Origin of the sequence: Bacillus sp. RIT 809, assembly GCF_016892495.1 — a bacterium.
Taxonomy (GTDB): domain Bacteria; phylum Bacillota; class Bacilli; order Bacillales; family Bacillaceae_G; genus Bacillus_A; species Bacillus_A cereus_U.
This window is the reverse complement of sequence record NZ_JAFEMR010000030.1, coordinates 1-52,849: the sequence shown is the minus strand read 5'-3', so window position 1 is coordinate 52,849 and position 52,849 is coordinate 1. Positions and strand designations below refer to the sequence as shown.

The following is a 52,849-nucleotide window of genomic DNA, read 5'->3' as shown; positions in this document are numbered from 1 at the left end:
ATTACTTTTGTTTCTCCCGGTTTAATAACTACATCCTCCGCCGCTACTAAATCGAATCCAGCATCAAATTCCCGTGCATACTTTGGTAACCCCACATCTTTCACTCGCTTAATTTTTACTCTCAGTTTCATTTCCTTTCCCCTTCCATCTCACAACTAAGTTTTGTAATCTATCTCTTTCTTCCGTGTGGTGCTTGTAATGTGACTTCGCTATTTGTAATTGCGCTTCTAAATTATTAACCTCGCAAAACCATTTACTAGCTTGTCCTTGTTCGTGATTCAGCGCTTGTTCATACAGATCGATATGTTCAGCCTTCATCCAAACACCCCTTTATAGTCCTAATTTGTTCATGATCTTACCTTCTTCAAACCCTCTTACAATTGTTCCGTCCTCAAATTTGAAAGCTGGTAAACTCATTAGCCCCAAATCATCAGCTTCTACTTTATAAATAATGTGGTTCTCAATATTTCTTTCTTCTAATTCAATCTCTACTGGAGCGAATCCCAAGAAATGTTTTGCACGTTTGCAATTGGGACAATCCGTTTTCGTGTACATAACGATCTTAGTTGCCATTCTCTTCATTCTCCTTTGCCTCTGCTAATAGTTGAGTTACTTCAAACGTTCCATGTTCCATCTCTTTCATTATTCTTCTCCTCCTTGTTTATAAGTTCTCACTGGTATTCTCCAACCGTAACTATATTCATCTCCACTTATATCAACACATTGGCCAAATATTTCGTCGTTTCTATACCATTCAAATGTAGGATCTAATCCAAGTTCGCTAGTTAATTCCCTTCGAACATATTCTATTTCTAAGTTTGGGTATTCCGTTGCCGCTTTGTAATGCTTATATACTTTGTATCTGTGCTTGTCGTTTTTATATAAACTTCTCATTATTTGAGTGTTTCTGAGATACCTCATTCTCCCCATCTCCTTTTATCAATTCGAACAGTTCCAACTCATCCATCTCATAAAGCTGACGTCCTGTTTTTTCTTCTTTGTAAATCCCTTTATGCAGTAGTACTTCTATGTAGATTCGCTTTTTGTTCACAATCAAAATACCTCTTACTTTTCACTACTGGAATTGTCATTGCATCTTCTTTGCTCCACCCTTTATGGACGCGCTGGTAATATGTGTTTTCGCTTATTCCATTTTTAATCGCTATAGCCGCGTTGCTGATTCTTTCGGTCGTTTTTTTCGTCGCTGCTTCCATTGGGTCGAAACCTAAATTCATAACCCTGTTATAAAACTTTTGATAAGTAATTCCGTTACTTTTAGCGATTTTTAATTCTTTCTTGTATTCTGTAGAAAACTTTCTAATCTTTAATGGTTGTGTTGCCGCTTCATACGGTGTCATTCCTCTCTTGACACGTCCGCGGAATGTTTCAACTTCAATACCGTTATCTAACGCAATCTGAAGCTCTACGCTAATTGTAGTGCGTTTTACAGCAGCTTCATGAGGATCCATTCCGTCTTTTATTCTCTGTCTATAAGTCGCATAATTGACTCCGTTTAATTCAGCTAACAACATTAACGCGCGCTCTGTTTTTCTTTTGTTCGTATTATAAATAGGTTTTGTAATAGCTTTCTCTATCGACCAACCATATTCGTTTACACGTTGATACACATTTTTCTTTGAAATACCGTTTTTGTTTGCAATTAAATACTGTTCATCCGTGATTACTTCGTTATATACCCTTGCCATTTCAGACTTCCTCCTTAACTTTTGCCGAACAACGTCTTCCTGTATTGATTGGTGGTGTTGTTGCTGCTTTCTCTAAATCCCATTTCCGGGTATGAATTCGTGACATGAAAGTTTGATAGCTAATCCCATTTTGTTTAGCGATATTCAACCACTTTTTTTCTGCTTGGCTCTTTTTTCTTACAGGCTTTGTTGCGGCTTCTTGGATCTCCCACCCTAACTCTAATCTGCTGTAAAAAGTTCTAATGTTTATACCGTTTTCTGATGCTACTTTGAGCCATTTTGCATGTTTTCTTTCGTATTCGTGTCTAACTGTCCCGATTGGCGCTGATATCGCTAACTCTAAATCCCAATCAAAATCATAGACACGACTGTTCAATCTTTCCTTGTTGACCCCGTTAGCCGCTGCCCTTGCATATTCCTCATCGGTTAACCAACGATTTAAAGCCATTTTCTCCCTCCTAATCTAGCTCCATTATTTCAGCTAACGTTCTGTCCGATATATAAGTATTGATAATTTCAATTCGCCCGTATTTATCTTTAGCCATTCCCACAGCTTCGCTCTCTGACTTCGCTTCGAACCATCTAAGTTTCCATTTATCATCCTTATCGTAAAACTCAACCGAGTACGTTATAACGCTTGTGGCGCTTTGTAAAAACTTGTCTGCCGTACTTTTTGCTGAGTAATCAAAACTCCCTACAACATCCTCAAGTGTTAGTTGTTTCATGCTCCTAACCCCATTGGTCGAGATTTAATCTCGTTCTTATCCGCTTGATCCATTATTAATGCTGCGATTTCTAATTGGTGTCTTCCCAGTTCTTTTGCAATTTCGATAATGTTTTTGTTCTCTTTCCACATTTCTTGCAATCGAATCACTTCACTTTCATCAAATACCAGGTCCAGTTCTTCCAAAGCAATATACATGTTACGACGCGAGTTCTTCATGTACTTCCTTTGTTGTGCTGCTATTGTGTAATTCTCCTTTTCCAAATCCGTTCCAAGTCTTGGCATCCCATTTCCCCTCCAGTTGTAATTGATGAATTTCTCTTAGTTCCGCCATAACAGCATGGCGCGTTCTATCCACTTCCTCAGGTGTTTGATTCCCTGCTTCGCAAATACATGACCCAAATTGGTACATTCCCGTTCCAATATCATTTTGAATTACTCCCGTTCCGTTACATGCACACATCTTAATTCCCCCTTTTGGATTCAAATAACGCTTTTGTCATGAATTGTCCCAAACTTCCAGTTCTTCATAAAAAGTAATAATCCCGTTCTCACTAAACCCTGAAACAAGTTGATTCGCTTTTTCTTCCGCTCGCACAATAGCAATATTATTTTTGTTTCCGCCAACATCCACCGAATAGATAACGAACATAATTTCTCTCACTTTTTTCTCCCTTCACTTTCTTAATAAAATTCAAATTTGATAATTAAAAGGGAAATGTCTTTCTTCTGTATTCCCCTTAGAATCCTAAATGTTCAATACGTTTATCTGACGTTTCCTTAAATACAATCGCTTCAGCTTTTATGCTGTTCTATAACTAACTCCCTTAACTTGGTACAAGTACTTCTTACTCATTCCGTACAAACGATCAGCTGCCGCAAATCCAATCTTGTCTTCCAATGTGTCTAAGTCTTCATTGCTTGTGTACCAAATCGGTAAATTCCGTAAGTATCGCTCATTGATAATCTTGTAATACATGTCCTCTTTGAACTCGCTGTACTTCGATTTTGCTATGTCATCCCACACGAGGACGTCACAAGTGCATAAATCATGAAGTAAATCGTTCAACCGCTTTTTGTTGTCATTCAGGAACGCTGCATTTTGTATCTCAGCCATGATATTTACATCTTGGACACATAACACTCTGGCTCCACGTAAACGTCCTGTGCGCTCATCTACGACTTTGAATTTATTCAATGCATACTTAGCTGCTGCTATTTGCAAATGAGTCTTCCCTAATCCGTACGAGTTGTTTTCCTGACGCATTTTATTTCGTTCTCCTGGAGGTAAACTTTTTAATCTCGTTTCACCCACTGATGCAATAAAACCGATACTATTCATCTTTGAATCTCTAATTTCGTTAAAGACTTTCAAATATTCGATCATAGCGTCATATAAAACTTTCTGCACTTCTGCCTCTCTTATGTAGTTATCAAATCGTGCATTTTCAAACTCAGATGGAATCATTGCGTACTTGAAACGAGATTTTAGACTTTTCCGTTCTAAGCATTCACATTCGATAGCAACATCAACATATTTTCCTTTTAGAAATTCAGATGGTTCTTTAATGAATGTGTACCCTTTATCACCACATATTTCACAATCAACCGATGGTTTGAGCGAATCCTCTTCCGCTGGTCGGTTGGATTCCTCTTCCAGTGCCTTTTTGTGCATAACTTCCGCTCTTTTCATTAAATCCTTCATTATATCCCCCAGCTTTTCCATTACCCATCGCTCCTTTGATTGACTCTTGATTTAAATAACCCTCGAACTTAGTTCCGAATAATGTTTCAGGTCTTAAATACTTAGCTTGTGTTGTACCTGCCCACTCTTCATTTTTTATATCAATAACTTTTTTGAAATCTTCTACAGTAAACTTTTCTTTCAATCTCGCTTTAATTAACGTTCTAGTCTTTTGGCTAGTAGAACGATATTTGGTTTTACAAACGCGGTTGAGATGATCTACAATCTCGACAATATTATTAAGTTCTTTATCTTCTTCTAGTTCTTTATCTTCTTCTATATCTATTGCGTGACCATCAGTGACTGGAACGTGACTGTCACGTGACATTTCTAAGAGGACTTGTTGTTCTCGTTCGCGTTGTTTTTGCTTACGTAATCTGTTCTGTTCTCTTATTTTTTCTAATCCATCGATGTTCTGATGCTTCTCCCAATTTGCTATATGAATCATGCGTTCTTCGTTAACTTGAATCATCCCAAATTGTTGGAATGTCTGTAACGCTAACCGAATCGTAGCAAGTGGCCTGTTAAATAAAGTCGATAACATTTCTTCTGTATAAGGGATGTTTTCACTTAAAAAGATGTAACCACTTGCGTTTGTTTTACCAGCTTGCGATAGTAACTTGAACCATATAATAAGCAATGTGTCTGCATCTGGCATACTTTCAATCAATCGAATTTTTTCATCTTCGAACATGCTAGTAGAGAGTTTTATCCATTTAACTTCTGTCATTTAATTCACCTTCTTCATCCAACATTCATAGCTGACATTATCCGTGTAGCCGATTGCTCTAAATTCATGTTTCCCTTGAAAACTTCTGCCGCTTTGTTCATAAAATTTACCGTTCTTATATACCGGTTTAATTGGTGTTAAGAAATCAAAACCTCTCTCAACCAAATCATTTGTAGCTATTAACATTTCTTTTTGCGTTTGTCTTCTCACAGGTATCTTAAACATCAACCATCACTCCGTTCGCAGATAGCAAATCCTTTCGATACTTTCAGGACCCTATAACCTGGGTAGCGTTTTGGATTTATATATTTCAGTACGTTTTGTTTTACTTCGTCTGTTGATTTGGCATCCTTCCAGCACCAAGCTGGAAGGAGTACCTTACTTTGTTTACCAATCATTGTTCAAACACGATTTCTGATTGCCCATTATTCGTTGAATCTTCACTAGTTTCTTCTGCTTCAATAAATTCTGGTTCTGCTGTAATATCTTTTCGAACCACTTCGTCATGTTGTGCTTGTGTTTGAACTTCAATGCTGATTGGCAAGTATTTAAACATTGCTCTCACGACTGTTTTCTTTGCCATTTCTTCATAATCACTTTTCCAAGGGCCAAAGTCTTTTGATTTAGAGCGTCCACGACGCTTTTCTATCTCACTTGTTGGCATGAACTCCATTTGGTACCCACCGTCTTTAAAGTGAGCGACTGCGTAAGCTCCGATGAATGCTCCGCGATCTCCAAATGAAGGTTTATGTGTCAATTTAGGATGTAACCCTAATTCGTATTCGAATTCGTCGTGTTCATACACTGCATGAGCGTAAATGCTTTGTATGTGACCTGAACGTCTTGCAAGGTCAATCATTCCTTTGTATCCAATAATGAATTGAACTTCTTTTATCCACTCAGGATTCTGCTTTGTTCCTGCGTTTTTATTGAAAGGGAGTAAGTAACAATGCCCTAGTAACCCTGGTTCTAATCCAAGTTGCACTGCTTGCATCACAGCACCCATAAGAGAAGGAACAGTGCATTCTAATAGCGTTGGATTAGTTCGAATTGTTGTAAGAGCTATACGGCTCATACGGTCCATATCCATGTGTTTTGGTAATACTTCGGCCATTCTTGGCCCCATTTTTTTCATATAAGCTTCAACTGTTTGTTCAGGACTAGCTGGTTTGTTTTCAGTACGATTTGCTAATTGATTTTTAATAGATTCATTGTTTGCCATTGTTCATTTCCCCCTATTTAACTGTGAATTTTCTACTTTTAGATTCTTTTGAGTACTGCTTGTACAATTCCGGCCGTTCTTCTTTCAAGCGTTTGCTATCGATTCTGTTGGAAGTTTGTGTTTTCCAAGAAACCTTGTAATTCTCTGTTTTTCCGATTTCATTTGAACCGAGTTTCGCTTTAATTTTGTTTTCATACTCTGTTTTTTGTTCCTCTAGCACTTTGATTTCTTTATCCACTTGGTCACGAGCTTCTATTAATAACTCAACCTCATTCCCTAGATCGATTTCGCTATCTTCAACCGAATCTGGATACATTTCTTTAAGCAATGTAGCTGATGCTTCCGAACCATCAAACATTGGAGGTTCTTTCTTCTCAACATGATTTAGCCAAAAGTCTTTTTCGATATCGATTAAGTACTGGATAATGTCTTCATCACGATCAATCTTTTTATAGATGAATTTGTTTCCACCGATTAGTACCGCGATCCACCATGCTTTATACCCTGTGACAGCCATATAGTGTTGGCACTGCAGAAGATAAGATGCTGGGATTTCTTCACCTTCCCATTCTTTCTTTAAGTATTCAGATGCCGTTTTACATTCAAGTCCTACCTTCTCACCGACAACAAGCCTGTCCACATTTGCTAGCATCCAAGGGTATTCAGGATGCTGTAATATTGCATTACATGTTCTAACCTTTAAATTTGTTCGTTTGCTGAATTCTTCCGCTACAATGTCTTCTAGCACGTTACCGAAGTATGCCGCTTCACTGGGTAATTGGTCTTTAACAATTTCACTTGTTTTGTCGTAATAAACTCCAATTGGAGAACTCCATTTATTTAAACCTGCAATAGCTGCTGCGTCAGAACCACCAATACCCGCTTTTCTTGCTTCTAACCATTGCTTATGGGCCATATCTTCAGTTGTTATAAGTACATTTGCTTCCATATTATTCACCTGCCACTTTCTTTGTAGAATGAGACTCTACATATTGAGTAATGCACTCTGTTTCTGCGTGTAAGTAATCGCCACCAAAATCTAAGCAACTTTCACCGTAGTAGATCTCACCCTCGCATCCGCAACAAAGTTCAATGAAATCTCTAGCCGATGAATCGTGATGATTTCCCATTAACATTCCGTTTTCAATCATTTCCAATTCCTCCTTATTTACTTTTGGAGAAAAGATTTGGTATAATGTAAGTAGAAAGATTTACATTTCTTTTCTCCAGACCACATTAGGCGTAGTGTGGTCTTTTTATTTTGTCTGATGCTTTCACGCATCGGAATATCCAGGAACCCATTTGCTAGGTGGGGAATACCATTAGATTCCTGAATATTCCGACAAGCGAAGGCTTGTCTTAGTTAGAAACCGAAACTTCCAGTTGAACAGCTTCCATTTCTAACTGTTCGGAATAAATCAACATACTTTCATCGAAAGTTATTTCATAAGCACGATAAAACGCTTTAGCTTCCGCACGTAAGCTGCTAATTTTTCCAATTACTTCTAATGGATTACCCATCTTCATTTCCAATTTCCCCTTTATCAGTTATTTAGCTAGAGTTATAAACTCCTTATGCATTTCCTCAACTTTATCTGCGCTGTTATGTACCTCTCTAGCTCTTAAATCCTTTATGATCCACAATATTTTCTTTTGTTCGTATTCATCTCGCTGCTGTTTATCCATCACTGCTCATCCTTCATAAACCTTTTGTCTATCCGATCCATCAGATAAATGAATCCTGCAAGTCCGATGACTGAAACCAGTATCATTAAATGTGAGAATGTGCTTTCTTCCATTGTTTAAACCGCTCCTTCCGAATGATCGTGTAATAAGTCCAAAGCCATCTCGATTAACGCTTCTAGATGTTCAGTTCTACTTGTAATACAAGGGAATGTCCCATGTTCATTAGTTATGGTCCCAGGATAACGATCTCTTCCATCTGTAAACGTAGATTCTAAGATTTCAATCGCTTCTTTTAACTGACTCATAATCACATCTCCCTAAACTAATCTTGGCCGCCATGCATTTATGTAAGATAAAGCTTCATCGAAGTCTTTTTGGCGGATGTTGCAATAACTATTTACAGCGAATGCAGCTTTTACATCTTTCCAAATCGCTGAGAATAATTTCTTTTTGTTATCATGCACTGCTTGATTGACTGTTCCATCTTCCCAAAGCTTGTATACTCTGCGGCCTACTGCATTTTTAATAGAAAGCTGTTGGCTGTAATCCACTGTCATTCGTTCGTTTACCGTTTGTTCTAACTTCCCTAAGCGATCTCCATGATTCATCATTTCCGACGTCATAATGTTGATCATTTGTAGTGGAGACATCTGTTGTTTGATGTATTGCTCCATTCGATTGAACTCATTTATAAACGATTCTTTCATTTGTGCTGCTCTCTCTCCCGTGTAACCCATCACCAGGAACATAAGCCCATCTCGTTTAAGCAAGTATTTAGGTCTCGGTTTCCCTTGTGCATCTCTGTATTCGGCCAACGAAAAATTTCGTTCGCTAAATTCGTTAGTGCAACTTAGTGTTTCAATACTTTTCAAAACATCTGCATGACGTTTGTTGAAAACTTCAGCTACGATTGTGCTATCAGTTACAACTTCATTATCTTTTGTGAAAACCAACTCACTAACTGGATGCTGCACAACTTGTAATTGATTCATTTTCTTTCCTCCTTTTGTTACTCTCAGGGTAACTAAGTGTTAAAAAAATTTCTATTTACTCAACAAGTGATCCACTGTTACTCCGAAATATTCTGCATAAGCACACAAAGTTGGTAAGCTAGGATTCTTCTTTCCTGTTTCATACCTAGAGATAGTAGCTTTGGCTCTACCAAGCCTTTCTCCTAATTCGCTTTGTGACAATTTATGTTGAATACGAAGTTTATGTAGTAACTCGTTGTTGACTTTATTTGATTTCATTTGTCATCACCTCGTTTACAATTTTGATTATACACGCATGTTACCTTCAAGGCAACATTTATTTTCAAAAAAGTTTATTCTTTATTTTTAGAGGGAATATATAAATAGAAAATCACCGAAAAATATAAAAAGATTGATATAAATATCCTTTTTAACGTTTACTTAGAGGTAACTTTCATATTAATATATAGAAGAAGGTGACCCGCGGGGTAACTTTTCTTAAGGGGGAAAATTCAAATGTTTAATGAAAGATTGAAACAATTAAGGACTGAAAACAACTACACTCAGCAAGAATTAGCTGATTTAACTGGACTATCAAAACCTACAATTTCTCGATTCGAGGGTAATAAGAAGACTCCATCAAGAGAGTCAGTAACTAAGATCGCTAAAGTGTTTAGCGTTTCTACAGATTATCTATTAGGACTATCTGATCACAGAAATTTAGATGAAAGCCAATCTTCAGAAGTTAAAGTAGAATTAAACAACATGATCAATAAAATTGAAAAACTTAGTGAAGACCAACAGAAAATGATACTAAATATGATTAAAGGTGCAGTAAACGGTCTAGACGATTGATGGCGATATTAAGCTAACAATCGTCTATTTTTTATTTAAACTTACGATTGGAATTGGTTTAATTGTTCCATTACTTCATTTAACGCTAGAATTGCCGCTTGGTCCCCACCCTTTGCTTTATCAAGTAACAATTCTAACTCCGTATACTTCTCCATCCTAAAAACCCCCTGTTTTCTTCTTAGTAGTTTGTGAATATTTCACATAGTTTCGGCTTTTGTCTTTTTTGGTAAAAACCGAACAACCCCTAAAACCACGAAATGCGACCACCCTTTTCAGGACGATCGCATTTCTATTTATATTATTAACGTTTACCAGCCGCCACCGCCTGGTTCGTTTGAATACATAATTACATTTTCATAGCCTGTTGCTTCTTGTTTTGGCTCTTCAACTTTTTTATCAGCTGAGAAAGCAAACAATCCAGCGATTGCTAAAATCGGTAAAAGCATTAAAATCTTTTTCAATAAATTCACCTCTTCTCATAAGATTATTATACCATTTTTTCAATTATAGCCCAAGTATAATTGTGGTATTTTCGCATAAAAAAGGCTCTTTTTTTCTAAAAACATTTTGTGTGATTTTTCTAGTAAATATTTGTCTTCTTTCGCTAACCCCATATAACAAGTTTCGAATTCGTTTAAAGAACCATTTGCTTTTTCTATCTCTAGCAAAAGCAATTCTGCCTTCATTTTGTTTCCTTTTTTTAATTCTAAATAAGCATAACCAACTTTATCAAGGACTTGCGGTAATGTATGTATATCCCTGTAATGGTGAATCTTCAAAAAGATTAATGTATTCTCCACTCTTTGTTTTTTTCTTTTAACATCTTCTCCGACTGTGAAGGCACCATTCTCTAAAATAAATAGTGACTTCTCTAACATTTTCTTAGATTTTTCGTAGCTTTCAAATAAGTAAGATTCTCCAAGACTGAAATAAGCGCTAGCTTTTTGAATTAGAAAATCCGGATTCTTATCACAAATATCTAATAAACCGTTGCAATGTTCCCTTGCTGGTACTATTTCATTTTGCATCAGGTAGGTAACGATCATGCCTTCTTTCATTCGTACTAATTGACTGTTACGAATAAATTTATTGGCCGTTTTGTTTATTTTCTTTTCCACTTTTGCGATCCGTTTGAATAAAACCTTATATTCTTTCATTTGGTAAAGGGTTTGACATTTCAAAATTTCTATTAAAGTTTTCATTTCCTTACTGGCGATTACGCTCTTTAAATCATCTAAATCATCATAAAAATTATAAGGATCATATTTAGGCTCATTTTCATTCTTTTCTCTGCAGTGTTCATAAATAACGTTATATACTCTTGCCCACTCTCTGTTCATTTCAGTTGTAGAATTAAGTTCTTTATCAATAATTCCTTTCAAAGAACCGAATTCTCTTCGGAATGCCGCATATTCCATAGCTTCCCTTTGATTTTCTGGTTTAGCATAAGCAAGATATTCAGAGATCATATCATTTCTTAATGTTGGTGCAGGTGAATCATAAAGTTTCATAATTATTTTTACTAAATAATTAAAACTAATTTCCGTTTTTTCATTCAAAATATCCGACAGTGTGCTTTTCGCTACTCCAACATACTTCGCTAGCTCTTCTCTCGTGATTTTAGACACGAATAAATCATCTTTTAATTTTCTTAATAAATCACTCATGAATTCTTGTTTAGATTCATTAACGGAAATATCATGCACAAAATTTGCCCCCTTGTTGGACAAAAAAGACACGTTACCCCTAGGTTTTTACATTTACAGGAAAACGTGTCAATATATCTAGGTTGTATGTTATAATTATGTATGAAGACTTATGACAAGTGTTTTCCCTAGCGCTTTAGGGAGGACGGTGTAAGAGTGTTACCAGCACTACTTACACAGTTGTAGGTCTTTTTTACGTCCGTTTTTTTAGTTACTATCATAATACCACATATTTCCCAAAATTCAGTCATAGAGTTATCAGATAAATATTGAGAAAGTTTGAGAAACGCTATATATCAACGTTTCTCATGTTTTACGGAATAAAATATGCAATGACGTATTAAAAGCTCATGTACATATATTACCATACAATCGAACTTTTGTTCTTATTATTTTTCGAGTGATTCAAAATAAATCATACGGAATAAATAATGTTACGTAATTAATCGTTTCATCCGAATATATACCATTTCTTTCCCTTATTCATTTATAATTGTCGAAGATTAAAAAAGGCGGTGAATAATCATTGCTTGGGGAACGATTAGTATATTTTCGTAAGAAAAATAAATTGACTCAAAATGATGTCGCTTACCATTTGAATGTGGTTCGTTCTACATATACAAATTGGGAAGCTGGACGTTCTGAACCAGATATCTCTACGTTAATTAAAATTAGCGATCTGTACAATATATCAATCGATAATCTAGTCGGTAGGACATATCGTATGCCGCCACAATTTGAAGTGATTTTAGATCAGATATCCGTTTTAGACACGGAACCACAAAAGAAGGCTTTAAATCTGTTAGTTGAATACACTTACTTGATAAAAAAGTATTTCATGTAGGTATCACACCTCTCATTTTCGTGTGTAATCAGTTTTAATCATTGTGTTAACCCTAATACTATCGAGAAGATTTGGAAGCGGAATATAAAGCGTTGCAGCGCCTTATATTTTAAATGTTGTACTTCTATTGGTTTCATCATAAAAGAAAACATTTCCAATATCTAGAGGTAAAATTTGACATAATTTGACCATTTGTGGTAAGGGAGCAAATTGCTCTCTTTTTTTATTTTCATTCGACAAAATATGACATAACGTGTGTGTTTGGATTTGTTATGCTTGCTTGAGAAATCTTACATTTTGAAAGGGAGTAAAGTCATGGGGAAAAAGAAAAAAGAGAAACAGCCAAGTGAATTGGAACTTGCCAAGCAAGCGATAGCAGTTAAATATCAAAAAGAATATGGAATCACTCCTATTATCGTAACTGTTGCCCTTGGAGGAATTAAAACGGGATACGCTGCGGTTTCAAAGGAACACATTCAAACATTCACTTACGATAGAGATGCCAAGGATGTAGTAAGTATCTCTACACATCATTTCAGCGACTATACAGACGTATTTATTGATCATTATGCTATTAAATCTAACTTTGAGTTCAAAGGTATGAAAGATGCTTTCACCTTTACCCCGAATGGATCTGGCAAAGAAATAGAAAGTTTGATTAAAAGCTATACAGATATTGAGATACATAAGACTGAACGTAAATGGTATCAAAAGATACTTGGATTCCGCTCTGGTAATAAGGTAAAAATGGTTATCGCTTCTTTAATTTATCTAGTAATCGTTGTTTCTATATTTAATACGGTTACAGGTAAGAAAGAAGAAAATAAGCAAGAAGTAAAGCCAGCTGTTACTACAAATACGGCTCCTGCAAAGGAAGAAAAGAAAGTTGAACCGAAGCTAGTAGAACAACCAGTTGATAAGAAACAAGAGAAAATTAATAAATTTAAAGATGATACACAAAAGAGATTAACGGAAACCTATAAGAAAATTGATGGTGTTAATCCTAAAATCGATATCAGTGAGGATGGGAAGTTAATCACTCTAGCTTTTGATCTTGATGCGTATGCGAAATACGATAAAGTGGATAAATCTCTATCCATTTCAACTTTCCAGGCTGCTGTCGGCCCATACGAACGGTATAAAGGAGAAGCTTTTAGAGCATACGGAAAAGATGCGAACATAGCGAACGAAACTGATATTGCAGTGAAAATCGTCGATTCCTCAAACGGTGAAGTTATTATAGAAAATATCGGGGTTTCCAAAGAACCGTTAAGAATGCCAAAAAACAATCAATAAAATGAAGGCACTAACCAAAGTGTAGACACAACCGTCTCATATGCCAATTGCACAGAAGTAAGAAAAGCTGGTAAAGCACCAATAAAACAAGGTGAACCTGGATACAGTTCTAAATTAGATAAAGACGGTGATGGTATCGCTTGTGATAAGTAAAAGACACTCGAAAGAGTGCTTTTATTTTTTCTCAATGAACAATATAACTTAACATGGTAAAATATTATTCGGATGAGAGTCCAATGCATATTATTAAAATTAAAGTGGTTCAAGTCGGAGGGCACCTTAGGGTGTCTTTTCTTTATATCCCCATCAAAAATTTCACGTACTATATCTGATTGATAAAACCAAATTCTACAATAGGGCATATCCTAACCATCCGTCCCCTATTCCTCTAACCAAGTAAGTTATAATTCCTTTATTTAATCCTCTATCTTAGTGAGTAATTTCCCCAGGTCTTAAACAATCTCATATTTTTCATCTTTTCTTCGTAATTAAGCTTGACTGAAGGTTTTGAGGGTTTTTATCATGTGGGAACGATTATGGAACACGGCTGGAAGGCAGATTTATCCCCTACTTTGAAAGACTACAAAAAAAGCAATCGTTCAAAATAGATGGATAAGCGTCTTTGTTTTCACCATGCGGTCACTTATAAGGTATCCGTATGTATAGACCCTGTTCACTCAGCGATCTTCACCGCATACATCCTTTTTCTATGGCTTGTCCTTGCAATATCGTCCCTACACGACAAACTGAATGTACTCCCTAGCACCGTAATGCTAACGATAACCACCCGAACCTTTTAGAGAATCGTCCCTGGGCAAGTTCTCGCCCACCCTCACCAGAAGAACAGGATTCCAATGAGGGGTGCTGTTTTTGTAGGCGTATACTTTGTACCCCCTGCACGACCAACAGCTAGCCACACCGCAATACGTTCCCTCTAATATAGAAGCACGGAATTACGGCTTATCAGTTTTTATTTACGTGGTATCAGGCAATTCCACGCGAACAAAAAACAAAAAGGCATCTCCAATTCCTAAATGGCCTGTACATTCACAAGACTTCTAGGTTTAGAGATGCCCTATATATATATCTTTCGACTATAAAAAATACAATTCTAGCATTTACTAGTTGAATTTTAGCCAAATCATAGATAAAATAGGTATATCAAAGAAGCCTCGTGAAAAGGCATAATTGTTTAAGATAGTGGTGGTACACTACTTAAACCGAATTTCTGTATGGGTACAGATTAGTTCTAGCCAAGTGATGGTACACTAGCTAGAAAAGTCATTCCCGCTATCGGTTGGCGCCAATAGCAAATGGGGGTGGCTTTTTGTTTTGTGTTCATATTCAATTGTTTTGCTCGATCTATTTATGTAGATTTGATTTATCAAAATATGTTTTGTTTTGTAGAATGTTGCTTGTTGTGTACTACGTTACAACAAGCTTTTTTCTTTGTAAATACAGAAATGACAACTTTAAACTACGCAAAAGTAGAAATGTATACTTACGCAAAAGTAGAAATGTATACTTTTCTACCTAACTTTTAAAATAAGTATACTCTTTCACACTTACGCAAAAGTAGAAATGTATACTTATAGACTTGCACATTGAATTATCTACATCGGAAAAACCCAAACATACCCCTATTTAAAAGCATTTACATAACCATAACAAAAACTACGCAAAAGTAGAAATGTATACTTTTCTACCTAAAAAATTTCATATTCCATAACTTACGCAAAAGTAGAAAAGTAGAAAAGTATACCAAAAATATTTACGCTTAAGTATACATTTCTACTCTTTCGAGAAATCCGTTTAAAAAACCTAAACTTTTCTACGGTATACTGTTGCGAATATTGTATATAGATGTTACATTTTACTCAAAGGTATACTTATTCGGAGTTTTTTTATGGAGGAATGTCGAAAATGAAAAAACAAGCAACTACATATGTTATCGGTAACTTTAAAGGTGGAGTTGGAAAAACAAAAACAGCAACAATGTTAGCTTATGAAGCTGCAACTGTATTTAATGAGAAGTGTCTTTTAGTGGATATGGACCCACAGGGGAACGCAACAAGAGTACTCGCGAAAACAGGTGATGTTGAACAAATAGACAAGTCTATTACAGATGCATTTCTAAATCAAAATTTAGAGAATGAGATTATTCCAGTTATCGAGAATTTGGATATCGTTCCATCTAATACTTCATTTAGAAAACTTTCAAAAATCCTCTTTGATATGTTCCCAGAGGATGAACTTGCACAAATTACTTATTTAAAGAAACTACTTGAACCATTAAAAGATAAATATGATCGTATTTACATTGATGTACCACCAACAATCAGTGACTACTCAGATAACGCCATGATAGCAGCTGATTATTGTATCATCGTTCTACAAACACAAGAGCTCTCTTTAGAAGGTGCTCAAACATATATCGCTTATATGCAGTTCTTAGCAGAAACATATGATGCGGACTTACAAGTTCTTGGTATCATTCCAATGATGCTTCATCAAGGGAAACGAGTAGATAACAAAGTTCTGAAACAAGCACAAGAAATGTACGGCGGAAATGTTCTGGATACAATTGTTAGATATCAAGAACGTTTAAAAGTATACGATGTTGAAGGTATTCACAAAACAATTAACGTAAGCGGAAACGTGGATATGTGGGATGAAAAAGCCCATCAGTTATTCATAGATGTTCTTAGTGAACTTAATGAACATGAGAACTATTTCGCTACCATTAATGCTTAAAGAGGAGGCTCATAATGTCTAAAGCACCATTTCAACCTATACCTACAAAACCTGGGAACACATTGAACGACAAGGGTGTGGATATAAAGGGGACAAACGACTTTGGCCGTAACAGTGAACCTGTTAAAAAAAAAGTTATGACTCCTATTATTAATAAAGCTAAAGTGCCAGCTCCTGAGAAGGCAGATCATCGTTTAGTTCCATCTAAAACAGCAAAACTTTCGCCTGCTGTTTTACTAAAATTAAGTACACTTAAGCCATTCATAAAAGAAGCAGAAAGCATGGATAAAGTATCGAATAATAATATTATTGATATGCTTATTGAAAGCTATGTAAATACTAAACTAACAACGCGACAATCTGAAGGTTATAAAGGGATGTACAAACACCTTTATGAAATGTTGGAAAAGAAATAAAAAAGAAGTATTCCTGGTTTTAATTAGGGGTACTTCTTTTTATGTTGTAAACCTAAGGGCAAATGCATCTTTCGCCAAAGTAGAAAAGTAGAGATGTATACTTTTCTACTTTTACGTAGTTTGTTCGAAAACCTTTACCAGAACCTCCACCACGGCTTTTTCTTCTCTTTTGCAGCTGCAACCTCATCACGAAATTCCTGCATCATTCTCTTCGTCTCCTGCATCTCACGTAGTGTCTTCATAAGAGTCTCGTCTCGTGCTTCTAATCGCTTTTCCACTCGTTCGTTGTGCTGTTCTATACTCACTTTGATTTCCTCATTGCTTTGCTTTGCCTGCTCACTCAATCGCTTCTCCATCATTAACATACCCTCATTCATTTCTTGCGCCATAACGCTGTATTGTTGTTGGAGTTGCTGTTGAATGTGGAATGGTATTAGATCCGCTTCTTGGGATTCCTCTGTCTCCGCATTTGGATTGGCTATTTCTAACCGCTGTGCAATCATCTTCGCAGCCTTCTCTAACGTCATACCGTCATGCTTACTGATCTCAATCAATTTCTCAATCACCATAATGTCATTGTCTGTGTATTGGCGTCTTCCTCGATTATCTTTCTTTACAACGAATCCATCTCGTTGCAATACTTCCATGTACTTTCTAAGGGTGCTATCACTTATTCCTAGTCGTTTGTATACTTCACTAGCAGAATAAACAATTTCGTCCGTCATAACGTCACGACACCTCCTAGTGACAGTATTCCATGATGGTTAAGAAATTCCTGCAAAGAAAAAAGCCCCTATTTGGAGCTTCTGGTTCTATATTTCAATTATTGTTCATATTATATTTACTCCTGTTACCCTTGTAACTCTTCCCAGCTTCGACCGTACAATTGGGTGTGCTGTTTAGTTAAGGAAGAGTTACTATATTTTTGTTCAACTGGTGGTTTCATTTTACAGATAAACGCATGTTGCAGATCACCACCAGCTCTTACAGAAATGATTGCATGGAATCGTGGTAATCGTGCTGCATCATCGATTGAGATTGTTGGTTCTAGTCGATGTTGGGACAACTCAAATGTTTTGATGTGGTCATTTGAGAAAAGGATTTGTTGCACTCCGCCACCCTGCAAATTCTCTTGTAAAGAATGCGGCAACTTATTCCAATGATGGAATGCATATAACGCTCCAAGTCTCTCCTTACGCCCTTCTGTACCAATACGCCCCATTAATTTATTTAGCCCCTCTGTAGTGTATTGTTCAGGCTCATTAAATACGACGAAACATCCATTAGATTGCTCTTTCTTGTTCATAAGCATCCGTGTCATAAATGTTTTAAGTGTAATCCAGTGGACAAGTGTTTTAGATGCTAACTCACCTAACTTTCGGTTTGGTATGCGGATAATAACAACTTTTCCTTCCTGCATCCACTTAGCGAAATCCACCTCTTTCTTTGGTTCCTGTGAGAAGATATCGTACAAAGTGTCGTTACCAAAGAAATCATCTAATCTATTTAATACTGCATCTGTTTTGTTTCCTAACTCTTCATTATCTCCCCAGGATAATAACTCTTCCGCTAATCTTTTATTCCCTTCTTGGAGCAGCTGTTCAACTACACTCACACGAAACTCTTCATCCTCTAAGATTCTTTTAATATTGAATAAAGAACCACCTGATGCCTTTGCTGCTGCTTTTAAATAACGTTTAGAACGGGCCATTTTCTCCATGTCTCCAAAGAAATCTATGACCTCATCTGCAAACCTACTCGCACCTTTCCTACCCAATTTTGTAATAACTTCAGTCAAATCCATAGGAACAATGTAATTTTCATCGCTCAAATCAATATCTATTATTTTGTCAGGAGGCAGAGCATCTCGTATACCGTCTGCCATACCACGTTCTCCAGCTTCGCATATCACTTCAGGGATAATAGCGCTAATACCATGATTTAAACATCCGTCTACTACCCAATTTTTAATGGCGGTGTCCTTCCCATTTCCTTGCCCGCCAATAAAGGTATACCCTCTATACAATTCGTCAGGATTTTTAATAGGGAAGTAAATTGGTATTTTCTTATCTTTTAATTCACTCTCTCCAAAATGAATTCCATTCGGATCACATAGCACACTAGGGATATCCGTTTCCGTTCTCTTTTTTACGTTTAACACTTCCTCATATCGCCTTTGCAGTTCCGCTGTAGGCATTTGCATTGCTAACTTAGCCGTTTCATCAGTTGAGATTAAATTCACGTTACCATTCATTTTTGTACGTTTAGAGAGGTGTAATGTATTTAACTCCTGGATAACTTCTTTCTTCCTGCTCTTAATGTTAATTTTAACGCCATGTAATTCGTTATTATCGGCTATTTCACTGAATGAAAGGGATAAGGTTTCGCTTATCGTTTCTCTTATTAGACGGTCTTGTGAGTGCGCTGCGATACGTATATGACTTTTGAAGACAGGGTTATTTAACTTTTCACGACTAGCAGTACTAACATGACGTGAGTTTATTTCGTCTTCCAAACTAAACGGTTTATCAATCACTTTCCCTTTGTTATATGACTTATCGCTTTTAAAGAATGTACTGGAAAGAGCATTGAATAAATCAGTTATAAGGAAATTCACTTCATTCACGAATCCGCCGAGCGCTTTTTTAGAAGCACCTAATACGATTCTAGAGTTCAGTACAGCTCTTTGAGGTATTTTCCCCTTAGAAAGCTTTTCGTAAGCCCATGATGCGTTCTTTATCCACTTCTGACGGTTCTCTGCTTCATTGCATATACTCAACCTCGCAAAATCACCATCAAATTGCAATTCATCTATTGTGTTCATGACTGCTGCAATAGGGGTCTTCTGCTCGTTTGCATTTGTGTTCAAGCTAAATATATCGTGTTTAAGATATTTTAACTCCTGGATAATCGTGTTTTCTTCCGGGACTTGTATTTGTCCAAGGGATGCTTCTTTAATTGTGACACTCATCTTATTTTCTAACTTTCGTTTCAATTTGGTTGCCTGGTACTCAGAAGTAGAAACATAAAATTCGATTTTCTTCTGGCCATTCTCCTGTTTAAAAATTACATCGAACCAAAACAAATCCTTTTCACGATACATAAAGCGTAATCCATTTCGTTCTAAACGTGTACCTGGTGACTCATACATTTCGTACATCTTATAAATTGCTTTCCATAGGCGACGGGTGTTATTAGAGACGTTGCTGTGAGGGATAATGCGGTATACGACCATTTTGTTTTGTTCTGTTCGAAAGAAATCCGACCATGATATTGTTTCAGTACGTTTCCACCATTTCTTTTTCTTCTTAGGTATTACTGCTGGCACACCACCAAGATAAAGAGCCGGGTAGTAAAACTTCTGCTCCTGATCCGGTAAAAGTTCTCTCACAACGGGCAAATTCGGATTTTCTTTATCAAGAATTACAAAGTTATCACCTTGAATCACTTCACACACCTCCAAGGATTGTAAGAGCAAGGATTAAAAGTGCTGTATACCAACTTATCGTTTTCATCATGCTCCCTTTACCTAACATGGATGAGATGATGATAAATGCTCCTGCTGCTATCGTGGTATAACCCATCAGATCAGGAAGGTTCACAATAAACCAATCCCATAACAATGAACCACATTCTTTAAAGAAGTAACCGATTGGCTTTAAAATAAACTCGACTTCAGTATGAACTATGCTATCGCTAAAATTATTAATAATATCCATGAACGAACCTTCTTTTGCCTTTTCTCCGATATAACCACCCGCATTAGCTAAAATCATTTGACCGCCTTCTAAGATGAATTTCATGGTTATTCCCCCTTATATTCCTTTTAAGAAGTCGCGGATATCTATCGCATGTCTCGACAAGATATATCCACATGAAACACCTATAAGGATTTCTAACGCCTTTGTGCGATGTCCTAAAGCCCAACTAGCGCCACTGAAGATAATGACAAGCACTACTCCTGCATCAAAGGCATTCATAATTGCTCCGTGAACATTTCCAAAAGTGCTGTTAACACCAGCCGCAAGTGCTGATTTAGGTAGGATCATGATGAGTGAACCGGTAGTAGCGGTAATAACCTTTTTTAAAGCGGTAATATCACTTTTCTTCTTGTTCTTGTAGCTACCATCCATAAAATCACGAAACGGAATTACTTGTGTTTTCGCCATGATGTACACCTCTCCTCACATGTTATTTTTCGAATCGGACATACTAACTGTAAATCCTTAAAAATGGAGGTACTTCTTATGCATGTAGCTATCGGTGTAGTAATAGGAGCAATTATCGGAACACTTGTTAATATCTTTGTGGGCTAGATGGAATAAATGGCAGTGGACTCGTTGAGGTCTGCTGCTTCTTTGTTTGCGTTTTTAATTGTTTAATACGCTCAGATGCAGTTGGTTGTGGAGACGAAACAGGAATTGATGGTTTTTCTGCTTTAATTTCCACTTCTTCTGCTTTCGGCTGTTCAGATTGCTTTGTATGCGGTTTTTCTTCTCTTTCTAGATTCATAGCTTCCCAAATTAGTTTCTTCACGTATCCGCTAAAGTTACGACGTTTAACGTGTTGTAACATTAATCTGTCTTTCTCGTTCTTCTCATTAAAAGCTACTGGCTTGCTGAATTTAGCCACTTGCAACACTCCCTTTTGGTAGTAGCGGTAATATCGCTTTGTTAAAAGGTATTCAGTACTGCTTATTTCATATTCACACTTTCGTGAAGTTTAAAAAGTTTGATTATGGTACAGACTGATTACCACTTAAACCATAAAGGAGCAAAGGTAATGTTTGGTATCGGTAAACCTAGATCGAAATTCGGGAAATTTTTAGATAAAAATGGAATTTCACAACAGGATGTAGTGAGAGAAAGCGGTGTAAACAGAGGAACTGTCAGTAGGATATGTCAGGGAGATGCTTTCCAGCCTTCTATGAAAAATGGAAGCAAAATTATAAAAGCGTTACGGAAATTAACAGGTAGAAATATCGACTATGATGACTTCTGGACTATGTAAAACGATAGTACCGCTATTACCAAATAGGCATAAAAAACAGCCCTACTTTTGCAGTGGACTTGTTGGTTAGCTATAAGCGCGCTATACGCTATTAGCTATATGCCGAGAACATGAAAATATTGCACGTACAAAAATAGTAATTCGAAATACATCTTTTTATTAATCAGAAAAGGAGTTACTAATATGAAGAAGGAACATGAGCATATTGAAAGTTTACTCTACATTATGAATGAACGCGTTAAATTTTTAACGAATTTGGTTAGTGATTACGAAAAGGAGATAAAAGAGAATGAAGGATATGGAAAAGGTTTATATAAAGGATTCCAAATGGTTCGTCAAGATGAACTTGACTTTCTTCAAAATCAAATAGATTATTTTAGCAAGAAATTGAAAGAAAATAACGAATCAGAAGAAGCTAGCTGACTAAATATAGTCAGCTTTTTTGTTTCTCCAAAGATTGTCGAACGAATCCAGTTGTATTTTTAACCTTGTAAGGTTAAAGTAGGGTTATAAGGTTTGGATTTTGTAGAAAAGGAGGTGTCTTATGGATTTAATATCAGTACATAGAGTCGCTGAACTAAAGGGTGAGATAGGGCAATATGAAGAAGAAAAAGAGACTATTCAAAATTTCATTTTAGAACAACAAGAAAACATCCCAAAAATTGTTTTAGATGTTTTAAACAAAAGGATTCGTATGTTAAGAGCTTCTATACACGCTAATGAAGCGAGGTTAAAAGCTCACGAATAATCGAAGGGTGATTTCATGAAAGAAATTGATAAATACATGACTATAAATGAAGCAGCGGAAAGATTCAACATTCCTGTAGAAACTATAAAGAATCGTTTAAAGCCCTCAATAAAAAGCTTTAACCTGCAACTGGAACAAATGATTGAAGAGGGATTGGTTAAATATTACCTTAAAGAAGACGGGAAACGTAAAGAGTGGATTATTTCTGTGGATGCAATGGCCATTTGGTTTCCACAAAAGGGGATAGAAAATGATTTTTCGGATATCTAAATAGCAGAAGTTGAAAAGATACATGAATCTTCAATTTTATTATTAAAAAATATAAAGGGGTGCTAGTATGACATTTGCAAACGAGGTATATAAAAATAAAATTAATGATCGTATTAGAAAGTTAGTAAATCGACATGAACGTTATTTGAAGAACACGAAAGAAGCTACTTCTAAAAAGAACGTGGCGAACGTGGCAGCTATGCAAGAAGGTTTATTTTTAATTGAGGATGAGCTATGCTTTTTACTTTCATTTTTGAAGGATGACGAAATGAAATATTTCCGCAACGTTTCCAATGTACAATGGACTGATGAAATAGAATTCCAAAACAACCGACCAAGATTAAAAATACCTTTAGCATAAACGACATTATGTCGCGAATATTACCTGATTATATAATGATTATTGAAAAATTAAACAAAAAGGAGAAATTTATATGACATTCGTAATACGTGGTGAAGGTTTTATATTAACTGATTGCGAACCAGGAAAAGAAGAAAAAGAATTAGAATTTGAAACGTATGGGGAAGCAGAACACGCTTTAGAACTTATACAATTTCCGATGCAAAAACCAAACGCAAAAATAATTGAAATTTAATTTTTAATTGCCGATAATACCGCCACATTGTCTGATATGGTGGAAATGAAAAGGAGGAATATACATGTTTGATTTAGAACCGTACGATTGTGATATTTGTAAGGCGCGTGAATCTGTTGCAACTACAATAGATGACATTGAAGGTCTTCGAAGAGAAGAGTGTACAAATTGCGGCTATGTTTTCGATGGAGCGTCTGATCCATGGGAGATTGAAGCAAATGAAAAGATTGTACAGATGATTATGCAAGATAGAGAACTTCATCAAGAAAAATAAACAAAAAGGCGTCATAACTTTAAATAAAAGGGGATATGGATATGTATTATGCAAACGAGGACCATAAACGTAACTATGTACGATTATTAACCGAAAAAGGAATTAAACACGGTAAAGATCCTGAATATGAAGCGGCGTTCTATATAACTGCTTATCCTGAAATTCACAAATGTTTTGACTGGAATGAATTCGAAACTGAGTATTCTCCATTAGGAGCATTATTGACTAAAGAGCGAAAACAAGGAGTAAGTACTGCTCCGTTGACTGGCGCTACATTCCCACTTGTGGAAGCAGGACAATCGTTATTTAACGGCTATAAAGTAGATTTATCTGATCTTGTTTTATACAACGAAGAACTGTTCAACGTTTTTATGCAGGCTTGTAAAATACGTGGCAGAATATAAAAAAACAAAAAAGCCGCCCAACAGGACGGCTCTTATTTGTTATTTAACTTCATACCACCATTTTTTACGATCAAGCCAGTCTGTCATACCTTTTAATTGCGTATCACTAGTTGGATCAGTAACAAAATATGTTAAGCCATCCGATTTCAAAATGAATGTAGCGGTCATTTTAACTGACGTTAACGCCCCCATTACATCCGGAACTTCATATGGTGAAAAAGCGCCTGTTTGGATGATGTTTTGTTTAGATGGTGGAGTAGGTGCAACACTTGAGCTACCGCCTCTGGATTCTTGTCCAAAGTAGGCAAAGATTACCGCTGAGGTGATTGCGTCCACATTCCACTTAGCCATATCTCCATCGTTGTCTATGAAGCCAGCTTCTACGAGAAAGAATGGACAGTTACTTGAACGGATAACTCCGATATCTGGACGTATCTTAGCTCCACGGTCTTTCCATCCAGTTCGCTTAGCGATCTCTGCTGAAATACGAGCTGCCATAGGCGCTTCCTTTTCGGAAAAACAGAGAACTTCTACTCCGTGCCCTTCTCTGTTAGAGGCATTGAGGTGCCAAGCAAATCCTACATCGTTTGGTCTATCGTTAATATTCCTAACTTGGTTACCCACAATAGTGTCGGCTGTACGTCCTACATCGTCAGTGTCGTCCTCTACAGAATGACCTAAGGAACGCAATTTGTTAATGAAATCCTTATTACACTCACGATCCATTAGGTGTTCTTTGCGAGTAGTCCCGTAATTAGCGCCCTGTATAATTGCATTGTGCCCACCGTGGCTTGATACTCTCATTATTCAACATCTCCTTTTTGATTATCATCATGATCTGACCAAATCCCTAAAGCGATACCTACGGATAATAAATAAGGTGCCAGTTCATCTAAGAAACTCTTAGCTTCTGGCACCCCGAATTTAGTAAATAAAAATCCAAGTAAAGAAAAAACTGCGATCCATGTTTTCCAATTGCGGAGTCGTTTTTTGATATTATCTTTATTCATATTTAATTAGCCTCCTTTTCTAAAGTGTCAAGTCTTTTAAAACAAAAAAGAGCTATCCAAAAGGAATAGCTTCTTAATCTAATCGTTCCAAACTTTTCTTAAGTTTATTAAACTAATAAGTTGATACGATACACCAAATTTTTTGGCCAATGGTTTACACCCGAATTCTTTGTCCCTTGGAATAAAGTGGTTTCTAATGTATTCGACATCTTCTTTTGTTAATTTTGACATTGGGTTATTTTCACCATTAACTTTTAATAATTGTTTGTCTCTAGCGTGTTCCATATTTTCTTTATGCGTACACCATTCCAAGTTATCAATGCAATTATTGGACTTGTTACCATCAATGTGATTAACAAGCTCCTTACCTTCTTCTTTTTGAATAAATACTTCTGCCACTAAACGGTGGACATAATGATGTTTTGCATCACTCAATTTACATATTTATACCCATTAATATGGTCAATTAATTTTAAAACCTTACTTCTTTTTCTAACTTTGATTATTTTCCCATCTCGTTTTCTATCAAAAAAACCTGCGATAGTTCTTACATTCCCCAAATTAGATACTTCATATTTTTCTTCGAAATTTTTAATCGGTTTCCAAATTTCACTGTCCAAATATATCATCTCCTTATTAATATAATACCATTAACTACATGTAGTTGCTAGTAATTAATAGCTATTATATAATTAATTTGAGGTGATATAAATGTCCGGAAAACGCGGTCTCAAAAATAGAAAACCATTATCTAACGCTGTCAAAACAGAACTTTATGAAGCATTAAAAGAATTGTCTGACCAAACTAAAGTTCCGATTAGTAAATTACTTGATGAGGCAATTGAAGATTTATTAAAAAAACGTGGAGCTCTTTAAGAGTTCCTTTGCTTTTTAATTAGTTTTCATTTCGTTCGCGTTCTAATATATTAATTCTATGATGTGCTTGTTTGGAACTTTCTTCTACCCTTGTAATCCGTTCACCGAATGAAACCATCTGCCTTTCACTTGCTTTCTGATCGATACGAATATCATCGACACCTTTGCTGATGTATTCTAACTTCGCCTTCATTTCTGCCCCTTGTTGACCATCTGCCTTAATTTCTTTTGAGCGATTTAAAGCGTAAGAAAAGTATCCAATTACTGCTGATACGATTGCGATAAGTACACCGATTTCAATCGTCATTTGTTCAACTCCTTTCAAAATAAAAAGAGAAGCACATTATGTGCCCCTCTTAATCTGTAAAATCCGTATTTTGTTAAAAATAAAAAGCCCACTATTGTGCGCTATCCGTAATTAAATCTGCTCTTCCATTGTCAGTTAAGTATTTATCGATTCTTTCTTTGTACGCCTTCATCTTTACAATGATAAATGCATACGTGAAAATTTCATCAATTACTCGTTGTGCCATGTATTCCGCCATTCTACATCTACTCCTTTTTATTAAATACTAGTGATAATTAACTCATCTAAAGCCTTTTGAATCAACGATTGTTGCTCGTTTAGCGCCTTAAACTCTTCTTTACCTGGATTATTTATAATCATTTCATCTAGAGCTTGCTGCATTAATTCCTGTTGTTTTTTAATTTTTTCTAGTTCTGATGGTTCTTCTGGTTGTGGTTCAACAGGTTCTGGCTCAACAGTTTTAACCCACTTACCATCTTTGAATATTGGTTCGTAGCCTAACCATGGGCAAACCTCTAAAGTACAATTTTCAGGGATGTCAGGTTCATACCCTACAATGACATCTTCTTCATAGGGTACTTGAATCTTTTCATACTTTACATCACGCATAATGCAATCTGGACAATCATATTTGCTGATTGGCTCTTCTGGAATAAACATCTCTGCTTCTTCACCAGTATCAGGTAACGGTACTTCTGGCTTATACGTACCATCTTCAATGGATTGATGTAACTCACATAACTTCTCTTCTGTGATAACTTCTTTCTGTTCTTCTCGGTGGAATGTTTGCTTTTCATAAACTGGTTTCTCCTGTAAAGGAATCATTTCCGTGAACTTCCCATTTGCATCATAACAATAGCCGTAATATTTAGCCATGTGTTTACCTCCTTAGTTAGTTACAAAAGTATAAGTTGAAAATACGTTTTTTCCTGTTGTGAAGAACTTAATCTCTCCCGTTGCCGCCGTTATTGTCGTTTGTACTGCCGTTCCATCTGTAGCGATGCACGTTTGTGATATATCAAGTGTCGGACGCATATCGGTAGGTAGAGTTGTTACAATCGAACTAGTTGAACCGTTATTTCTAGAAACCGCAATTCTGACAGTAACAGCATTACCTCTTCTATGTGCTATTGGAGGGTAACTTGCATCTGAAATAGTTGCATCAGCCGTCAACGTTAAAGTTGCTGGGCCGTCTTTTGTTTTCGTTACTAGGTTTGTGTTTGGCGAATAAACATTAAATGTTTTTGTAGCTGTATCGTAATCCAAAGCAGTAATGGCATTTACGTTGTCATATAGTCTAAGTTTGTTACTGCTATTCATCCCTAAATTAGTTTGAGTAACGCCGTCTTTCGTCCATCCTATATCTCTAGACGCTGTCCCTGTTCTGTCAAGATTTAAATCACCTGACATCTTGTCGCCTGTTTTCTTTAATAGGTTTGTATTTCCTAATACATTGAAAGTTCCGTCCGGGTCAATGGCAACTACATTCCTAGCGGTAGGTAACAGTTGACCCAACCAAAACTTACCGTTTGAATCCATTTCCATGTTGATTGATTTCGTTCCGTCTGTTGATGCTACGCGAAACGGATAAGTTATAGTAGTTGTTCCTGTTATCGTGTCCCCTGTTTTCTTCATGAGGTTTGTATTATTAGCCCCGACTGTAAATGTATCTGTTTCAGCATTGTAACTAATACCGAATTTATCCACACGCCAATTGTAAATACCCGTAGTTTTCGAATTAAATAGATATCCGAAATGTTCAACTGCGCCTTTGTGGAATATTCTTTTTTCTGTAGTGGATGCATCGAATTCAATGTTCCCTGTCATCTTTCCGCCTGCTTTAGGGAGTGCTCCCTGTGCTAATGCTCCGGCTGCAATAATTGGAGCAAAATCTACACCTTTAAACTGCTCTCCTACTTCAAGCGCCCGTTGGATAATTGAAAATTCATTTTTAGATTCGACTGCTTCATTACTTGATAATGAGCGTTTAACAGTAAATACGAACAACTGGGAATCTATCTTTTGGTCACCTTCAATAATCTGCACCTGTCCATATACATTACCTATAGCTGCAAGTGTTTGAGTCTTTAATACAATTTGATATTTACCTTTCATTGCATTAATTACTTGGCAATCTTGCTGAAATACTGTTTTCCTATCGGATTTTTCAAATGTAATACGTACTGCTGTAGCTTTACTTAAATCTAACTCCTGCCCTTGATTTGTTATATTTAATACAAGCTTGGCAGAATTTTCATCGCCTTGTGAAAAGCGGATTTCATTTGTAGATATCTCATTCACTAGATCCACAGTGAGTTCACGTGTTTTGAATGTCATAAAATCACTCCTTTATGCAAAATAAAAAAGACCAGCGTTTGCTGCTCCATCTGTTTTAACTAATTAATTCTTCTAATGCTTCTAGCGCGATTATTCCCCTCACCTCTTACCTAATTTTAATTATTATTGGTAACTTATTTTATGTCACCAATTATCACACCTTGCGCAATCATGACACGAGCGTTTGCTTTAGGTGAGTATGTTCCTATATAAGGGTACTGTTTTATAGTAGGGGAAGCCATACCATCTAGTATAACAGTAGGACGACCACTCGTATAATTGGAAGGTATCTTTCCGAACTTAATAGAGATAGTAGGTTTCTTATCCTCGGTAAGTTCCAAGAAATCATCAACCGTTATCATACATTCACAACCTTTCTAATTTCATGGGACATCGTACCTCCTGCTTCAAGTTGCATTGTCCATGCTGTTTCTGTGAACTTATCATTAATTCCTAACCTACTGTATTTCAGATGAATGATATCATTGTAGTCGTGCATAGGCATTAGAGCCGTAACGAATCTAGATTTACCGAATACTTGTGAAGCGTTCTCTGCTACTCGTTTCGCATGCGCATCTAGTGCAGCTTGATCAGCTATGTCTTCTAATTCTCGGTAATCAACTATTATCCTGCCTCGGTTCACTGTACTGGTAGGTGATAATGGATTTGTATTTGTATACACAGAACGCAATGGTTCTTCCTCAGAGTTTGTTCGGACTACGATCCATCGGTTAGGAATACCGAAGGTGTCAAGCTCCTCAGATACGCCCTTCATGATGATAGATAGTTCACTGTCATCATACAAGTAGTCAACAGGTCGTACTTGAGGCAACAGGTAAGGTCTGCTTGTGAACGTTCCGTTGACGTCAACGATTACAGGTATAAAATTTATGTTTGTTGTCAATTGGTTCAGTATGTCATACTTTGGCGTCCCTGCTTCAAATTGTATATCCCTCGATACTGTTTTATCTGTATCTTCAATAGAATAATTTGTAATCCCTGCACTTGTTAACACGGCAATCATAGCAGTCTTATAATTCGTACCTGCTGTTATCGTGTACATATCCTCGACTCTATCTTCTTTCAATATCAAACTAAGATCATAGGCATCTATGCTTCTTACAATCCCCTCATCTGTATCAGCTCTCTCAGGACTAGCTAGGATGAAAATACCCAGTGGGAACTCCACCTTACCTTTTGACTTGCCATTCATCGCCGGCATATCAAGCACCATAATAGGGCGGATTCTATCGCTATAATAATTAATTGGTACAGCGGATAGATCTTGTATATCGAATTTAGCTGTCCTTCTAATATCGTTGAACACACCGTAATCAATAGATGCGTCTTTCACATTGAATAGTTCCATTTTAAAATTGTTATTCTTATCTAATAATTCATAACGGAAAGACACGGAACGAGTACCTTTCGCTCCGTGTAAAGCTGATTTAATTTCAGCGCTTGTATATCCGTTTCTCGCTAAATCGATCATTCTATCCCCTCCGCATAATATACTTTAGTAGGCTGGAGAGATGCGTACCAAAAGTATCTACTCTCTTCAATATCCACTGAGTTGAATGTTACGAAATCTTTCTTTCCCCAGTTATCACGTAATACAAACGCTTCCCCTGCTTGAGCAAATTGTCTAATCAGAAGTACATCGTTCCATGACTCGATCTTGTACCTGTAATCAAAGGTTCTACTGTGGTTGCTTCCAAACTCGGTAAGGGGATAAGGTCTACCAGCAAATTCAGATGTGACAGCTTGTCTACCTGTTACTTCTTTACCTGCTTCTCTCTTTCTCAGTGCAACATATTTAGACGGATCAGAAGCAAGCACAATTTGTACGTCTTTGAGACTTACACAGGATATAATAGGTGCGCTGTCAACGAAAGTCCCGTTAACCCCATATGCGCGAACCATATACATCTCATCTTTCTCAGGAGTAGGGGTATAGTCTGTCCAAGGTGTCCCACCTGCTATTTCTTGCACGCCACTAGCTAATTTGATCCAATCGTTATTATCTCCCTTTCTGAATACTTCCATATAACTAACTTTTGGTACTGTACCTGTTGGTGTTGGATTAGTTATTTCCAATCTAATATATCCTCTAATATGGTCATATACAGGCGAGATGACAGGTTTGTTAGGTGGCGTATAAGAAACACTAAATGGTACAACAACAAATGTACTCCATAGACCGTTGTTATCCATCACGGCTATTTCTACTGAATAGCTACTATTATTAACTAAAGATGTTGATACAGTTACCGCTTTGTTGACACTTGTTTTCTGATCCTCAAATACCACAGTACCAGTATTCGATTTTACTTTAACCCAATACCTTACTTGAGAAGGATGAGACCACGATATAACAGGGCTAGAGATAGGTACTATCGCCCCGTTTGTTGGGTAAGTTACCTGTGGAGGCGCTGATCTTACTGCTGCTGTGAATACGATAACGTTTGAATAGGGACCGCTCACCCCTGCTTGGTCGTACGTTCTTACTTGCCATTCAATTTTACCCGCTGGGAACAGGTTAACAGGTGTATCATAATACTGGTTAGTAGTCGCCTGAGTTATTGTTGTCCAGTTTGCATTACCTTGTACTCTCCATTGTATATCAAACTTTGATTGTGGATCATTACTATTCGGATCGTTATGATTCCAAGATAAACGGTTAGCCACGGCTCTATCTAGTATTGTTCCGTTTGGTGCAAGGTTAGTAGGCATTACTGGAGCCTGGTTATGCAGAATTGTGAATACCCCGTCAGATTCATCCCAGTCTCCATAAATAAATCCATCGTATGCACGTATACGTACTTTAGATGTAGAACTCTCAGGCTCGTTAATAAAGTCATATGCGAGTGAACTAATACCTGAATCAGTTAAGGGTACGATATCTTTCCACGTGCTACCATTATTAGATGAGAGCTGAATCTGATACTTTAATTCGTTTTGCGGTGTGCCATCCGAGTAATCTACGCTTATAGCGCCTTCCCTTGTTAAATCGACACTACCATTCTTTATAACTCCACAACTCGGTATTTTTTCAATTACCGACTTTTGAGCGATTGGCGCTTGATACTGATACGCTACCCCGTTATCAGGTACAAACACAATCCCTAGTTTAACACCTTTATTAAATGACCTATTCATAGCCATTGAATGCTTAACAACTGCTCCTTTAGCTATTGTTACGGCGGTCTCTTGTATTGTCGTTCCTATCGTGTTATTAGCTAGGACATTGACTAAACGTAGCTTACCCGCAACTGTAGTAACGGCTGCGCTGTCGTACAACTTCATATACAGTCCAACGTTTGATACTACCCATCTATCATCTAGCACGATAAAGGATTCACCATACATTGTTTCTGTGAACAGGCTTAATCCAGTAGCAGGATCAACCGGTGTGTAGTTTAGATTGTTACTATCTGTCGATTGTGTCCATCTTATTGTTTCTAAACTGTTCCACGTTTCCCCTCCGTTTGGGACAGTTACTACTGGTTTAGAGGGAGGCGTGTTAAACGTAACAGACAGGATAGGTCTTTCCTCTATATTAGAAGGTCCCATCAAAGCAAAGCTAGCAGTCCCGTTAAGAGGCGCAGCAGCTTTAAGCATGAAACCATATACGCTTGACCCGTTTGTCATACCTTGAATAATGTTTTTAACATCAATCTTAAAAGCTAGGTTATTATCAGGGAAAGTCACTATTGGCGATATCAAGGATGATGAGTAAACAGGTTGGTTATTCCATGTTACCGTTGAGGTATTGTAATCATTAGTAATAGCAGTAGCGACAATACCTTTTGTCCCATTACCATCCGAAAAGTATTGGTCTAGTTGAAGAGTTGCCTCTCCAATAAGCGATCCCTTAGGGATAGTACTCATCAGATTAGGGTACTTACACATAAATCTAAGTGTGTCAGTTTTGTTTATGCTTCCCCCATAAGGATTTAAATCTACAGTCGTAGGAGTTGCGGAACTGATACTGTTATCAACTCTGTTGTTAGAAGCATCACTGTTAATGATGACAGTAGGATCAACCGTAATAGGATAAACTAGATCAGTAGTATCAACTGTTAACTCTACATAAGTAACCAAACTTTCTTCGTTCACAACTAGTACCTGATTAACGTCTCTGTACGTCCCGTTAGCATCTGTCAACCATGCAGGAGCTAAATGTATATTACCTATAGAAAGGTCTTCAGATAGTCCTCCTGTGACCTCAAAACGGTACTTACTCGGTGCTTTATCAGTCTTCATGATAATCGTTTCTTTTACGCCGTCCTCTTTTAATTCGAGTTTAACATCAGCGTCATTCCATGCATCTTGATAGGCAATCTCACTTGGCTTATTTGCTGTGATGTATCCTTTAGAAGGTGAAGCACCAACCGGGGTGAACGTTATTGATTCTTCTCCGTCGCCTACTGTATATCCTCTGCTAAATATACGCGGTATGCGTACACTAAAAGGTACTTTCGCTCCTTGATAGTCGTACTCATCATGATTCAAAGTTCCTTTGTCCTTGTCGTCCTGAGAGCGGTCTTTTGCTTCAGCTAACATATCTGCACCTGTTACCTCAACTGCATCTTGATATTTAAACATTGTCGCTTCGTCAAAAAGAGCTGTATTAACGTTATGCAGGTTACCTTCTGTATCCGTATAATGGACAAGTGTACTTCTTACCTCTGTTGTATATGAGCCATCAAAATTCATAAATGTTTTAGAAAAGGGAGAGCGCTTGTTCAGCATCTCTCCTACTTTAAAGGTATTACTCATATTATCCCCTCGCTCTTTTCTTTTGCTTAAACGTATCAAAGAACTCAATCACCTGCTCGAACTCACTCATGTTGCTAGGATCAATTTGAACAGTGATGACGTTTGTATTTCCGCCGTTGTTATTATTAATTGTACTCTTTGCAAACGATCTCGTCATCCCTTCGCCAGTCGCTCCAATTACAGGAAGTTCTAGCATGCTAGCAAGATTAACTTGTATGCCTTTTGTTGCACGATGGATAGAGTCAGTGATTGGCCCTCCGAAGTCCAGTTTATCAATATCAGAAAGTGGACCAGTCTTGGCAGGTGAGAACGGTAAGAAGTCACGGGCTTTAGCTGCTATGTCACTGATAGCACCTGTTACAGCTCCTGCTGCATTTTTAATACCTTGCGCCATCATATCTATTAAACCTTTACCTGCATTCATGAAAGTAGAGCCAAAGTTTTTCACAATGTCTACTGCTGATTGTAGTCCGCCTGTCACTGCTGATTTAACAGTGTTGAAAGTATTTGAGACGATGTTTGAGAACCCGTTCCATATATTCGTGAATGTAGATTTAATAGTATTTCCGATTGATGACACGATTGATTGCGCCGCAGACATCCCTGACGATATTACTGATTGTATCGCAGACAGTGCTGATGACACGACTGATTTTATCGCATTCCATATTGTGGAAAATACCGACTGGATAGCTGACATGACAGATGACACGACTGATTTTGCTGCATTAAGCCCCGATGTTATGACCGAAGTTATAGTCGACCAAACCGATTGGATTACTGATTTTATCGAATTCCATATCGTGGAAAACACTGACTGGATAGCTGACATGACAGATGACGCGACTGATTTTATCCCATTCCAAACCGATTCGAACAGCGATTTCAAGCCATTCCAAATATTTCCAAGGAAGGATTTTATCCCGGTCCATATATTTTCCGCTACGGACTTTATAGCGTTCATTACTGTATCCCAAACGGATTTAATAGAGTTCCAAATTGATGAGAACATAGATTTCAAGGTACTCATGAAAGACTTAGCGAAATTTCCTATTGTCTCAAACTTCTGAGCGAAGAAGAACCATATTTCCGTAATCACATCATTCCATACACCTTTAATACTCTTCCAAACATCATCGAAATATTTGAAGAACTTACCGACAAATCCACCTAAGAATCCTAGTATTCTACCTGCGCCCCATAATTGGAACCATCCCCAAATCAATTCTAGGGCGCCATTCCAAATCTGTTTAACGCCGTCCCAAACTCGATTCCAGTCGCCTGTGAAAATACCAGTGAAAACTTGTACAATGCCCATAATAATATTTAGGGCGCCGTTGATAACATTCTTAATCGCTTCCCATGTGCCAACTACAATCTCTTTTATAATCATCCAAGCTATTTCGAATATCGGTTGCAAAAATGACATCGCTGCTTGACAGGCTGAAACTATCCCATTCCACGCATTTGTAGCGGCTTGCATAATAGCGGCTCCGTTTTGATCCCAAAATGCTTGTATTTCCCGGAGCTTATCACCCACGAATGCACCTATTGCAGCCATCGCAGGTTGTATGGCTTGAGTAAGGATAAAGTTCCATATGGCTAGTGCAGCCGCTTTGATAGCTTCCCAACCTGCTATAACTCCATTACGGAAAGTCTCACTGTTATTCCATAACGCTACAAAGCCAATAGCTAGCCCGGCTAGTGCAGCGGCAACGATCCATACTGTCGCACTCATGGCAAGTAGACCAGTTACAAGTGGTCCAATAATCACCCAAGCAGCGTTCATAGCTGCGAGAATACCATTCCATAGACCAATACCTGCTGCCAATGGTGAAAGCAGTAACATAAGAGCCGGAACAAGCATCATTGTACCTTGAATGAATAGTGCTAATGTAGGATTAGCTTCATTGAACTTGATGATAAGCTCACCAATCTTAGTTGCAAACTCTGTCACAGGAACCATTACATTTGTGAATGCTTGTACCATCGGTTTTAGTGCTTCAGCCCAAACTGTTTTAAACTTCTCAGCGGCTAGACCGAGCGGTGTGAGAGTGTCGCCAAGCTCCTTAATCTTAGTCATTGTTTCCTGTTTAAGCCCTTCTAGCTCGGTTACAGCCTGTCCACGGGCAAGGGCTGTTTTCTCTTTCCATAACGCAACATATTTATCAAGCTCTGGCTGAGACATACTATTAACTGCTGCAACTTCTGCTGCTGCTGTTGGTCCAAGCTTTGCAAGGTAGTTCGCAAACTCTTGAGTTGTACGTCCTGCAATAGAAGTAAGATTATCTTTCCACTGACCCATTACTTGAACTTGAGCAGTAAGGTTCTCCATTAACTTCTTAGGACTAGTTTTATTCCAAGTTACATTTTCAAAGATGTTCCATGCATTAACGATCTCATTCGTACGTGACACAACTGCATCTTTATACTTTGTCAAAGCTGCCTCTTGTGCAGCGAATACGGTACTTGGATCAGGTCCAACCGCAGCTTTCCATAATGCACCATATGCAATCGCAGCCGTAGCCGCTGAAGCCATAGCAACCATACCGATCCGCATCTGTCCTTGGATAATCATGTTCTGCATATCTGTTAAAGCTTTCATGTTAGCAGTAGGTCCGAGCATCTTGAGGGATAGTACAGCAGCGTCCCCGGCGTTTGCCATTTTATTTAATCCATCTGCTACCATTAACCCGCCTTTATTCACTTGCAGGAGAGAAGAACCCATGCGGTCATAGTTGGCACTGATCTTGCTTGCTTGGGTAGACATATTCATCATCATCCCAGCTTGCTGCATCATAGCCATTTTACCCATTTCATTTGCAGCCATTTGAGCATCTGCTACTCTCTTCTGCTCTGCTCCAAGCTGTCTTACTGTTCCCATAAACTGTTCTGTAGATCCCCGGTAAGTAGCTGAAGCTTGAGCCAACTGGTAATAACCATACTGGACTTTTACTTGGTCATTAATATATGCAGCCTGTCCAAGTTGTGATTGTCTCCATCCTGCTCTCATCTCAGCATGCATTGCTCTTGACTCAGCACTCATAGCATTATATGAATCTCTTGCTGCTTGTTGTTGTTGCCTATATGAAGAGTTGGCATATTGTTGCTGCTGCATGTAAGACTGCTGAGATGACTGGCTCTGTTGTTGGTAAGATGAGCGAGCCGATGCTGATTGACTATCATATGAGGACCTTGCTGCTTCTTGCTGTTGTCTAGCTGCATTACTTACTGCTTGTGCAGCTGATTGAGCCGCATTACCTTGCTGATTGTAACTAGAACGAGCATCATTAGCCATTCCTCTGTATGCACTACTGTGCGCTCTCTCCGTTGCTTGTATCCCACGTTGAGCAGCGTTATTCATCCCATTAAAGGACTGTTCTGTCGAGCGTGCTGCACCTGCTGAGACACTTGCAATGTTCCCATTCATACGGGATAGCTCAGCGTTTACAGTCTGAACATCCCGGCGTAGATTACCCGTTTCTAACCTAGTTTCTATCTCAACTCTTCCATCAGCCATTGTTTCACCTACCTTCGATCATGGCTTTTTTCGCTTCCATGCTCTTCTGGAATTCAATGAACTCGCGTTGTTCTCTCATTTCTTTAGCTTTCGGAAGCTCATAAATTTCTTTCATTTTCTTGATACGTTTTCTTTCATCGTTATTATGTTTATCTTTCTGTGGTATTTCACAAGTACGATAATGAAACGCTTGTCCCATTGGAGATTTTTCAGAAAGATTACGGAAGAGAGCTAAAAACTTGTTCCACTGCATTTTTCCTTGTTGCTCAATTAAATCGATATTGTAGTCAAATAAAAAAGATGAAAAAATCCGTTCTGCATCAATAGTGAATTCAACTATTGGCGGATCCGGTAATTTTTCATCTTCTTTATTTTTATTTTTCTCTCTATCTTTTTTCATTAACTCTTCTAAGTCGATATTTAATCTATGTTTCAAAATATCCATGAATAGCATCGATTTCTGTTCCATGTCTAGTTGCTTTAAAAGATCTCTTTCAACGACTAGCATGTGTAACGCGATATCTATTCTTGCATATTCATCTACTTCTTCGTCAGATAGAAGATCTAACAGCAAAATGATATTGTCAAACGTCAAGTTTAGTTCTAAACGAACGCCTTTCCATGTATAGAAGTCATTTTCGCGTTCTGTTAATGAAAACATTATTTCTTCACATTGCTTAGATATTTATCACGTGCGTTATCGGCTTTCTTTTTCTCTTCATCAATGTAAAGTTCGTTTAGATAATAAACAAGTGTCATTAGGTTCGTTGATGATTTACCAGCTTTTTCATATAACTCTTCGAAAGATTCTTCTCCTAAGAATGTTTCAACAATCGCTTTCACGACTTCTTTTTGTTTTTCTGCTGTTTTTTCAATAACTTCATCTGTAGCAGCATCAAAATCAACGATACTATCCGTAACAACTTTGATTTCTTTATCGAATCGTTTGAATGCCTTTTGATATTTCGTTAAAGCCTCATCATTAAAGTCAACGCAATAAATATTTCCTGCTACATCTACTTCTTTATAAGTCTTTTTAAATTCAAATTTAAATTGTGTCATTCTATTCCACTCTCCATTTTTATAATTTATTTAAAAGAAAAAGAGCCGCGTTAACGACTCTTTCAATAAGATTAAGCTACTGCTTTTGTGAATTTAGGAACTCCGTCAAAACTGATTGTAAATTCAATTTCACCTTTAGAGTTTGCATCTCCACCCGGAGATTTAATTTCGGAAATAGTTGCTTTACCTTCCCATTTGTCCCCATTCGGTTCAGTAACTCTCAATTCTGTTTTACGTTCCGGACCAACTTTGTGTACTTTACTAAAGATATAATCCTGCGCTTTATCTCCGTATTTTCGATGGCCTTCAAATCCATAGGACATCATAAAACCTGTAATATCACGTTCAGCAGCACCGCCACCGTCGTAATAATACGTTTCTTCTGATTCTTCGTTGTTATCAGGGTCTACAGATGTAATACCTGCAGCAATTCGTTCCCATGCAGGTACTTCTGGAGTAGATGTAGCATTAATTTCAAACTTATACCCATGGTTCAATAAAAACCCTTGATCTTTTTCCAAATTAATTACCTCCTATTTCTAACTCTGCGCTGAACAGAGCAGTATATATAAATTCATTCGCTGCTGTCTTCTCAATAAAATTAGGCTCCACATACACATTGAGTCGTCTTAGTGTATAGGAGCCATCAATAGCATTGAAACTTCGCCTATGAACGTTATTCAATTCACGCGTAATTGCTTCTATTGTGTTATTAACCTCTAATTGGTTATCACTCTTAACAAGCACTTGAAACTGTTTGTTTATGATCTCACCTTCGAAATACTGTTCTCCCGGAGCTGATGGAATCATACGAACAGCAATACTCTTTTTCGGTTTATTGTTTGTCCCTATATCCAACATGTCAGCTTTAACCGGAGCAAACATTATTGACGGTGATAAATTACTCGCTAAATGATTTTTAATAGAATCAATCAACCATTTCATATGAATCACCTACAAATTATCTTTAGTTGTTTTTTCAACTAATTTAACCCAATTATCTAATTTAGCAGCTTTTGCTGCTTCATACCAAAGACCCTGAGCATTAGGATTGACGTCTGTAGAAAAGTTATATTGTGGATTGTAATACAACCGCCTAGCGTAAGGAGTATTCCATTCTACATGCCCTTCTCCAGGTCTGCTAAATCTAACGCCGGAACGCTCTAACTCAGCTGTATCTTTAGGGATATAGTAATTACTATCCTTCAGTACTTGTTGATCCAGGGCGAATTGTGCTTTCTCTGTTGCTTTTAGCACCTTGCTTTCAATTGCTTGTGTATCCATTTGAATATTTACTCTTATCAAGATAGCAGCACCTCCACATGATGAAGGCTGCTTCGATCATAAAAGTCACTGACTTTGCTAACGGTCAATTCTTTTCCGTTAAATAAGACTTTGGATTTCTCTTTGAAAGTTATTGGTTTTGAATGTACCGCATCATGAAATAACAGTGTTTGCATAACAGTACTGTCACCATTACCATTAGATACAAATGTTTTTTTAGGCTCAATTCGAACCCTTTCAATTGTTACGGCAGGTGCGTAGTTATCACTTCCGCTCCAGGTATCATCCTCACCTTTATACTCCAAATACTCGACTGTATGGATTAACAATGAGCGTCTAATTGGTTTAGCCATGTACGCACACGCCTGAGTAAAGTAAACCGGTAGGTCGTAAGTAATCGACTACAGTTATCGCATAACGATCATAATGACTAGGTGCATCTGCTGCTCCTGCACTCATGCCATTCTCTGAATAAGCGCCAACAGAGAAACCGCCGCCACCTTCGCTTACAGTTGCAGAAGTAATGCCGTTTATAGCTAGAAATTCAACTTGTGCAGCAGTTGCTTTTTTCACCTGGTCACGAATAAAAGGAGCAACTTTATCGAAGTCAACTCCTTGTAATTTGTAACCTATGATGCTATCGATCTGCTCACTGGCTCTTTTAATCATTCTTTTTAATAACGTTATATCGGCAACTGGAGTTCCTTCATAGTCGTTATTATAGTAATCTACATCGATATATGGCATGCAATCACCTACTTAGCAGCTTTTTTCGGTGCTTTTAACTCCGCTAATTCCGCTTCCAATTCTTCGATGCGATCAAGTGCGGTGTTATGCTCTGATACAGTGACATTTCGCCCACCTGTCGCGCGTTTGATGATCTTTCCTTCTTCACTGATTTGATCAAAACCGTCATTCAGATAGCTTGTTAAGAAGTCTTTTTCAATGTGTAATACTTTGTTTAATCGTTGAACTTTTACTGTGTTACTCATGTATATATCATCCTTTCATAATAAAAAAGAGAAGCTATAAAATCCTCTCTTTTAAGGTGTTGTGATATGGAATTTAACACCGTCTACTTTTGCACCTAAGATAAATACATCCCAGTATTTACGCTCATAGTAAAGGTATTTACCGCCAGTTGTTGCACTTGGAGCATCTAAGCTTACAAATTCATATTGTTGTGGAGAAACCACAGCCAATGGATGAACTAAGATCATATTAATTTGTTTTGCAGCAGCATCAGGAACAGCGCCATTCGTAAAGTTGTAAGCTGTTTTCATACGAGATGAAGGAACAGTGACAAGTGTAACTTCATCAAGTGAATATACGTTACGGTTAACTTGTCCGTTATTTGTGTTCACGTCAATTTTACGTTGAATCGCTTCTGCTTCTTTTAGTAACTTTTTAATAGCAGGCGTTACGTAAAGAATACGTCCTTCTTGTGGCACTTCCGCCTCATCTTGTTCTAGCATAATATCATCGAATACAGTTAAGATATTTGCAGTAGTTAATACTGTGCTGTTCGCAACTTTACCTGCTCCAGTGAATTCAGCATATAATTTTGAAGACATGTATTTATCGTGTTCTGGTGTTGCTTCTTCATCATTGAATACGCGCGTAATGTTTGCGATAGTTACAGCCATGTTCGTTTCGTCAACGTCTACTGGGTCAACTAAAGTACGGAATTCGCGGTCATGACCTAAAGTTTTAGGCTCGAATGAGTTATCAACGCGGCGTGTGTAGTTCCCCATTTGATCGCGGTTAACATCTGTATAACCACCGACTTTAATGCGTGGGATCTGAATTGTTTTTGCCCCTGTCCATTTTACAGTCGCGTTGTTTGGTGTAGCGTATAAAGCGGAAAAAGATAAACCTTGTGAGAATTTTTGAACTAGTGCCTGTTGATATAAGCTAGCGTAATTTAGTGTAGCCATGAATAAATCACTCCTATTTTCATATTATTTTAGTTTTGGTGTACTTTAAAAGCTGCAGCCCACTTTTCGGAATCAGTCATTGACGTTTGTTGGTGTTGACCGTTTGAAAATGTTGGTTTCGGTTTCCCTGGATCTACAGGAGGTTCCACTACACCTTTAAAGTAAGGATGCTTTTCCACAACCATTTCAATAGCTTTTGCGATGTCTACATCATCACTTACCTTTGTTTTAGCAAGAGTAATAACATCGTTTATACTATCTTCTTTAATACCTGACTTAATCGCAGCGTTCTCTGCTTGCAAATTAAAAAGAGACTCATTCTTTTCTTGTAATTGAGTCTCGTACGTCGTTAACTTTTCATCTCGCTTTTGCTGATCTGTTTTTAAAGATTCTTGATGTTCATTCCAACCTTTTAATGTATCTTTTAGTTGGTTTAAGTCTTCTACACCGAGTTTCTTTAGTAGCGCTGCTTCCTGCTTTTGTTTAGCTTCATCCATCTGCTCTTGTGTAAAAGCAACTGGCGGTTGTGCAGGTGGTTCTTGATTCACTGGCGGTGTGGTTTCTGGATTCGTTACACTTGGATCACCTCCTTCCGGTGCAGGTGGTACTGCGTTTGGATCTTCTGAGAAGAATTGAAATCCTTTAATTCGTAAACGATATGGTTTTAACATGTTAATTCCTCCTATACGATTTGTTCTCTGTTCGGTTGTCTCTTGCGCCCTGTAGCTTTAATGAAGTCTCTCATGTTAGCTTGGCGTTGCGAAACTTTATTCTTAGATAGTTTCACACCTTCTTTATCGCCGATAGCTTCCAACATCTTGACTTCTCTTTTCGCCTTTTTAATCTGCCGCTCTAACGATCGTTGTTGTTGGCTTTCTTGATATACCTTATCGTTTTTTGCGTAATCGTACGGTTCATAAGTACGTTTAGACATGCCTTCAATGTAGGGATACTTTAGGTGGCGACAATTGCAACCTAAAATTCCGCTTGCTTCGCCGTATGTTGTAGTTGACCATGCAGGATATTTTTTGCTTTTTCCACTCATTGAATAAATCTTACCTTGATACGGTGCGCAGCCTGGCCTTGCTCCTAAATGTGAGCTCGTTTCAACCAAGTCGCAGTTATATTCTTCAGCACGTTTATCCTGCATCTCATTCGCTACATTATTACTAGTAGAACGTGTAACGTTATTTATATAAGCTTCTGTACTCCATTTTCTACCAGCCTTATCAATAAAAGCAGGAATACCTTTCTGAGCCCATTTAGAAACAGTCTGCCTAAGTGCTTGTTGTGGCGTTATAACACCTCCAAGTACTTTACCTACCGTTTGATTTAAAACATCAAGATAGACTTGCTGTGCCTGGTTTAACATGGTTGTATTGACTAAATTAAAGACGTCTAAGGCTTGTCTTTCGTATGCGTTTAAAATGCTGATTAAAGCAGCGCTTGATGCCATTGGCGGCGCTACTTTCAATAGACCTAATTTAACAGCTTTTGTATAAATACTTTCATGTTGATTTATAGCGGCTGACCCTGCTGCTTGTAGCATTGTTTTCACTTCTTCAGCCGTTTTACCGCTATGCCTGGCGATAGTATTTAATTGCTGTTTATTTAGAACGCCTAATTTATTTAATTGGACCATGCGCCAATGCTGATATTGTTCTGCATTTTCAGCAGTTAGCAGCAAATCCATATCGCTTTTAAGTATTCTGGCCATGTTTAAAAGCAACTCTTCTTCAATCGCGTTGTAAATATCAACTACGAATATAGAGAGCTGCTGTAATTTTTCAGGAGGTAATGCCATGATTACTCAGCTCCTGGATCATTATTTTTCTGTTGATTCCCTTCCAATCCGAAGAAATCAACATTTTCAGGAAGGGCCATTCTATTCTCTTCCGTTATTTCTTCTAACATTTGAACTGCTTCTTCTTCAGAAACACCGTGTATTTTCATGATAGCTTTCTTCTTACTGGTTAAATTGTTTGTAACAAGTAAAATCTGCTTATTGATTTCAGCAGTTTGATCTTCTGCTATAGAGTCATCAAAGGTAACAGTAACTTCATATTCATCTGTACTTTCAAACTCATCATATAGAGCAGCGATTTCGATAATGATATCAACTAAATCACGAATACCATCCTCAATAATCGTTTCATGTGACTGCTTTGTTCTGAATGTCTTGGAGTTTTCACTAACAACTTCTGTTGCTGTTTTAACGCCTTGCCCATCAAAGCTAAATGCTCCGGCAGAGAAACCAACCTGTATCGATACATAGTTTAAAAGTGCATTAATAGCAGCTGTATGTTCTTCAACACGTAAATCCACTGATACATCTTGAATCTGTTTTGCGCCGTCATCAAAATTCATCGCTTCATAGACTTCATCAGTGGCATCGAAGTATCTTTGCGGTATTCCTGATTGTGGATCTATAACAGTTCTGATTGCTGAAGCAGGTACCACAATACGTTTCTTACCTAAAACAAACTCACGTTGGAAGCTATCAAACGCAATGTCAAGTGATTTCAGTGTGCTAAGCGCATTAGCATAAAGGGAAATTCCTAATGGTGAGCTTAAGTCCAAATTGTTCGCTGTATTTGGTTTGAAGTATACAAATAAAGGTCTTGATATATCTTTAATCCACACTTCTTCCTCTAAATCTGGATAAAGCGTAGATAAAGATACTTTTACACCCAAGTCCCCTTGATTCTTACTCTCATATAATTCATTTCTTATTACGTATTCATTATTTTCGACTAGATGCCACTCAAGTAGCGTATACTTCTTATCACCCTTAGATACTTCATTAACAAACACACCTTCAGTGATATGTTTGTTATCCCACGCAATTGGTATGAAGCAGTCTGCTGTAACGTAAGAAAGTTTAATTCCATTGTCCCAGTAAACCTTAATAACCATTCCACCTAAAGCAAATGTGTACTCTAAATACCTTTGAAACTCTTTAATGAAGTTGTTATCATCTAAGACACTCTTGATGTTTTCTGAAAGTACGTCATCAGAAATATTAATCGAGCACTTCTCATTGAATATAAGAGCCGCCATTTCCTGCGATACGACTTTCGCCATGTTTAGCGATGCCATCTTTCTAGTCTTCTGCCCCTCAATCGTATGGTACTTAACGTTATGCCAATCGTCATAATGACCGCTGTATAACGCCTTCCACATATCGATATGCTTGTAGGATTCCTCATTAATAGGTATCTCTTTTTTATCGGATATCTTCTTAATTCCACGAATTAGGCCCATTTTATATAACACCTGCCTTATGCCGGAGATGAGTCTTTTAAACAACGCATCACCCCCTTACTAATATTTGAGGTTTAATTTCTGTAGATTATCATTCACATAATATTGAAATGCATCTGCTGTATGATCGTCTACCTTTATAACTTCAGGATTCGGATTTTTTAATGTCTTCGCTTCCCACTGATATTTCTTGTGTTCTTCATAAAATATTTTGTTGTTCTCAGTATCCAAAATAAAAAAACGTCCTTGCGACAATAGGTCATAGACGTTTTCAATCATTTCAACTTTTCTCTTTTTTGCTACAGGATGCAATCTAATACCGTAATCTTTAAAGTATTGGTTACGTAATCCACCTTCAGCAGAATCGATTGTTTGCTTATCAATGTATCGTTCAAATGTTTTTGTGATACCTGTAACAAACTTATTCAAGTCTGTCGAGAACTCACTAGGAGCACGCTTAACAACCTTATTCTCAGGTGAATAGTAATACGTATCAAGTAGTATGACGTTACCTTTCTTCGTTAATCCGAATGCTAGATAAGTAGTAGCAGATACTTGGTGCCCTGTATCTATTGCGATATCGATAAGAATTAAATCATCATCTTCAGGTAATTGGCTTATCTTCTTGAAGTTATTCATGTTGTAGACCATATCTCCTAAACCAATAACCTCTCCGCCGTACATCCAACGCCAGTAATCTTCGTCATGTATCTTATACTTCTCAATCTTCCTGATCATCTGCTGAGATAAGAATCCTTTTTTATCATCCATGTAAGTTGAATGGTGAATGAAATAGTCATCATCTCCAGCTTTACTATCTAACCACTCATTAATCCAACTGTAAGGATTTCTTGGTGGGTTATAAGAGAAGTACACCTTTACTTCCTTACCTTCGATTTCTTGACGGATAAATGTATCCTCAACAATATCGATATCCTCTACACCTGCGAACTCTGCTGCTTCCTCAAACCATAGAGACATTACGTATCCCTTAGCTATCTTGGCAGACTTAAGTTTCAATGGATCGTCGCAACCATAGAAGTAAAAAGCAGTATTGGTTTTCTTATGTCTAATGATTAATGGTGATTTACCGAAGTAAAACTCACCTTCTACACCAAGCATATAAATAGCCCATTTGATTTGCTCATATATAGAGGTTGAAAGGTATTTACCGACTTTCCTCAAGCAAACTACATTGCCCTGTTCATCCTCCAAGAAGTCTGTTATAAGCTTCATAGAAATAACCGATGACTTCATGGAAGAACGACCGCCTTTTGCAACGATATGAGACTGTTCTGAAAGCCATAAAGAATAGAAATTGTTGTTCATCAAGTCCATGATATTAACTGTCTTGGTCATCTTGCATCGCCTTTCTCATGGCTTCCTTATCGTTTACAATAATGACGCGATTACCATTACTGGAGTCGTCTGTAAGTTCCTTGACCTCAGCTTTCGTCTTCTCGACTTGTACCTTCTGAACTTCCATCTGCATTTTGTGGCGTTCCTCTTCAATTTGTCGCTTAAAGTTGTCAGGAACTAAGTCGAAGTATTGAGCCAATTTATCTAATGCTTTCATTTTGTCAGCAAGTTTAATAGATACACCGTCTTTACCCTGCTTCACTTCAGTAATGATCGAACCATCGACCATCTCATGATCTTGTAAATCAACGTAATTGACCATTCTAGCTTCAGTTACAGTCTCGGTTGTCTCATTGCCATCTTCGTCTACTGTTGTATTCTCACCAACATCAACTTCAATTTCCTTCTGTCCAAAAGCCACATAGTTAGTAATATCAGCAAAAGCAATCTTAATGTATTCATTTAATACGTCCATCGCTTCCACGAATATATTTCCGACTAACTCACCTTTAAGCTCCTTTATATAGGAAGAAACTCGTTCGCGTCGTAACAATCGACTAGCCTGTACATGAGCGCTTTCTTTCGTGTACCCACTTTTAAGTGCAGCTTGGGTTCCGTTAAAATATTTAACATAATATAAGCAAAAAAGACGCTCTTTCTCACTAAGTTCTTCGTCTTCCAGAATCGCCTTCAATTTCTTCTTAGTTTTAGGATTTTCCACTTTGGTAATTACCTTTTTACCAACGGTAATATTACCGGTAATATTTTCGTCCCATTTATCTTTGGATTTCCACTTTCTAACAAGAGAAATACTCTTTCCTAACTCTTCTGCAATCTCCTCAATAGGGATTTCGCCCTTTGAATCCTTGTACATCTCAAATGCTTTATCTCTTTCTACGCTTCGTCTACTCACTTCACATCACCCACCACCTTCTATATAATAGGAAGTAATTTGTACTAATCCTTTTTCATCCAAAATAAAATACTCTCAGAAGGACTGAAACCGCAATAATTCTCGCAGTTGTACTTCAAACAATCTTTATGCCCAACTAATCCTAACTTAGAAAATAATTTATGAAGGTATTTCATTTATCCGCCTCCTTATGGTAATCCCTATATAAATTAAAAAGGTGAGCATGACTGACTATTCAGCACTCACCTTTTCCTCTTTCTTGTCCTTCTTGAAAAACCCAATGATTTTAAATGTTAATAGCACTGGCCAGAAAGGACAGATGATAGCTACAAATAACAAAGTTAAAAGAAACTGTATTGCAACTGCTGCTCTTTCTTCTTCCGTTTTTCCGTCACTCTCTTTAACTAACTTTCGTAATGGTCCGTATGCTGCAGTTGATGCGAATACCATACCAATAACTATATACAATAAGAAATAAAGCATATAATTCCTCCTTTATAAAATAAAAAAGCAGCCATTAGACTACTTAAACGTTTCTTTAATATGCTCTATTAATTCGTCATGGTTCATTTTTCGGTATTGTTCAAACGGTATTGAATGTTCTCCAGTTAACTTGTTCCTATTTTTGTACATATAAAAAGATATGTTAGCTACGGCTAAATCAATATCATTTAACACCCTATTGCTATCGCTCATATAAATAACTTCATTATATTAAAAATCGATATTAGTTATAATGACTTCCACATAACTCATTCCCTTCATACAAAATAAAAAAGCATCAGACTCGCTACTGCAATTGTTCTACTATCTCATTAAATAACTGTTGCCCTTTTTCTGGATATCTTTCTAATCCACCATCAGCAAAGTATTCACCTTCACTATTGATCACTTCAATAAGTACTTCACCTTGTTCCCAAACTTGCAAAGAGAATGCAACGCATGATTCAAATTCTTTTAATGCTTCTTCTCTGTCTGCGGTAGCTAACATAATATCTGTATCAGCATGGTCCCACATCACAACTGTATAGATCAGCACGAAATCACCTCAAAAGAATCTTATTTTGAAAAATCCGTTAGTAATTTTGTTATATGCATGGGAAATGAATGAATATACTAGTTCACTAGATATAATGTATCTTATGTAAACAAGGTTTTCGGGAAATATCCCTTCATATCAACGTTTGTGGCGCTTTTGATTACTTCCATTTACAATATCTTTTATACATCGTTGATTTTACGCCATTTTCAGCACCTAATCACCGTTATTTCCTGCATAAACTTCACTTTGTTAACTACCTCTATTTTTGTTCGAATGTGTCACACCATCCGTATGTTATAGGTGAACGAATTATAAGGATGTTTTGTGGAGAACTTCCTTTTGGTTTGTATATAACTACGAAGGGAGAGATAGAGATGAATTTTAGATACGCAAAGACAAAAGAGTCAACGGAATTAGAGGTTGATATTCAATTCAACCAATTAGTAGAATTAATCTTAATAATTGTACAAGCTTACCTGGGGCAATAGTCTCAGGTATTTTTTCGTTCGTTGTGTTCGTTTGTTTTGTTACTTCTTCGCCATCGATACAACGCTAGACGCACAAATACAAATCCATAATATAAACCATGTAGTTAACCAAGGATGTTCGTAAATAATTTCCATCTCTACGCCCCTAACAAGTAGTCCTAGCTCTAATAAGCATCGGCTTACGATTCAATACCTGTGATTTCATCACTTTATTTTGAACATGACCATATACTATCCGTTGTGGTTGTTCTAACTTATACTCAATATACTTCACTGTAAGTTCTTTAATCTGTTCCCAACAATCTGAAACAATCTGGGCAATCACTTTACATAATTCATTAGCAAACTTTATAAAGGCTTCTCGAAGTGATTCAATATCTATCCTCATTCCCCTCACCCCTTATCATCCCTTAACGCCTTCAACTGTTCCATTTCCTTCTCTACTGACTTATCAATCTCAGTAATTTCATGCCAGTTCATTTCTGCCTTGTTCATCTCAGCAATCCGATATCCAAAGTAGAGCATCAATAAAGTAACAATCGTACCTGTAAAATACCCTAAAAAGAAGCTTAACCACGTCATGCCATCACTCCTTATGTTCCCTTAATCTAATTCCTTCACTTCATAAACTTCACACCACAAAAGATGCATCCATTTATCTTTTGTTCCAATCTTAAAACCATCTTCATCTTTCCATAACACAGTTCCTTGATAGGTATATCTTGGTTCGCATGTATGCTCATCGATTGTCACAACTTTATAACTTTTATTTATGGTAAAAAGATTAAGTATTAATTCAGGAATCTTCATAAGTCACTTCCTCTTTAAAATGAAATAAGACACTAAACCGATCACGGCAGCGCCTACGATAATTGCTATTAGTTTAATCATCTAATAGCATAATTAAAATAACTACCAGATGTGATACTGCTATTTTTTTGTTCAAGTACCTTAGAAGAATTCATTACAATTGGTTCGCTATCACCTCTAAATTTACCCATAACCTTTTCCAACTTCTCCAAAGCAGCCACACATTCATTAGCGGCTTCAGTTACTTCCTTCATTTGTTTTAACGCTTCTGTCGTATCAGCATCAACTTTAATAGTTAATTTGTTATTAGCCATCATTCATCCTCCTAATCGTCCATTTCATTCATAATCACGTTTAATGTGTAATTTCTATATAACAAAGAAAAAAGCACCCGTTATGGATGCTTGATTGTATTTATCTTGCTCTAAACGTATCACCATCAACACGTTTACCGTCTTTCCATGAGTTAATCCCATACCAATAATGATTCGGGTTTTTAAGTTCTTCAATAATAGCCTTCACAACTATTTCTATATCACTAGATACGCTTAAAACACCACTTTCTGGCGCATCTTCATAATCAAACACATAACAGTCACCACTCCATATAGACAACCGGTGACCTTTAAATTTTATTTCAACATGCAATTCATCAATTTCAATTTCGTATTCTTTTTCCAACACATCCACCTCCACATATATTATACCAAAACAAAAAGCCATCACCGAAGTGACAGCTCTCAAGGGGATGGGAGAAAAGAGAGAAAACAAATGGCAATAAGTATCTCTTCATTTAAGATTGAGGTGAGGTACTCTCAACCTTCTCCAAGCCACCGCATCATATAATTTTCTAGCTCTAATTAGCTACGCGCTTTACGTTCGGTGACTGGGAGAAGACTAAGAATCTTCTCGTTTATACTCCGTGGAGTCGGCTACTTAATGTCATTTTCACCAATATCGAATTATAAAGGATTTATATCCAGACGTATATGTTTCTTCCTACGCCTTGTTTGAACCAATACACAAGACTGAGGGTAAGGTTCAGCTGTATTGGCTCAAACAAAGAGCGGAAGCTCTCTGCTCGTTTAAGAAGAACATCCTGACCTATATCGGTGATTGTCGGTAGCAATTACCAATATGATTTAGACTTTCCTTCTTTGTAACATGCAGTTCATTCAATCGAACCATCATATCCCATCGGTAAAACGATCCAGTTTTAACATAGAAATCAAGAAACCACATGACAGGGTGGTTTTACTACCTATGAGCCTACAAACGAAAGGCGGTACGTTTATACACTCAATGAGAAGTAAAATATAAATAATTTCGGGAAACTCTTATCCCCTCTAGCCTCCGCGTCACCGAGTAACGTTATTATAATGGGAACGCTATCCCCAAAACGTATTCTCTTTTCAAAGAACTGTTTATAGGAATAGCTTACCGCTGATTTCATTTGCAAAAACTCCCCAAAAAATATGCTATTTCTCTGCGTTTTCTCTGCTATTTTTAAATGATTCCTAATGTAGTAGCAATCAATTTAATAGCACTCTTCTTTTTCTCATAAAAGTATGAGTTCTTCATCATCAATTCATTTTGCACAAATGCATCTTTAACTGGTTTATTATCTAAAAACTTCATAGTAATGATGTTTCTCTCATCTTCATCCAGGATATTATTTAATGCCTTTTCGATTTGTTTAACTTTCATCCTACTCGTTACTCTTGAATCGCGTATCTCCGGAAACAAACTGATCCCTTCTTGTTCCACTTCATTATTGAATCGCATCTTTAATGCACGGTATTCCTTTAAGATGCTTACCACTTCCTTTTGCACTTTCTTGTCATCGATTTGCGGTAATAAAGTTAATTGTTCCATGAAGGAATCCCCCTATTTCGAATTTGTCTTTTTAAAATCACATAAGGTACGTGAAATTTTACTATCTCATTGTTGGATAAGGGAACATCGCGCATTAACATAGCCCCCACCACACTATTGCGCATTGTTCCGTTATCCATTAAGCCTTTAATAATTTGCGTTTCTTATTGGCCATCTTCTCTTTCGCTGCTTCAATGTTATTTGCTACCCTTTTATGGTCCTGGTCAAGTTGAAACATTTCATCAAACCTAACTGGAATTATTCCTTGCTCATCGATGTATTGTAAGTAATCAACTGGCGCTCTCTCTGTTTGTTCCACTAAGTATCCGTAAATATCAAAGTCTGCTCTTGGTATCGACTTCTTACCTTTTGGTTGCTGCGACATCCTTACGTAAGACTGAATTACTGATGTTGGCACAAGGAATACTGATTGATCCTTGCTAAACTCTATAAGGAAGAAACAAACCGCTCCCATCTGCTCTGCTTTCTCCAAGTAGTCTAATTGATGCTGTGCGATGTTCTTTAAATCAAATCTATTAATCTCATTTGTAGACTTTGCTTCAAATGCAATAGCTCGTCCTTTATACACACCGTCATAATCTACTGTACTTTTGGACTCGTAATATCCATCTTTCACACGGCCATAAACCATTTTTAATACCTTCACAGGAGTCGGACGCTTGTTTATAAGCGCCACTCCCTCCTGTTGATACATTTCATTAGATAAATTGATAAGTTTCTCAAAATGCATTCCACGGTTACCTTGTCCCATTGTTACGCCTCCATTACTACTATTTTATAATTCCAGCTTGTACGAAGATGTTTCTCCATGCGTTATCAACCCGATGTTTATCTACCGCTTTCGCACGTCGAGCAATAGCTTTTCTGGTTTTCTTTTTCTTTAATTTAGACATTTCTCCTATCCTCACCTTCTATTCCATTTGTTCTTTGCACTCTTCAAGGAAATCAATAACTTCCTGAACGTGCTCCTTTGTTGTCATACTCTCCATCACGTATCCTGCATCGTTATAAACATTGACCTTATTTCCTGTAAACTCCATTCCACACATTCCGTCTGCACCTAATAGCTTTACGTTGCCTTCCATTCTTTTAACCTCACTTTCTATTAAAAGGATTATTTTATTAAGAATTAATTATTTCTTTAATTCTATTAAGTTTGTCTAATTGATTATCATTTGGTATGTCTAATTTGATCACATTACCCATTAATACATCCGCTAATTCAAAAGCGCTTTTTATATCATGTGTATGAAATTCAAGTTCTTTACCATTAGGAAGTACCATAGTTACACCTTGCGATGAGTTACTTTGAAATGTACCCACTCTCACCTTGCAACAAAAACACTTATCTTTATCTATATGGCATGTACATGCACTACTCATTTCTTTTCCTCCCCTGAATAAAACTCAATATTCCGTAAATAATATAGACACATGGTTATCTTTCCTCTGTTATTCTTGGGTGAGCAGTTAGCTTTTGCTAGCTGCTCTTTTACTTTCCTCATCCCTTACCATTCTCTTTAAGGAGATCAATACATCATCCAGTGTTTGTTTATCCCCTATGACATCCCTGTTTGTTTGGATGTGCCAAACGATATTTTCTAATTGCGTTTTGATGTTCATATCCATTCCCCTTTTCTACAAAATGAAATTTTTATTAAAATCGCTTTGCGATCTCATACACCACGTCTACCGTTACACCATTACCAGCTTGCTTATAAAGTTGATTCTTGGAAGTAACTACAGCTGCCTTTTCGAAATATGAATCCGGTATTCCTTGCAATCGCCATGATTCTCTTTCAGTGAGCCACCGTAGCTTATCATCACTAGTTAAGACAGCTTGTTCTCTAGATGTGAGAAGAGTATTTGCTACACCCTTACCAACACGTCCCCTTCTCGTTTTACTTTTAGGTTGAGCCAAATTCACTGTGTCACCATGGTATGCAATGTTATATCCCTTCTTCGTAGCTTCACGAACAAACACTTTTCCTTCACAGATACCAATT

Annotated in this window: 86 protein-coding genes and 1 pseudogene (1 of these 87 cut by a window edge); 15 read left to right on the top strand and 72 right to left on the bottom strand. The window is 37.2% G+C overall.

Going from position 1 to position 52,849, the window contains the following annotated elements; genetic code table 11:
* The 22 genes from JTF23_RS24155 to JTF23_RS24050 all read right to left on the bottom strand — a co-directional run.
* Positions 1-131 carry the beginning of a dUTP diphosphatase gene (locus JTF23_RS24155; protein WP_204209959.1) on the bottom strand. 382 nt of this gene lie to the left of the window's left edge, so 131 of the gene's 513 nt are visible here — the first part of the coding sequence; its start codon is at positions 129-131; the stop codon falls past the left edge of the window.
* The gene (locus JTF23_RS24150; protein WP_204209958.1) at positions 109-318 is read right to left on the bottom strand and encodes a hypothetical protein; all 210 of its coding nucleotides are present in this window, start codon (positions 316-318) and stop codon (positions 109-111) included. Before JTF23_RS24150 ends, JTF23_RS24155 begins: the two co-directional genes overlap by 23 nt.
* Positions 319-330: 12 nt before the next feature.
* Positions 331-573, bottom strand: coding sequence for a glutaredoxin family protein (locus JTF23_RS24145; protein ID WP_098841584.1), 243 nt, complete (start codon positions 571-573; stop codon positions 331-333).
* A gap of 69 nt (positions 574-642) precedes the next feature.
* Entirely contained in the window at positions 643-921 is a 279-nt protein-coding gene (locus tag JTF23_RS24140; protein ID WP_204209957.1) for a hypothetical protein, read from the bottom strand.
* Positions 878-1,051 carry a Fur-regulated basic protein FbpA gene (gene fbpA / locus JTF23_RS24135; protein WP_204209956.1) on the bottom strand — a complete coding sequence of 58 codons (174 nt, stop codon included), beginning with the start codon at positions 1,049-1,051 and terminating at the stop codon, positions 878-880. The genes JTF23_RS24140 and fbpA overlap by 44 nt, the downstream gene beginning before the upstream one ends.
* Positions 1,011-1,706, bottom strand: a complete 696-nt coding sequence (locus JTF23_RS24130; protein ID WP_204209955.1) for a hypothetical protein — start codon at positions 1,704-1,706, stop codon at positions 1,011-1,013. Before JTF23_RS24130 ends, fbpA begins: the two co-directional genes overlap by 41 nt.
* A gap of 1 nt (position 1,707) precedes the next feature.
* Positions 1,708-2,154 carry a nucleoside permease gene (locus JTF23_RS24125; RefSeq protein ID WP_204209954.1) on the bottom strand — a complete coding sequence of 149 codons (447 nt, stop codon included), beginning with the start codon at positions 2,152-2,154 and terminating at the stop codon, positions 1,708-1,710.
* Between the two features lie 10 nt (positions 2,155-2,164).
* Entirely contained in the window at positions 2,165-2,431 is a 267-nt protein-coding gene (locus tag JTF23_RS24120) for a hypothetical protein (RefSeq protein ID WP_204209953.1), read from the bottom strand.
* The gene (locus tag JTF23_RS24115; protein WP_098810639.1) at positions 2,428-2,715 is read right to left on the bottom strand and encodes a helix-turn-helix domain containing protein; all 288 of its coding nucleotides are present in this window, start codon (positions 2,713-2,715) and stop codon (positions 2,428-2,430) included. The genes JTF23_RS24120 and JTF23_RS24115 overlap by 4 nt, the downstream gene beginning before the upstream one ends.
* A complete protein-coding gene (locus JTF23_RS24110; protein ID WP_204209952.1) occupies positions 2,630-2,893 on the bottom strand; it encodes a hypothetical protein in 264 nt (87 codons plus the stop codon). The genes JTF23_RS24115 and JTF23_RS24110 overlap by 86 nt, the downstream gene beginning before the upstream one ends.
* 36 nt (positions 2,894-2,929) lie before the next feature.
* A complete protein-coding gene (locus JTF23_RS24105; RefSeq protein ID WP_204209951.1) occupies positions 2,930-3,094 on the bottom strand; it encodes a hypothetical protein in 165 nt (54 codons plus the stop codon).
* A gap of 138 nt (positions 3,095-3,232) precedes the next feature.
* On the bottom strand, positions 3,233-4,135 hold the full coding sequence (locus tag JTF23_RS24100) for an ATP-binding protein (RefSeq protein WP_204209950.1): 903 nt from the start codon (positions 4,133-4,135) through the stop codon (positions 3,233-3,235).
* A complete protein-coding gene (locus tag JTF23_RS24095) occupies positions 4,035-4,904 on the bottom strand; it encodes a phage replisome organizer N-terminal domain-containing protein (RefSeq protein ID WP_204209949.1) in 870 nt (289 codons plus the stop codon). Before JTF23_RS24095 ends, JTF23_RS24100 begins: the two co-directional genes overlap by 101 nt.
* Positions 4,905-5,129 carry a hypothetical protein gene (locus tag JTF23_RS24090; RefSeq protein WP_204209948.1) on the bottom strand — a complete coding sequence of 75 codons (225 nt, stop codon included), beginning with the start codon at positions 5,127-5,129 and terminating at the stop codon, positions 4,905-4,907.
* Between the two features lie 169 nt (positions 5,130-5,298).
* A complete protein-coding gene (recT, locus tag JTF23_RS24085; RefSeq protein WP_204209947.1) occupies positions 5,299-6,126 on the bottom strand; it encodes a recombination protein RecT in 828 nt (275 codons plus the stop codon).
* Positions 6,127-6,139: 13 nt separating this feature from the next.
* Entirely contained in the window at positions 6,140-7,075 is a 936-nt protein-coding gene (locus tag JTF23_RS24080; RefSeq protein WP_204209946.1) for a YqaJ viral recombinase family nuclease, read from the bottom strand.
* A gap of 1 nt (position 7,076) precedes the next feature.
* Positions 7,077-7,277, bottom strand: a complete 201-nt coding sequence (locus JTF23_RS24075) for a hypothetical protein (RefSeq protein ID WP_204209945.1) — start codon at positions 7,275-7,277, stop codon at positions 7,077-7,079.
* A gap of 208 nt (positions 7,278-7,485) precedes the next feature.
* Complete coding sequence (locus tag JTF23_RS24070; protein ID WP_204209944.1) at positions 7,486-7,653, bottom strand: hypothetical protein; 168 nt, start codon at positions 7,651-7,653, stop codon at positions 7,486-7,488.
* Positions 7,654-7,674: 21 nt separating this feature from the next.
* Positions 7,675-7,812 (bottom strand): hypothetical protein, encoded by a 138-nt coding sequence (locus JTF23_RS24065; protein WP_204209943.1) that lies wholly within the window; start codon positions 7,810-7,812, stop codon positions 7,675-7,677.
* A gap of 116 nt (positions 7,813-7,928) precedes the next feature.
* Positions 7,929-8,117: a hypothetical protein gene (locus tag JTF23_RS24060; protein ID WP_204209942.1), complete on the bottom strand. Its 189-nt coding sequence runs from the start codon at positions 8,115-8,117 to the stop codon at positions 7,929-7,931.
* 12 nt (positions 8,118-8,129) lie between these two features.
* Positions 8,130-8,804, bottom strand: coding sequence for a Rha family transcriptional regulator (locus JTF23_RS24055; RefSeq protein WP_204209941.1), 675 nt, complete (start codon positions 8,802-8,804; stop codon positions 8,130-8,132).
* 51 nt (positions 8,805-8,855) lie between these two features.
* Positions 8,856-9,062 carry a helix-turn-helix domain-containing protein gene (locus tag JTF23_RS24050; protein WP_098830847.1) on the bottom strand — a complete coding sequence of 69 codons (207 nt, stop codon included), beginning with the start codon at positions 9,060-9,062 and terminating at the stop codon, positions 8,856-8,858.
* Between the two features lie 237 nt (positions 9,063-9,299).
* On the opposite strand from JTF23_RS24050, the gene JTF23_RS24045 reads away from it, so the two are divergent.
* The gene (locus JTF23_RS24045; protein ID WP_204209940.1) at positions 9,300-9,638 is read left to right on the top strand and encodes a helix-turn-helix domain-containing protein; all 339 of its coding nucleotides are present in this window, start codon (positions 9,300-9,302) and stop codon (positions 9,636-9,638) included.
* Between the two features lie 41 nt (positions 9,639-9,679).
* On the opposite strand, the gene JTF23_RS24040 is transcribed toward JTF23_RS24045, so the two are convergent.
* From JTF23_RS24040 to JTF23_RS24030, 3 genes are all read right to left on the bottom strand, one after another.
* A complete protein-coding gene (locus JTF23_RS24040; protein WP_204209939.1) occupies positions 9,680-9,793 on the bottom strand; it encodes a DNA polymerase III subunit delta' in 114 nt (37 codons plus the stop codon).
* A 153-nt stretch (positions 9,794-9,946) separates the two neighbouring features.
* A complete protein-coding gene (locus JTF23_RS24035) occupies positions 9,947-10,099 on the bottom strand; it encodes a hypothetical protein (RefSeq protein WP_204209938.1) in 153 nt (50 codons plus the stop codon).
* A 39-nt stretch (positions 10,100-10,138) separates the two neighbouring features.
* Complete coding sequence (locus tag JTF23_RS24030) at positions 10,139-11,344, bottom strand: AimR family lysis-lysogeny pheromone receptor (protein ID WP_307839255.1); 1,206 nt, start codon at positions 11,342-11,344, stop codon at positions 10,139-10,141.
* A 526-nt stretch (positions 11,345-11,870) separates the two neighbouring features.
* Here JTF23_RS24030 and JTF23_RS24025 point away from each other — a divergent pair.
* The 5 genes and pseudogenes from JTF23_RS24025 (at position 11,871) to JTF23_RS24010 (ending at position 16,654) form a co-directional block, all read left to right on the top strand.
* Positions 11,871-12,188: a helix-turn-helix domain-containing protein gene (locus JTF23_RS24025; RefSeq protein WP_204209937.1), complete on the top strand. Its 318-nt coding sequence runs from the start codon at positions 11,871-11,873 to the stop codon at positions 12,186-12,188.
* Positions 12,189-12,503: 315 nt separating this feature from the next.
* Positions 12,504-13,484, top strand: coding sequence for a hypothetical protein (locus JTF23_RS24020; RefSeq protein ID WP_252188042.1), 981 nt, complete (start codon positions 12,504-12,506; stop codon positions 13,482-13,484).
* A gap of 33 nt (positions 13,485-13,517) precedes the next feature.
* Positions 13,518-13,637 (top strand): annotated as a pseudogene (locus tag JTF23_RS28000) (excalibur calcium-binding domain-containing protein); the annotation flags it as partial.
* A gap of 1,770 nt (positions 13,638-15,407) precedes the next feature.
* The gene (locus tag JTF23_RS24015) at positions 15,408-16,238 is read left to right on the top strand and encodes a ParA family protein (protein WP_204209936.1); all 831 of its coding nucleotides are present in this window, start codon (positions 15,408-15,410) and stop codon (positions 16,236-16,238) included.
* Positions 16,239-16,252: 14 nt separating this feature from the next.
* Positions 16,253-16,654: a hypothetical protein gene (locus JTF23_RS24010; protein ID WP_204209935.1), complete on the top strand. Its 402-nt coding sequence runs from the start codon at positions 16,253-16,255 to the stop codon at positions 16,652-16,654.
* A gap of 134 nt (positions 16,655-16,788) precedes the next feature.
* On the opposite strand, the gene JTF23_RS24005 is transcribed toward JTF23_RS24010, so the two are convergent.
* From JTF23_RS24005 to JTF23_RS23985, 5 genes are all read right to left on the bottom strand, one after another.
* A complete protein-coding gene (locus JTF23_RS24005) occupies positions 16,789-17,379 on the bottom strand; it encodes a DUF3967 domain-containing protein (protein ID WP_204209934.1) in 591 nt (196 codons plus the stop codon).
* Positions 17,380-17,504: 125 nt separating this feature from the next.
* A complete protein-coding gene (locus tag JTF23_RS24000) occupies positions 17,505-20,102 on the bottom strand; it encodes an ATP-binding protein (RefSeq protein WP_204209933.1) in 2,598 nt (865 codons plus the stop codon).
* Between the two features lies 1 nt (position 20,103).
* Positions 20,104-20,457, bottom strand: coding sequence for a hypothetical protein (locus tag JTF23_RS23995; RefSeq protein WP_204209932.1), 354 nt, complete (start codon positions 20,455-20,457; stop codon positions 20,104-20,106).
* Between the two features lie 12 nt (positions 20,458-20,469).
* Positions 20,470-20,823, bottom strand: a complete 354-nt coding sequence (locus JTF23_RS23990) for a glycosyltransferase (protein WP_204209931.1) — start codon at positions 20,821-20,823, stop codon at positions 20,470-20,472.
* Between the two features lie 127 nt (positions 20,824-20,950).
* On the bottom strand, positions 20,951-21,292 hold the full coding sequence (locus JTF23_RS23985; RefSeq protein ID WP_374100906.1) for a hypothetical protein: 342 nt from the start codon (positions 21,290-21,292) through the stop codon (positions 20,951-20,953).
* A 144-nt stretch (positions 21,293-21,436) separates the two neighbouring features.
* On the opposite strand from JTF23_RS23985, the gene JTF23_RS23980 reads away from it, so the two are divergent.
* The 8 genes from JTF23_RS23980 (at position 21,437) to JTF23_RS23945 (ending at position 23,956) form a co-directional block, all read left to right on the top strand.
* Positions 21,437-21,664 (top strand): helix-turn-helix transcriptional regulator, encoded by a 228-nt coding sequence (locus JTF23_RS23980; protein ID WP_204209929.1) that lies wholly within the window; start codon positions 21,437-21,439, stop codon positions 21,662-21,664.
* 183 nt (positions 21,665-21,847) lie between these two features.
* Complete coding sequence (locus JTF23_RS23975) at positions 21,848-22,087, top strand: hypothetical protein (protein WP_204209928.1); 240 nt, start codon at positions 21,848-21,850, stop codon at positions 22,085-22,087.
* Between the two features lie 121 nt (positions 22,088-22,208).
* Positions 22,209-22,412, top strand: a complete 204-nt coding sequence (locus JTF23_RS23970; protein ID WP_204209927.1) for a hypothetical protein — start codon at positions 22,209-22,211, stop codon at positions 22,410-22,412.
* Positions 22,413-22,427: 15 nt separating this feature from the next.
* Positions 22,428-22,682, top strand: a complete 255-nt coding sequence (locus JTF23_RS23965) for a helix-turn-helix domain-containing protein (protein ID WP_204209926.1) — start codon at positions 22,428-22,430, stop codon at positions 22,680-22,682.
* Between the two features lie 67 nt (positions 22,683-22,749).
* Complete coding sequence (locus JTF23_RS23960) at positions 22,750-23,043, top strand: hypothetical protein (RefSeq protein ID WP_204209925.1); 294 nt, start codon at positions 22,750-22,752, stop codon at positions 23,041-23,043.
* A gap of 73 nt (positions 23,044-23,116) precedes the next feature.
* Complete coding sequence (locus JTF23_RS23955) at positions 23,117-23,278, top strand: hypothetical protein (RefSeq protein WP_204209924.1); 162 nt, start codon at positions 23,117-23,119, stop codon at positions 23,276-23,278.
* 64 nt (positions 23,279-23,342) lie between these two features.
* Entirely contained in the window at positions 23,343-23,552 is a 210-nt protein-coding gene (locus JTF23_RS23950; protein WP_204209923.1) for a hypothetical protein, read from the top strand.
* Between the two features lie 41 nt (positions 23,553-23,593).
* Positions 23,594-23,956, top strand: coding sequence for a hypothetical protein (locus JTF23_RS23945; RefSeq protein ID WP_204209922.1), 363 nt, complete (start codon positions 23,594-23,596; stop codon positions 23,954-23,956).
* Positions 23,957-23,995: 39 nt separating this feature from the next.
* On the opposite strand, the gene JTF23_RS23940 is transcribed toward JTF23_RS23945, so the two are convergent.
* The 4 genes from JTF23_RS23940 to JTF23_RS23925 all read right to left on the bottom strand — a co-directional run bounded on the left by JTF23_RS23940 (position 23,996) and on the right by JTF23_RS23925 (position 25,586).
* Complete coding sequence (locus JTF23_RS23940; RefSeq protein ID WP_204209921.1) at positions 23,996-24,760, bottom strand: N-acetylmuramoyl-L-alanine amidase; 765 nt, start codon at positions 24,758-24,760, stop codon at positions 23,996-23,998.
* Positions 24,760-24,966, bottom strand: coding sequence for a hypothetical protein (locus tag JTF23_RS23935; RefSeq protein WP_204209920.1), 207 nt, complete (start codon positions 24,964-24,966; stop codon positions 24,760-24,762). The genes JTF23_RS23940 and JTF23_RS23935 overlap by 1 nt, the downstream gene beginning before the upstream one ends.
* Positions 24,967-25,044: 78 nt before the next feature.
* Positions 25,045-25,401, bottom strand: a complete 357-nt coding sequence (locus JTF23_RS23930; RefSeq protein WP_213020142.1) for an HNH endonuclease signature motif containing protein — start codon at positions 25,399-25,401, stop codon at positions 25,045-25,047.
* Positions 25,398-25,586: an NUMOD4 domain-containing protein gene (locus JTF23_RS23925; protein WP_204209919.1), complete on the bottom strand. Its 189-nt coding sequence runs from the start codon at positions 25,584-25,586 to the stop codon at positions 25,398-25,400. Before JTF23_RS23925 ends, JTF23_RS23930 begins: the two co-directional genes overlap by 4 nt.
* A 91-nt stretch (positions 25,587-25,677) precedes the next feature.
* On the opposite strand from JTF23_RS23925, the gene JTF23_RS23920 reads away from it, so the two are divergent.
* A complete protein-coding gene (locus JTF23_RS23920; protein WP_204209918.1) occupies positions 25,678-25,842 on the top strand; it encodes a ribbon-helix-helix domain-containing protein in 165 nt (54 codons plus the stop codon).
* Between the two features lie 19 nt (positions 25,843-25,861).
* On the opposite strand, the gene JTF23_RS23915 is transcribed toward JTF23_RS23920, so the two are convergent.
* The 38 genes from JTF23_RS23915 to JTF23_RS23735 all read right to left on the bottom strand — a co-directional run bounded on the left by JTF23_RS23915 (position 25,862) and on the right by JTF23_RS23735 (position 52,848).
* Positions 25,862-26,149, bottom strand: coding sequence for a hypothetical protein (locus tag JTF23_RS23915; protein WP_204209917.1), 288 nt, complete (start codon positions 26,147-26,149; stop codon positions 25,862-25,864).
* 91 nt (positions 26,150-26,240) lie between these two features.
* Positions 26,241-26,387, bottom strand: coding sequence for a hypothetical protein (locus JTF23_RS23910; RefSeq protein WP_204209916.1), 147 nt, complete (start codon positions 26,385-26,387; stop codon positions 26,241-26,243).
* 20 nt (positions 26,388-26,407) lie between these two features.
* Positions 26,408-27,025, bottom strand: a complete 618-nt coding sequence (locus JTF23_RS23905) for a hypothetical protein (protein WP_204209915.1) — start codon at positions 27,023-27,025, stop codon at positions 26,408-26,410.
* A 12-nt stretch (positions 27,026-27,037) separates the two neighbouring features.
* Positions 27,038-28,486 carry a BppU family phage baseplate upper protein gene (locus JTF23_RS23900; RefSeq protein ID WP_204209914.1) on the bottom strand — a complete coding sequence of 483 codons (1,449 nt, stop codon included), beginning with the start codon at positions 28,484-28,486 and terminating at the stop codon, positions 27,038-27,040.
* A gap of 134 nt (positions 28,487-28,620) precedes the next feature.
* Positions 28,621-28,848, bottom strand: coding sequence for a hypothetical protein (locus JTF23_RS23895; protein WP_204209913.1), 228 nt, complete (start codon positions 28,846-28,848; stop codon positions 28,621-28,623).
* Positions 28,845-29,978, bottom strand: a complete 1,134-nt coding sequence (locus JTF23_RS23890; protein WP_204209912.1) for a hypothetical protein — start codon at positions 29,976-29,978, stop codon at positions 28,845-28,847. The genes JTF23_RS23895 and JTF23_RS23890 overlap by 4 nt, the downstream gene beginning before the upstream one ends.
* Complete coding sequence (locus JTF23_RS23885; RefSeq protein ID WP_204209911.1) at positions 29,975-33,268, bottom strand: DNRLRE domain-containing protein; 3,294 nt, start codon at positions 33,266-33,268, stop codon at positions 29,975-29,977. The genes JTF23_RS23890 and JTF23_RS23885 overlap by 4 nt, the downstream gene beginning before the upstream one ends.
* Position 33,269: 1 nt before the next feature.
* Positions 33,270-36,788, bottom strand: a complete 3,519-nt coding sequence (locus JTF23_RS23880) for a phage tail protein (RefSeq protein ID WP_204209910.1) — start codon at positions 36,786-36,788, stop codon at positions 33,270-33,272.
* A gap of 4 nt (positions 36,789-36,792) precedes the next feature.
* On the bottom strand, positions 36,793-37,449 hold the full coding sequence (locus JTF23_RS23875) for a Gp15 family bacteriophage protein (RefSeq protein ID WP_204209909.1): 657 nt from the start codon (positions 37,447-37,449) through the stop codon (positions 36,793-36,795).
* A complete protein-coding gene (locus tag JTF23_RS23870; protein ID WP_204209908.1) occupies positions 37,449-37,850 on the bottom strand; it encodes a hypothetical protein in 402 nt (133 codons plus the stop codon). The genes JTF23_RS23875 and JTF23_RS23870 overlap by 1 nt, the downstream gene beginning before the upstream one ends.
* A gap of 71 nt (positions 37,851-37,921) precedes the next feature.
* Complete coding sequence (locus tag JTF23_RS23865) at positions 37,922-38,371, bottom strand: phage tail tube protein (protein WP_252188041.1); 450 nt, start codon at positions 38,369-38,371, stop codon at positions 37,922-37,924.
* A gap of 1 nt (position 38,372) precedes the next feature.
* Positions 38,373-38,795, bottom strand: coding sequence for a minor capsid protein (locus JTF23_RS23860; RefSeq protein ID WP_204209907.1), 423 nt, complete (start codon positions 38,793-38,795; stop codon positions 38,373-38,375).
* A gap of 9 nt (positions 38,796-38,804) precedes the next feature.
* Positions 38,805-39,155, bottom strand: coding sequence for a minor capsid protein (locus JTF23_RS23855; RefSeq protein ID WP_204209906.1), 351 nt, complete (start codon positions 39,153-39,155; stop codon positions 38,805-38,807).
* Positions 39,152-39,487 (bottom strand): putative minor capsid protein, encoded by a 336-nt coding sequence (locus JTF23_RS23850; RefSeq protein ID WP_204209905.1) that lies wholly within the window; start codon positions 39,485-39,487, stop codon positions 39,152-39,154. The genes JTF23_RS23855 and JTF23_RS23850 overlap by 4 nt, the downstream gene beginning before the upstream one ends.
* Positions 39,480-39,881 carry a head-tail connector protein gene (locus JTF23_RS23845; protein WP_204209904.1) on the bottom strand — a complete coding sequence of 134 codons (402 nt, stop codon included), beginning with the start codon at positions 39,879-39,881 and terminating at the stop codon, positions 39,480-39,482. Before JTF23_RS23845 ends, JTF23_RS23850 begins: the two co-directional genes overlap by 8 nt.
* Before the next feature lie 8 nt (positions 39,882-39,889).
* Positions 39,890-40,126 carry a hypothetical protein gene (locus tag JTF23_RS23840; protein WP_204209903.1) on the bottom strand — a complete coding sequence of 79 codons (237 nt, stop codon included), beginning with the start codon at positions 40,124-40,126 and terminating at the stop codon, positions 39,890-39,892.
* A 51-nt stretch (positions 40,127-40,177) separates the two neighbouring features.
* Positions 40,178-41,071 (bottom strand): capsid protein, encoded by an 894-nt coding sequence (locus JTF23_RS23835; protein ID WP_204209902.1) that lies wholly within the window; start codon positions 41,069-41,071, stop codon positions 40,178-40,180.
* 29 nt (positions 41,072-41,100) lie between these two features.
* Positions 41,101-41,742: a hypothetical protein gene (locus tag JTF23_RS23830; protein WP_204209901.1), complete on the bottom strand. Its 642-nt coding sequence runs from the start codon at positions 41,740-41,742 to the stop codon at positions 41,101-41,103.
* Between the two features lie 11 nt (positions 41,743-41,753).
* A complete protein-coding gene (locus JTF23_RS23825; RefSeq protein ID WP_204209900.1) occupies positions 41,754-42,875 on the bottom strand; it encodes a phage minor capsid protein in 1,122 nt (373 codons plus the stop codon).
* 2 nt (positions 42,876-42,877) lie between these two features.
* Positions 42,878-44,380, bottom strand: a complete 1,503-nt coding sequence (locus tag JTF23_RS23820) for a phage portal protein (protein WP_204209899.1) — start codon at positions 44,378-44,380, stop codon at positions 42,878-42,880.
* 15 nt (positions 44,381-44,395) lie between these two features.
* Positions 44,396-45,694, bottom strand: a complete 1,299-nt coding sequence (locus tag JTF23_RS23815; protein ID WP_204209898.1) for a PBSX family phage terminase large subunit — start codon at positions 45,692-45,694, stop codon at positions 44,396-44,398.
* The gene (locus JTF23_RS23810; protein ID WP_213020145.1) at positions 45,678-46,568 is read right to left on the bottom strand and encodes a terminase small subunit; all 891 of its coding nucleotides are present in this window, start codon (positions 46,566-46,568) and stop codon (positions 45,678-45,680) included. Before JTF23_RS23810 ends, JTF23_RS23815 begins: the two co-directional genes overlap by 17 nt.
* Before the next feature lie 83 nt (positions 46,569-46,651).
* A complete protein-coding gene (locus JTF23_RS28165) occupies positions 46,652-46,783 on the bottom strand; it encodes a hypothetical protein (protein ID WP_286674649.1) in 132 nt (43 codons plus the stop codon).
* Positions 46,784-46,838: 55 nt separating this feature from the next.
* On the bottom strand, positions 46,839-47,090 hold the full coding sequence (locus JTF23_RS23805; RefSeq protein ID WP_204209896.1) for a hypothetical protein: 252 nt from the start codon (positions 47,088-47,090) through the stop codon (positions 46,839-46,841).
* 39 nt (positions 47,091-47,129) lie between these two features.
* Entirely contained in the window at positions 47,130-47,303 is a 174-nt protein-coding gene (locus tag JTF23_RS23800; RefSeq protein WP_204209895.1) for a hypothetical protein, read from the bottom strand.
* Between the two features lie 94 nt (positions 47,304-47,397).
* Entirely contained in the window at positions 47,398-47,646 is a 249-nt protein-coding gene (locus JTF23_RS23795) for a hypothetical protein (RefSeq protein WP_204209894.1), read from the bottom strand.
* Between the two features lie 636 nt (positions 47,647-48,282).
* Positions 48,283-48,525, bottom strand: a complete 243-nt coding sequence (locus JTF23_RS23790; RefSeq protein ID WP_204209893.1) for a hypothetical protein — start codon at positions 48,523-48,525, stop codon at positions 48,283-48,285.
* A 5-nt stretch (positions 48,526-48,530) separates the two neighbouring features.
* The gene (locus JTF23_RS23785) at positions 48,531-48,719 is read right to left on the bottom strand and encodes a hypothetical protein (protein WP_204209892.1); all 189 of its coding nucleotides are present in this window, start codon (positions 48,717-48,719) and stop codon (positions 48,531-48,533) included.
* Positions 48,720-48,740: 21 nt separating this feature from the next.
* Positions 48,741-48,947: a hypothetical protein gene (locus JTF23_RS23780; RefSeq protein WP_204209891.1), complete on the bottom strand. Its 207-nt coding sequence runs from the start codon at positions 48,945-48,947 to the stop codon at positions 48,741-48,743.
* Between the two features lie 77 nt (positions 48,948-49,024).
* Positions 49,025-49,261 (bottom strand): hypothetical protein, encoded by a 237-nt coding sequence (locus JTF23_RS23775; protein WP_204209890.1) that lies wholly within the window; start codon positions 49,259-49,261, stop codon positions 49,025-49,027.
* 100 nt (positions 49,262-49,361) lie between these two features.
* A complete protein-coding gene (locus tag JTF23_RS23770; RefSeq protein WP_204209889.1) occupies positions 49,362-49,628 on the bottom strand; it encodes a hypothetical protein in 267 nt (88 codons plus the stop codon).
* An 825-nt stretch (positions 49,629-50,453) separates the two neighbouring features.
* Positions 50,454-50,822, bottom strand: a complete 369-nt coding sequence (locus JTF23_RS23765; protein WP_204209888.1) for an ArpU family phage packaging/lysis transcriptional regulator — start codon at positions 50,820-50,822, stop codon at positions 50,454-50,456.
* Positions 50,823-50,961: 139 nt separating this feature from the next.
* Positions 50,962-51,594, bottom strand: coding sequence for a Holliday junction resolvase RecU (recU, locus tag JTF23_RS23760; protein ID WP_204209887.1), 633 nt, complete (start codon positions 51,592-51,594; stop codon positions 50,962-50,964).
* Between the two features lie 19 nt (positions 51,595-51,613).
* Positions 51,614-51,736, bottom strand: coding sequence for a DUF3983 domain-containing protein (locus tag JTF23_RS23755; RefSeq protein ID WP_204209886.1), 123 nt, complete (start codon positions 51,734-51,736; stop codon positions 51,614-51,616).
* Positions 51,737-51,754: 18 nt separating this feature from the next.
* The gene (locus JTF23_RS23750) at positions 51,755-51,928 is read right to left on the bottom strand and encodes a hypothetical protein (protein WP_204209885.1); all 174 of its coding nucleotides are present in this window, start codon (positions 51,926-51,928) and stop codon (positions 51,755-51,757) included.
* 37 nt (positions 51,929-51,965) lie between these two features.
* Positions 51,966-52,226, bottom strand: a complete 261-nt coding sequence (locus JTF23_RS23745; protein WP_204209884.1) for a hypothetical protein — start codon at positions 52,224-52,226, stop codon at positions 51,966-51,968.
* 87 nt (positions 52,227-52,313) lie between these two features.
* Positions 52,314-52,466 carry a hypothetical protein gene (locus tag JTF23_RS23740; RefSeq protein WP_204209883.1) on the bottom strand — a complete coding sequence of 51 codons (153 nt, stop codon included), beginning with the start codon at positions 52,464-52,466 and terminating at the stop codon, positions 52,314-52,316.
* A 34-nt stretch (positions 52,467-52,500) separates the two neighbouring features.
* Positions 52,501-52,848 carry a DNA cytosine methyltransferase gene (locus JTF23_RS23735; RefSeq protein ID WP_307839252.1) on the bottom strand — a complete coding sequence of 116 codons (348 nt, stop codon included), beginning with the start codon at positions 52,846-52,848 and terminating at the stop codon, positions 52,501-52,503.
* Position 52,849: the final 1 nt, after the last annotated feature.

Excerpts from the sequence above, each read along its gene's own strand:
- JTF23_RS23800 (WP_204209895.1), bottom strand. The coding sequence starts at position 47,303 with ATGAGCGATAGCAATAGGGTGTTAAATGATATTGATTTAGCCGTAGCT.
- JTF23_RS24090 (WP_204209948.1), bottom strand. The coding sequence starts at position 5,129 with ATGTTTAAGATACCTGTGAGAAGACAAACGCAAAAAGAAATGTTAATA.
- JTF23_RS23960 (WP_204209925.1), top strand. The coding sequence starts at position 22,750 with ATGACATTTGCAAACGAGGTATATAAAAATAAAATTAATGATCGTATT.
- JTF23_RS23980 (WP_204209929.1), top strand. The coding sequence starts at position 21,437 with ATGTTTGGTATCGGTAAACCTAGATCGAAATTCGGGAAATTTTTAGAT.
- JTF23_RS23870 (WP_204209908.1), bottom strand. The coding sequence starts at position 37,850 with ATGACACAATTTAAATTTGAATTTAAAAAGACTTATAAAGAAGTAGAT.
- JTF23_RS24065 (WP_204209943.1), bottom strand. The coding sequence starts at position 7,812 with ATGGATAAACAGCAGCGAGATGAATACGAACAAAAGAAAATATTGTGG.
- JTF23_RS23750 (WP_204209885.1), bottom strand. The coding sequence starts at position 51,928 with ATGGAAGGCAACGTAAAGCTATTAGGTGCAGACGGAATGTGTGGAATG.
- JTF23_RS24115 (WP_098810639.1), bottom strand. The coding sequence starts at position 2,715 with ATGCCAAGACTTGGAACGGATTTGGAAAAGGAGAATTACACAATAGCA.
- JTF23_RS24075 (WP_204209945.1), bottom strand. The coding sequence starts at position 7,277 with ATGATTGAAAACGGAATGTTAATGGGAAATCATCACGATTCATCGGCT.
- JTF23_RS23945 (WP_204209922.1), top strand. The coding sequence starts at position 23,594 with ATGTATTATGCAAACGAGGACCATAAACGTAACTATGTACGATTATTA.
- JTF23_RS24110 (WP_204209952.1), bottom strand. The coding sequence starts at position 2,893 with ATGTGTGCATGTAACGGAACGGGAGTAATTCAAAATGATATTGGAACG.
- JTF23_RS23900 (WP_204209914.1), bottom strand. The coding sequence starts at position 28,486 with ATGACATTCAAAACACGTGAACTCACTGTGGATCTAGTGAATGAGATA.
- JTF23_RS23935 (WP_204209920.1), bottom strand. The coding sequence starts at position 24,966 with ATGAATAAAGATAATATCAAAAAACGACTCCGCAATTGGAAAACATGG.
- JTF23_RS23895 (WP_204209913.1), bottom strand. The coding sequence starts at position 28,848 with ATGATAACGGTTGATGATTTCTTGGAACTTACCGAGGATAAGAAACCT.
- JTF23_RS23790 (WP_204209893.1), bottom strand. The coding sequence starts at position 48,525 with ATGAGGATAGATATTGAATCACTTCGAGAAGCCTTTATAAAGTTTGCT.
- JTF23_RS24020 (WP_252188042.1), top strand. The coding sequence starts at position 12,504 with ATGGGGAAAAAGAAAAAAGAGAAACAGCCAAGTGAATTGGAACTTGCC.
- JTF23_RS24005 (WP_204209934.1), bottom strand. The coding sequence starts at position 17,379 with ATGACGGACGAAATTGTTTATTCTGCTAGTGAAGTATACAAACGACTA.
- JTF23_RS23875 (WP_204209909.1), bottom strand. The coding sequence starts at position 37,449 with ATGTTTTCATTAACAGAACGCGAAAATGACTTCTATACATGGAAAGGC.
- JTF23_RS24040 (WP_204209939.1), bottom strand. The coding sequence starts at position 9,793 with ATGGAGAAGTATACGGAGTTAGAATTGTTACTTGATAAAGCAAAGGGT.
- JTF23_RS24095 (WP_204209949.1), bottom strand. The coding sequence starts at position 4,904 with ATGACAGAAGTTAAATGGATAAAACTCTCTACTAGCATGTTCGAAGAT.
- JTF23_RS23940 (WP_204209921.1), bottom strand. The coding sequence starts at position 24,760 with ATGAGAGTATCAAGCCACGGTGGGCACAATGCAATTATACAGGGCGCT.
- JTF23_RS24010 (WP_204209935.1), top strand. The coding sequence starts at position 16,253 with ATGTCTAAAGCACCATTTCAACCTATACCTACAAAACCTGGGAACACA.
- JTF23_RS23950 (WP_204209923.1), top strand. The coding sequence starts at position 23,343 with ATGTTTGATTTAGAACCGTACGATTGTGATATTTGTAAGGCGCGTGAA.
- JTF23_RS23780 (WP_204209891.1), bottom strand. The coding sequence starts at position 48,947 with ATGAAGATTCCTGAATTAATACTTAATCTTTTTACCATAAATAAAAGT.
- JTF23_RS24140 (WP_204209957.1), bottom strand. The coding sequence starts at position 921 with ATGAGGTATCTCAGAAACACTCAAATAATGAGAAGTTTATATAAAAAC.
- JTF23_RS23880 (WP_204209910.1), bottom strand. The coding sequence starts at position 36,788 with ATGGCTGATGGAAGAGTTGAGATAGAAACTAGGTTAGAAACGGGTAAT.
- JTF23_RS23810 (WP_213020145.1), bottom strand. The coding sequence starts at position 46,568 with ATGTACAAGGATTCAAAGGGCGAAATCCCTATTGAGGAGATTGCAGAA.
- JTF23_RS23740 (WP_204209883.1), bottom strand. The coding sequence starts at position 52,466 with ATGAACATCAAAACGCAATTAGAAAATATCGTTTGGCACATCCAAACA.
- JTF23_RS23885 (WP_204209911.1), bottom strand. The coding sequence starts at position 33,268 with ATGAGTAATACCTTTAAAGTAGGAGAGATGCTGAACAAGCGCTCTCCC.
- JTF23_RS24100 (WP_204209950.1), bottom strand. The coding sequence starts at position 4,135 with ATGAAGGATTTAATGAAAAGAGCGGAAGTTATGCACAAAAAGGCACTG.
- JTF23_RS24045 (WP_204209940.1), top strand. The coding sequence starts at position 9,300 with ATGTTTAATGAAAGATTGAAACAATTAAGGACTGAAAACAACTACACT.
- JTF23_RS23835 (WP_204209902.1), bottom strand. The coding sequence starts at position 41,071 with ATGGCTACACTAAATTACGCTAGCTTATATCAACAGGCACTAGTTCAA.
- JTF23_RS23860 (WP_204209907.1), bottom strand. The coding sequence starts at position 38,795 with ATGAAATGGTTGATTGATTCTATTAAAAATCATTTAGCGAGTAATTTA.
- JTF23_RS23830 (WP_204209901.1), bottom strand. The coding sequence starts at position 41,742 with ATGTTAAAACCATATCGTTTACGAATTAAAGGATTTCAATTCTTCTCA.
- JTF23_RS23905 (WP_204209915.1), bottom strand. The coding sequence starts at position 27,025 with ATGGCTAAATATTACGGCTATTGTTATGATGCAAATGGGAAGTTCACG.
- JTF23_RS24130 (WP_204209955.1), bottom strand. The coding sequence starts at position 1,706 with ATGGCAAGGGTATATAACGAAGTAATCACGGATGAACAGTATTTAATT.
- JTF23_RS23970 (WP_204209927.1), top strand. The coding sequence starts at position 22,209 with ATGGATTTAATATCAGTACATAGAGTCGCTGAACTAAAGGGTGAGATA.
- JTF23_RS24015 (WP_204209936.1), top strand. The coding sequence starts at position 15,408 with ATGAAAAAACAAGCAACTACATATGTTATCGGTAACTTTAAAGGTGGA.
- JTF23_RS24125 (WP_204209954.1), bottom strand. The coding sequence starts at position 2,154 with ATGGCTTTAAATCGTTGGTTAACCGATGAGGAATATGCAAGGGCAGCG.
- JTF23_RS23975 (WP_204209928.1), top strand. The coding sequence starts at position 21,848 with ATGAAGAAGGAACATGAGCATATTGAAAGTTTACTCTACATTATGAAT.
- JTF23_RS24060 (WP_204209942.1), bottom strand. The coding sequence starts at position 8,117 with ATGAGTCAGTTAAAAGAAGCGATTGAAATCTTAGAATCTACGTTTACA.
- JTF23_RS23825 (WP_204209900.1), bottom strand. The coding sequence starts at position 42,875 with ATGGCATTACCTCCTGAAAAATTACAGCAGCTCTCTATATTCGTAGTT.
- JTF23_RS23815 (WP_204209898.1), bottom strand. The coding sequence starts at position 45,694 with ATGACCAAGACAGTTAATATCATGGACTTGATGAACAACAATTTCTAT.
- JTF23_RS23775 (WP_204209890.1), bottom strand. The coding sequence starts at position 49,261 with ATGGCTAATAACAAATTAACTATTAAAGTTGATGCTGATACGACAGAA.
- JTF23_RS28165 (WP_286674649.1), bottom strand. The coding sequence starts at position 46,783 with ATGAAATACCTTCATAAATTATTTTCTAAGTTAGGATTAGTTGGGCAT.
- JTF23_RS23915 (WP_204209917.1), bottom strand. The coding sequence starts at position 26,149 with ATGACGATTGAAATCGGTGTACTTATCGCAATCGTATCAGCAGTAATT.
- JTF23_RS23845 (WP_204209904.1), bottom strand. The coding sequence starts at position 39,881 with ATGCCATATATCGATGTAGATTACTATAATAACGACTATGAAGGAACT.
- JTF23_RS23955 (WP_204209924.1), top strand. The coding sequence starts at position 23,117 with ATGACATTCGTAATACGTGGTGAAGGTTTTATATTAACTGATTGCGAA.
- JTF23_RS23805 (WP_204209896.1), bottom strand. The coding sequence starts at position 47,090 with ATGCTTTATTTCTTATTGTATATAGTTATTGGTATGGTATTCGCATCA.
- JTF23_RS23755 (WP_204209886.1), bottom strand. The coding sequence starts at position 51,736 with ATGTCTAAATTAAAGAAAAAGAAAACCAGAAAAGCTATTGCTCGACGT.
- JTF23_RS23990 (WP_204209931.1), bottom strand. The coding sequence starts at position 20,823 with ATGGCGAAAACACAAGTAATTCCGTTTCGTGATTTTATGGATGGTAGC.
- JTF23_RS24145 (WP_098841584.1), bottom strand. The coding sequence starts at position 573 with ATGGCAACTAAGATCGTTATGTACACGAAAACGGATTGTCCCAATTGC.
- JTF23_RS23890 (WP_204209912.1), bottom strand. The coding sequence starts at position 29,978 with ATGATCGATTTAGCGAGAAACGGATATACAAGCGCTGAAATTAAATCA.
- JTF23_RS23785 (WP_204209892.1), bottom strand. The coding sequence starts at position 48,719 with ATGACGTGGTTAAGCTTCTTTTTAGGGTATTTTACAGGTACGATTGTT.
- JTF23_RS23840 (WP_204209903.1), bottom strand. The coding sequence starts at position 40,126 with ATGAGTAACACAGTAAAAGTTCAACGATTAAACAAAGTATTACACATT.
- recU (WP_204209887.1), bottom strand. The coding sequence starts at position 51,594 with ATGGGACAAGGTAACCGTGGAATGCATTTTGAGAAACTTATCAATTTA.
- JTF23_RS24070 (WP_204209944.1), bottom strand. The coding sequence starts at position 7,653 with ATGAAGATGGGTAATCCATTAGAAGTAATTGGAAAAATTAGCAGCTTA.
- JTF23_RS24055 (WP_204209941.1), bottom strand. The coding sequence starts at position 8,804 with ATGAATCAATTACAAGTTGTGCAGCATCCAGTTAGTGAGTTGGTTTTC.
- JTF23_RS23995 (WP_204209932.1), bottom strand. The coding sequence starts at position 20,457 with ATGAAATTCATCTTAGAAGGCGGTCAAATGATTTTAGCTAATGCGGGT.
- JTF23_RS24050 (WP_098830847.1), bottom strand. The coding sequence starts at position 9,062 with ATGAAATCAAATAAAGTCAACAACGAGTTACTACATAAACTTCGTATT.
- JTF23_RS23920 (WP_204209918.1), top strand. The coding sequence starts at position 25,678 with ATGTCCGGAAAACGCGGTCTCAAAAATAGAAAACCATTATCTAACGCT.
- JTF23_RS23765 (WP_204209888.1), bottom strand. The coding sequence starts at position 50,822 with ATGGAACAATTAACTTTATTACCGCAAATCGATGACAAGAAAGTGCAA.
- JTF23_RS23965 (WP_204209926.1), top strand. The coding sequence starts at position 22,428 with ATGAAAGAAATTGATAAATACATGACTATAAATGAAGCAGCGGAAAGA.
- JTF23_RS23850 (WP_204209905.1), bottom strand. The coding sequence starts at position 39,487 with ATGGCTAAACCAATTAGACGCTCATTGTTAATCCATACAGTCGAGTAT.
- JTF23_RS24080 (WP_204209946.1), bottom strand. The coding sequence starts at position 7,075 with ATGGAAGCAAATGTACTTATAACAACTGAAGATATGGCCCATAAGCAA.
- JTF23_RS23910 (WP_204209916.1), bottom strand. The coding sequence starts at position 26,387 with ATGGCGGAATACATGGCACAACGAGTAATTGATGAAATTTTCACGTAT.
- JTF23_RS24150 (WP_204209958.1), bottom strand. The coding sequence starts at position 318 with ATGAAGGCTGAACATATCGATCTGTATGAACAAGCGCTGAATCACGAA.
- JTF23_RS24120 (WP_204209953.1), bottom strand. The coding sequence starts at position 2,431 with ATGAAACAACTAACACTTGAGGATGTTGTAGGGAGTTTTGATTACTCA.
- recT (WP_204209947.1), bottom strand. The coding sequence starts at position 6,126 with ATGGCAAACAATGAATCTATTAAAAATCAATTAGCAAATCGTACTGAA.
- JTF23_RS23745 (WP_204209884.1), bottom strand. The coding sequence starts at position 52,226 with ATGAGTAGTGCATGTACATGCCATATAGATAAAGATAAGTGTTTTTGT.